At 71.4% G+C, this 56,665-nt stretch carries 51 protein-coding genes and 1 tRNA gene (2 of these 52 cut by a window edge); 29 read left to right on the top strand and 23 right to left on the bottom strand.

Annotated features, from left to right (window positions below; all coding sequences use genetic code 11):
- Positions 1–272 carry the end of a glutamate--cysteine ligase gene (locus F9C12_RS40645; protein ID WP_409464002.1) on the top strand. Its footprint begins 823 nt before the window's first position, so the window shows 272 of its 1,095 coding nt (coding positions 824–1,095); its start codon lies beyond the left edge, outside the window; the stop codon is at positions 270–272.
- 271 nt (positions 273–543) lie between these two features.
- Here the strand turns inward: F9C12_RS40645 and F9C12_RS40640 are convergent, their stop codons facing one another.
- The 6 genes from F9C12_RS40640 to F9C12_RS40615 all read right to left on the bottom strand — a co-directional run bounded on the left by F9C12_RS40640 (position 544) and on the right by F9C12_RS40615 (position 6,215).
- Positions 544–1,359: a DUF1206 domain-containing protein gene (locus F9C12_RS40640; protein ID WP_409464001.1), complete on the bottom strand. Its 816-nt coding sequence runs from the start codon at positions 1,357–1,359 to the stop codon at positions 544–546.
- A 104-nt stretch (positions 1,360–1,463) separates the two neighbouring features.
- A complete protein-coding gene (locus F9C12_RS40635) occupies positions 1,464–1,910 on the bottom strand; it encodes an STAS domain-containing protein (RefSeq protein WP_409464000.1) in 447 nt (148 codons plus the stop codon).
- Between the two features lie 232 nt (positions 1,911–2,142).
- Entirely contained in the window at positions 2,143–3,186 is a 1,044-nt protein-coding gene (locus F9C12_RS40630) for a serine hydrolase domain-containing protein (RefSeq protein ID WP_409463999.1), read from the bottom strand.
- A 140-nt stretch (positions 3,187–3,326) separates the two neighbouring features.
- Positions 3,327–4,193 (bottom strand): manganese catalase family protein, encoded by an 867-nt coding sequence (locus F9C12_RS40625; RefSeq protein ID WP_409179625.1) that lies wholly within the window; start codon positions 4,191–4,193, stop codon positions 3,327–3,329.
- A gap of 100 nt (positions 4,194–4,293) precedes the next feature.
- On the bottom strand, positions 4,294–5,781 hold the full coding sequence (locus tag F9C12_RS40620; protein ID WP_409463998.1) for an FAD-dependent oxidoreductase: 1,488 nt from the start codon (positions 5,779–5,781) through the stop codon (positions 4,294–4,296).
- The gene (locus F9C12_RS40615) at positions 5,781–6,215 is read right to left on the bottom strand and encodes a DUF4383 domain-containing protein (protein ID WP_409463997.1); all 435 of its coding nucleotides are present in this window, start codon (positions 6,213–6,215) and stop codon (positions 5,781–5,783) included. The genes F9C12_RS40620 and F9C12_RS40615 overlap by 1 nt, the downstream gene beginning before the upstream one ends.
- A 175-nt stretch (positions 6,216–6,390) precedes the next feature.
- Between F9C12_RS40615 and F9C12_RS40610 the strand changes: the two genes are divergently transcribed.
- The 4 genes from F9C12_RS40610 (at position 6,391) to F9C12_RS40595 (ending at position 11,171) form a co-directional block, all read left to right on the top strand.
- Entirely contained in the window at positions 6,391–7,410 is a 1,020-nt protein-coding gene (locus F9C12_RS40610; RefSeq protein ID WP_409179622.1) for a DNA topoisomerase IB, read from the top strand.
- Positions 7,411–7,932: 522 nt separating this feature from the next.
- Positions 7,933–8,376: a DUF5994 family protein gene (locus tag F9C12_RS40605; protein ID WP_409463996.1), complete on the top strand. Its 444-nt coding sequence runs from the start codon at positions 7,933–7,935 to the stop codon at positions 8,374–8,376.
- An 804-nt stretch (positions 8,377–9,180) separates the two neighbouring features.
- Positions 9,181–10,278 (top strand): AI-2E family transporter, encoded by a 1,098-nt coding sequence (locus F9C12_RS40600; protein ID WP_409179614.1) that lies wholly within the window; start codon positions 9,181–9,183, stop codon positions 10,276–10,278.
- Positions 10,279–10,664: 386 nt separating this feature from the next.
- Positions 10,665–11,171, top strand: coding sequence for a GNAT family N-acetyltransferase (locus tag F9C12_RS40595; protein WP_409463995.1), 507 nt, complete (start codon positions 10,665–10,667; stop codon positions 11,169–11,171).
- A gap of 133 nt (positions 11,172–11,304) precedes the next feature.
- On the opposite strand, the gene F9C12_RS40590 is transcribed toward F9C12_RS40595, so the two are convergent.
- Positions 11,305–11,895 (bottom strand): TetR/AcrR family transcriptional regulator, encoded by a 591-nt coding sequence (locus tag F9C12_RS40590; protein ID WP_409463994.1) that lies wholly within the window; start codon positions 11,893–11,895, stop codon positions 11,305–11,307.
- Positions 11,896–11,985: 90 nt separating this feature from the next.
- Between F9C12_RS40590 and F9C12_RS40585 the strand changes: the two genes are divergently transcribed.
- Complete coding sequence (locus tag F9C12_RS40585; RefSeq protein WP_409463993.1) at positions 11,986–12,918, top strand: zinc-binding dehydrogenase; 933 nt, start codon at positions 11,986–11,988, stop codon at positions 12,916–12,918.
- 95 nt (positions 12,919–13,013) lie between these two features.
- Complete coding sequence (locus F9C12_RS40580) at positions 13,014–13,805, top strand: IclR family transcriptional regulator (RefSeq protein ID WP_409179610.1); 792 nt, start codon at positions 13,014–13,016, stop codon at positions 13,803–13,805.
- On the opposite strand, the gene F9C12_RS40575 is transcribed toward F9C12_RS40580, so the two are convergent.
- On the bottom strand, positions 13,792–16,656 hold the full coding sequence (locus F9C12_RS40575; protein ID WP_409463992.1) for an FAD-binding and (Fe-S)-binding domain-containing protein: 2,865 nt from the start codon (positions 16,654–16,656) through the stop codon (positions 13,792–13,794). The two genes, F9C12_RS40580 and F9C12_RS40575, sit on opposite strands and share 14 nt — an antisense overlap.
- A 120-nt stretch (positions 16,657–16,776) precedes the next feature.
- On the opposite strand from F9C12_RS40575, the gene F9C12_RS40570 reads away from it, so the two are divergent.
- On the top strand, positions 16,777–18,051 hold the full coding sequence (locus F9C12_RS40570; protein WP_409463991.1) for a hydroxyacid-oxoacid transhydrogenase: 1,275 nt from the start codon (positions 16,777–16,779) through the stop codon (positions 18,049–18,051).
- 16 nt (positions 18,052–18,067) lie between these two features.
- A complete protein-coding gene (locus F9C12_RS40565) occupies positions 18,068–19,402 on the top strand; it encodes an MFS transporter (protein ID WP_409463990.1) in 1,335 nt (444 codons plus the stop codon).
- Here F9C12_RS40565 and F9C12_RS40560 read toward each other — a convergent pair.
- Positions 19,395–20,282: an alpha/beta fold hydrolase gene (locus tag F9C12_RS40560; RefSeq protein WP_409463989.1), complete on the bottom strand. Its 888-nt coding sequence runs from the start codon at positions 20,280–20,282 to the stop codon at positions 19,395–19,397. The genes F9C12_RS40565 and F9C12_RS40560 overlap by 8 nt on opposite strands.
- A 59-nt stretch (positions 20,283–20,341) precedes the next feature.
- Here F9C12_RS40560 and F9C12_RS40555 point away from each other — a divergent pair, with 59 nt between their 5' ends.
- Positions 20,342–21,121: a helix-turn-helix domain-containing protein gene (locus tag F9C12_RS40555; RefSeq protein ID WP_409463988.1), complete on the top strand. Its 780-nt coding sequence runs from the start codon at positions 20,342–20,344 to the stop codon at positions 21,119–21,121.
- On the opposite strand, the gene F9C12_RS40550 is transcribed toward F9C12_RS40555, so the two are convergent.
- From F9C12_RS40550 to F9C12_RS40520, 7 genes are all read right to left on the bottom strand, one after another.
- Positions 21,111–21,914 carry a SigB/SigF/SigG family RNA polymerase sigma factor gene (locus F9C12_RS40550; RefSeq protein WP_409463987.1) on the bottom strand — a complete coding sequence of 268 codons (804 nt, stop codon included), beginning with the start codon at positions 21,912–21,914 and terminating at the stop codon, positions 21,111–21,113. The two genes, F9C12_RS40555 and F9C12_RS40550, sit on opposite strands and share 11 nt — an antisense overlap.
- A 215-nt stretch (positions 21,915–22,129) precedes the next feature.
- Entirely contained in the window at positions 22,130–22,564 is a 435-nt protein-coding gene (locus F9C12_RS40545) for a DUF6292 family protein (RefSeq protein ID WP_409179602.1), read from the bottom strand.
- On the bottom strand, positions 22,561–23,079 hold the full coding sequence (locus tag F9C12_RS40540; RefSeq protein WP_409463986.1) for a hypothetical protein: 519 nt from the start codon (positions 23,077–23,079) through the stop codon (positions 22,561–22,563). Before F9C12_RS40540 ends, F9C12_RS40545 begins: the two co-directional genes overlap by 4 nt.
- 188 nt (positions 23,080–23,267) lie before the next feature.
- On the bottom strand, positions 23,268–24,704 hold the full coding sequence (locus tag F9C12_RS40535; protein WP_409463985.1) for a CHAD domain-containing protein: 1,437 nt from the start codon (positions 24,702–24,704) through the stop codon (positions 23,268–23,270).
- An 11-nt stretch (positions 24,705–24,715) separates the two neighbouring features.
- Positions 24,716–25,840 (bottom strand): NADP-dependent malic enzyme, encoded by a 1,125-nt coding sequence (locus tag F9C12_RS40530; RefSeq protein WP_409463984.1) that lies wholly within the window; start codon positions 25,838–25,840, stop codon positions 24,716–24,718.
- Positions 25,841–26,090: 250 nt separating this feature from the next.
- A complete protein-coding gene (locus F9C12_RS40525; RefSeq protein ID WP_409463983.1) occupies positions 26,091–26,903 on the bottom strand; it encodes a family 1 encapsulin nanocompartment shell protein in 813 nt (270 codons plus the stop codon).
- A gap of 15 nt (positions 26,904–26,918) precedes the next feature.
- Entirely contained in the window at positions 26,919–27,476 is a 558-nt protein-coding gene (locus F9C12_RS40520) for a hemerythrin domain-containing protein (protein WP_409179597.1), read from the bottom strand.
- A 77-nt stretch (positions 27,477–27,553) separates the two neighbouring features.
- Here F9C12_RS40520 and F9C12_RS40515 point away from each other — a divergent pair, with 77 nt between their 5' ends.
- Positions 27,554–28,171, top strand: a complete 618-nt coding sequence (locus tag F9C12_RS40515) for a UdgX family uracil-DNA binding protein (RefSeq protein WP_409463982.1) — start codon at positions 27,554–27,556, stop codon at positions 28,169–28,171.
- Positions 28,172–28,206: 35 nt separating this feature from the next.
- Entirely contained in the window at positions 28,207–29,397 is a 1,191-nt protein-coding gene (locus tag F9C12_RS40510) for a zinc-dependent alcohol dehydrogenase (protein WP_409179595.1), read from the top strand.
- 18 nt (positions 29,398–29,415) lie between these two features.
- Here F9C12_RS40510 and nrfD read toward each other — a convergent pair whose 3' ends face one another.
- From nrfD to F9C12_RS40480, 6 genes are all read right to left on the bottom strand, one after another.
- Positions 29,416–30,351 (bottom strand): NrfD/PsrC family molybdoenzyme membrane anchor subunit, encoded by a 936-nt coding sequence (gene nrfD, locus F9C12_RS40505; RefSeq protein ID WP_409463981.1) that lies wholly within the window; start codon positions 30,349–30,351, stop codon positions 29,416–29,418.
- Positions 30,348–31,166 (bottom strand): 4Fe-4S dicluster domain-containing protein, encoded by an 819-nt coding sequence (locus tag F9C12_RS40500; RefSeq protein WP_409463980.1) that lies wholly within the window; start codon positions 31,164–31,166, stop codon positions 30,348–30,350. The genes nrfD and F9C12_RS40500 overlap by 4 nt, the downstream gene beginning before the upstream one ends.
- Positions 31,159–34,371 (bottom strand): formate dehydrogenase, encoded by a 3,213-nt coding sequence (gene fdh / locus F9C12_RS40495; RefSeq protein WP_409463979.1) that lies wholly within the window; start codon positions 34,369–34,371, stop codon positions 31,159–31,161. The genes F9C12_RS40500 and fdh overlap by 8 nt, the downstream gene beginning before the upstream one ends.
- A gap of 4 nt (positions 34,372–34,375) precedes the next feature.
- Positions 34,376–36,130 carry a selenocysteine-specific translation elongation factor gene (gene selB / locus F9C12_RS40490; protein ID WP_409463978.1) on the bottom strand — a complete coding sequence of 585 codons (1,755 nt, stop codon included), beginning with the start codon at positions 36,128–36,130 and terminating at the stop codon, positions 34,376–34,378.
- Entirely contained in the window at positions 36,121–37,404 is a 1,284-nt protein-coding gene (gene selA / locus F9C12_RS40485; protein ID WP_409463977.1) for an L-seryl-tRNA(Sec) selenium transferase, read from the bottom strand. The genes selB and selA overlap by 10 nt, the downstream gene beginning before the upstream one ends.
- Positions 37,404–37,498: transfer RNA gene (locus tag F9C12_RS40480), tRNA-Sec, on the bottom strand. Before F9C12_RS40480 ends, selA begins: the two co-directional genes overlap by 1 nt.
- 45 nt (positions 37,499–37,543) lie before the next feature.
- Between F9C12_RS40480 and selD the strand changes: the two genes are divergently transcribed.
- The 11 genes from selD (at position 37,544) to F9C12_RS40425 (ending at position 46,602) form a co-directional block, all read left to right on the top strand.
- Entirely contained in the window at positions 37,544–38,539 is a 996-nt protein-coding gene (gene selD / locus F9C12_RS40475; RefSeq protein ID WP_409463976.1) for a selenide, water dikinase SelD, read from the top strand.
- A gap of 159 nt (positions 38,540–38,698) precedes the next feature.
- Positions 38,699–39,154 carry a Na+/H+ antiporter subunit E gene (locus F9C12_RS40470; RefSeq protein ID WP_409463975.1) on the top strand — a complete coding sequence of 152 codons (456 nt, stop codon included), beginning with the start codon at positions 38,699–38,701 and terminating at the stop codon, positions 39,152–39,154.
- Positions 39,151–39,402 carry a monovalent cation/H+ antiporter complex subunit F gene (locus F9C12_RS40465; protein ID WP_409463974.1) on the top strand — a complete coding sequence of 84 codons (252 nt, stop codon included), beginning with the start codon at positions 39,151–39,153 and terminating at the stop codon, positions 39,400–39,402. Before F9C12_RS40470 ends, F9C12_RS40465 begins: the two co-directional genes overlap by 4 nt.
- Complete coding sequence (locus F9C12_RS40460; protein WP_409463973.1) at positions 39,399–39,698, top strand: cation:proton antiporter; 300 nt, start codon at positions 39,399–39,401, stop codon at positions 39,696–39,698. Before F9C12_RS40465 ends, F9C12_RS40460 begins: the two co-directional genes overlap by 4 nt.
- Positions 39,695–39,931 (top strand): Na(+)/H(+) antiporter subunit B, encoded by a 237-nt coding sequence (locus F9C12_RS40455; protein WP_409463972.1) that lies wholly within the window; start codon positions 39,695–39,697, stop codon positions 39,929–39,931. Before F9C12_RS40460 ends, F9C12_RS40455 begins: the two co-directional genes overlap by 4 nt.
- Positions 39,928–40,644: an MnhB domain-containing protein gene (locus F9C12_RS40450; RefSeq protein WP_409463971.1), complete on the top strand. Its 717-nt coding sequence runs from the start codon at positions 39,928–39,930 to the stop codon at positions 40,642–40,644. Before F9C12_RS40455 ends, F9C12_RS40450 begins: the two co-directional genes overlap by 4 nt.
- Complete coding sequence (locus F9C12_RS40445) at positions 40,641–40,994, top strand: NADH-quinone oxidoreductase subunit K (RefSeq protein ID WP_409179584.1); 354 nt, start codon at positions 40,641–40,643, stop codon at positions 40,992–40,994. Before F9C12_RS40450 ends, F9C12_RS40445 begins: the two co-directional genes overlap by 4 nt.
- A 2-nt stretch (positions 40,995–40,996) precedes the next feature.
- Entirely contained in the window at positions 40,997–42,790 is a 1,794-nt protein-coding gene (locus F9C12_RS40440) for a complex I subunit 5 family protein (RefSeq protein ID WP_409463970.1), read from the top strand.
- 70 nt (positions 42,791–42,860) lie between these two features.
- Positions 42,861–43,298 (top strand): PPOX class F420-dependent oxidoreductase, encoded by a 438-nt coding sequence (locus F9C12_RS40435; protein ID WP_409179582.1) that lies wholly within the window; start codon positions 42,861–42,863, stop codon positions 43,296–43,298.
- Complete coding sequence (locus F9C12_RS40430) at positions 43,298–45,550, top strand: phosphoketolase family protein (protein WP_409463969.1); 2,253 nt, start codon at positions 43,298–43,300, stop codon at positions 45,548–45,550. Before F9C12_RS40435 ends, F9C12_RS40430 begins: the two co-directional genes overlap by 1 nt.
- Positions 45,547–46,602, top strand: a complete 1,056-nt coding sequence (locus F9C12_RS40425) for an acetate/propionate family kinase (protein WP_409463968.1) — start codon at positions 45,547–45,549, stop codon at positions 46,600–46,602. Before F9C12_RS40430 ends, F9C12_RS40425 begins: the two co-directional genes overlap by 4 nt.
- 271 nt (positions 46,603–46,873) lie before the next feature.
- On the opposite strand, the gene F9C12_RS40420 is transcribed toward F9C12_RS40425, so the two are convergent.
- Positions 46,874–47,065, bottom strand: a complete 192-nt coding sequence (locus F9C12_RS40420; protein WP_409179579.1) for a DUF2795 domain-containing protein — start codon at positions 47,063–47,065, stop codon at positions 46,874–46,876.
- A 72-nt stretch (positions 47,066–47,137) separates the two neighbouring features.
- Between F9C12_RS40420 and F9C12_RS40415 the strand changes: the two genes are divergently transcribed.
- The 6 genes from F9C12_RS40415 to F9C12_RS40390 form a co-directional block, all read left to right on the top strand.
- A complete protein-coding gene (locus tag F9C12_RS40415; protein ID WP_409463967.1) occupies positions 47,138–47,497 on the top strand; it encodes a VOC family protein in 360 nt (119 codons plus the stop codon).
- Positions 47,498–47,893: 396 nt separating this feature from the next.
- Entirely contained in the window at positions 47,894–48,277 is a 384-nt protein-coding gene (locus F9C12_RS40410) for a histone-like nucleoid-structuring protein Lsr2 (protein ID WP_409463966.1), read from the top strand.
- Between the two features lie 678 nt (positions 48,278–48,955).
- A complete protein-coding gene (locus F9C12_RS40405) occupies positions 48,956–49,543 on the top strand; it encodes a nitroreductase family protein (RefSeq protein WP_409463965.1) in 588 nt (195 codons plus the stop codon).
- A gap of 1,603 nt (positions 49,544–51,146) precedes the next feature.
- Positions 51,147–53,648, top strand: a complete 2,502-nt coding sequence (locus F9C12_RS40400; RefSeq protein WP_409463964.1) for a Pls/PosA family non-ribosomal peptide synthetase — start codon at positions 51,147–51,149, stop codon at positions 53,646–53,648.
- Positions 53,649–53,680: 32 nt separating this feature from the next.
- Positions 53,681–56,164 (top strand): non-ribosomal peptide synthetase, encoded by a 2,484-nt coding sequence (locus tag F9C12_RS40395; protein ID WP_409463963.1) that lies wholly within the window; start codon positions 53,681–53,683, stop codon positions 56,162–56,164.
- A 33-nt stretch (positions 56,165–56,197) separates the two neighbouring features.
- Positions 56,198–56,665, top strand: the 5' portion of a protein-coding gene (locus F9C12_RS40390) for a TauD/TfdA family dioxygenase (RefSeq protein ID WP_409463962.1). Its footprint extends 546 nt past the window's final position; the window shows 468 of its 1,014 coding nt (coding positions 1–468); its start codon is at positions 56,198–56,200; the stop codon falls past the right edge of the window.

Raw genomic sequence — 56,665 nt, 5'->3', positions numbered from 1 at the left:
TGCGCGCCCAGCTCTGGCGGGCGTCGCGGGACGGCGTCAGCGGCTGTTGCCCGCACCCGCGCAGCGGCGATCTGGAGCCGACGAAGGCGGTGCTCGCCGACCTGGTCGAGTTCGCCGCGCCCGCGCTGGAATCCGCCGGGGACCTGGAGTTCGCCGCGGAAGCGACGGCGCGGCTGTGCGCCGAGGGCAGCGGCGCGGACCGGCAACGGCGGCGCTTCGCCGAACGGGGGCGCGCGGAGGACGTGGTCGACTTGCTCGCGGGCTCGGCCTGACCGGCGACCGGTCCGGAACAGCAGACACCGGGGACCGCACGCACACGGTGAAGACGACGCGAACATGCTCGCCCCGCCAGTGCCAGGCTGGTCAAGCAGCAGGCACCGACGACGGGCGCTCACCGGCGCGAGCACATCGACCGGCCCGGGATGGTGAAAGGCGAATCTGGAGATGGCGACGGCGGGCGTTCACCGGCGCGAGGGCGGCGAGCAAGCTGGCAGGGCGGTGAAGGCGGGGCTGGCAGTCCCCGCCCCGCCCAACCGCGGCCGGTCAGCGCCGATGTGCCCAAGCCGCGGCCAGGCAGTACGCGCCGAACGCGGCGAGGCCCAGCGCCACCACGGTCAGCAGCACCGTGCCGAACGGCTGGGCGGCGAGGGTCTTCAGGCTGGCGTCCAGCCCGCCCGCCTGTTTCGCGTCGGCGCGGAAACCGGCGTAGCCCAGCAGGAACGCGGTCACCGCGAACACGACGGCCTTGGCCAGGTACCCGGTGGTGCCGAGGCGGCCGACCCAGCGGCGCGTCTTGCCGGGCAGTCCGGCGGGGTCGAGGTCCTCGAGGAAAGTCTGCTTGACGCCCTTGACCCCGGCCGCGACGGCGACGCCCAGCACCACCGCGGCGGCGAGCACCACGAGGGCCGGGCCGGCGGGCAGCTGGAGCAGCTTCGCGGTGAACTCCTGCTGGGTCTGGTCGCTCGAACCGCCGCCGCCGGCGCCCGCGGCCAGGCGGAAGGCGGTGCCGCCGACCGCGAGCACGACGATTCCCCGCGCGGCGGCCCCGAGCCGTTTGCGCGTGCGCTTCCCGCCGCTGGTCCAGGTGTAGCCGGTCGAGGCCATCAGGAACTGCCACAGCCCGAACGCGACCAGCCCGGCGGCGAGCACCCACAGCAGGACCCGGCCGAACGCCGTCGACCCGACCTCCTGCAGGGCGCCCTTCTGGTCGGTCTGCTCGCCGCCGCCGAACGCGACCCGCACGGCGAGGTAGGCGAGGATGAGGTGCACGAGCGCGTAGCAGGCCATCCCGGCGCGGCCGAGCAGCTGCGCGGTGTCGGTCTTTTCGCCTCGGGCGACCTTGTCGGCGATCCGGTTCATGGGGCGGGGATACCCGCTGTGGTCCCGGTTCACTGAGCCAGGTGGCGCAATCCACGACCGGGTCACCGCGGACGCGTCCACAGCGGACTCCGGGCGCCGGGAGGTCAGGGAACCGTGCCGGTTTCGGGCCGCGCCGGGAGCGGACGGCTCGCTCTCCGCCGGGTGCGCGCGGGCAGGGCGGCTTCGTCGAGGTGGTGCACGACCGGGAGCACGCGGTTGAGGCCCAGCAGAGCCAGCGGGCGCAGCACGGCGCGGTGCGGGGCGACCGCGGCGAAGCCCACTCCGCGGCCGCGGGCGTCGTCCGCCTGGTCGGCGAGGAATTTCAGGACCCGAGCCGAGCAGAAGGGCACCTCGGTCAGGTCGATGAGCAGGGTCGCGGGCCGCAGCCCGAGTTCGCCGGACACGATCCGGCGAAGCCAGGGAACGTCGGCGGCGTCGAGGTCCCCGGCGAGGGTGACGACGGTCGACTTCGGGGTCCGGGTCAGGGTGGTCGCGGGACGGCGGGCGGGACACAGGACGGTCAGGCTCAACGGCGAGGCGTTGCTGTGCATGGTTTTCGTTCCCTCCTCGCGAATGCGGGGTGGGGACCGGGAACACGCGGTCACGGCCGGGACGCGGGAACTCCCCCGTTGGCTGGTGCGATGCGAGCGATTGCCCGGCTGACCGGCGATGCCGCCAACATACCTTCGGGGCGCCCGTTCTGCGCAACCCTGCCTCACCCGCGCGGCGGTACGCGACGGTCCGCACTCCGCAGGGAACCGGGGCGGAGAAAGGTCCGTGCCGTCAGGCGTTCCGGATCCGCCGGTCGATTTCCCGGATCACCGCCAGGCTGCCGTATTCGGCGTTGGACAGCAGCGCCACGTCGAGGTTCTCCGCCGGGTAATGGCGCGCGATGCCGCCGGCGCCCGCGTTGCCGCCGTCCTTGTAGTAGTTCCGCACCGAGCCGTCCGGGCCGAGGGTGAATTCCAGGCCGAAGCCGAACCAGACGTCGCCGTGGTGCCGCACCTGCGGGGTGAGGAACTGCTCGGTGCGCTCGGCCGACAGCAGTTCGCCGGCGCGGACGGCGCGCAGGAACCGCACCAGGTCGGCGACGGTGGCGTGCGCTCCGCCGTCGGGCGAGCCGATCGGCGGATAGCTGAAGATGTTCTGCTTCCACCCGGTGATCCGCCCGTCGGCGCCGGTGACCGGATCCCAGCCCTCGGCCACGTCCGGCGCCGCTTCCCGGCGGTCGAAGAAGTCCGACGCGGTCATGCCCGCCCGCGCGAAAACGGCGTGCCGGACGTGGTCGCGGTAAGCGGTCCCGGTGATTTCCTCGATCGCGAGGCCGACCAGGACGTACCCGGCGTTGCAGTACCGGCAGCCCTCCCCCGGCGGGAAATTCGGCGGTTTGGCGGCGAAGTTGGGCAGGTGGTCGCGGGTGCGCGTCACCGAATAGACCGGCTTGTCGACCCACAGCGCCTCGTAGCTCTCCCCGGCCTCCTCGTCCGCGTCGTCGGCGATCCCGGAGGTGTGCGTGAGCAGGTGCCGCACGGTCACGCGCGGCGAGATCGTCGTGCCGGTCAGCTCGACGATCCCGCTGATCGGCGTGTCGAGCTCGAGCCGCCCTTCGTCCACCAGCTGCAAGGCGGCCACCGCGGTGAAGAGCTTGGTGATGGACGCCGTGTCGAACCGCAGGGCAAGCCGGTTCGGCACCGCCCATCGGCGGCTGGCCTGGCCGTACGCGCCGGAAAACACCACGCGCTCGCCCTGGCGGATCAGCACCGCGCCGGAGAATCGGCCGGCGGCGGCTCGGGAACTCAACCAGGCGTCGAGGCCGGAGAAAGGCATCTGCCGAAGGTAGCTCATCCGACCGTGACCACCCTCGCCCATTCCGGCGGGGCATCGCCTAGCCGTCCTTTCGGAAAGCCGCCGGACGGCAGGCGTGCGGGGACCCCGGGCGCGGAAGGCCCGGGGTCCCCCGGCACTGGTCACTTCGCCTTGTTCTTGACTTCCTTCGCTTTCCCCTTGAGCGAGCCCTTGACGTCCTGCGTCGGCGAGTACGTCCCGTACAGCGCCGGGTCCGGCTTGGGAGCCGTGCCGGGGCCGCCGAGCGGTTTCGGGTCGGTGAGGTACTCGATGCCCTCCCCGCCGAAGCTCCAGCCCGCCTTCGCCCCGTCCGGGCCGTCCGACAGGTGCCACACCGTGTTGTTGTGGTCCTGGTTCTCCTCGTCGAACAACGCGTTCGGCGCGATCTCGCTCTCCAGGCCGTCCGCCTTCAGTTCTTCGATCGCGGCCAGCCACTGCTTCTGGTGCACGGTGTCGCGCGCGAGGTTGAACTGCAGCATCGCCTTCACGCCGGGGTCGTCGGTCATCCGGTACAGCCGCGCGGTCTGCAGCCTGCCCTGCGCCTCGGCCGCCGCGTTCGCCCGGAAGTCGGCGAGCAGGTTGCCGGAGGCGACGATGTACTTGCCGTTCCACGGCGTGCCGTTGGAGTCTGCGGGCAGCGCGCCGCCGCCGGCCACGATCGCCTGCTGCGGGTCCATCCCGCCGATCACCGCCGCCATCACCGGGTCCTTCACCGCTTCCGCGGTCGCGGTGGCCGGCGCGCCCTCCAGCAGCCGCGCGACCATCGTGGCGAGCATCTCGACGTGCCCGATCTCCTCGGTCGCGGTGTCCATGATCAGGTCCTTGTACTTGCCCTCGATGCGGCAGTTCCAGCCCTGGAACAGGTACTGCATGGTCACCGTCATCTCGCCGAACGCGCCGCCGATCAGCTCCTGGAGCTTGTGCGCGTACACCGGATCCGGCTTTTCGGGCTTGGCCTCGAACTGCAGCAGCTTGGTGTGTCGGAACATCAGCGTCCTTTCCCGGGGTGTCGAGCCGGGCGGCCTGCCCGGCCGGTCCGGCAGGAGTGCCCCCGATCCCCCGGCCTACACCCGGCGATCGGTTGATTTTTCACGGAGTCCGGCGCGGCAGCGGCGTGGTGGCCGGGCCTTCGAGCACGCTGCCGTCGACGTCGAACCGCGAACCGTGGCACGGGCAGTCCCAGCTGCGTTCCGCGGCGTTGAACCGCACGAAGCAGCCGAGATGCGTACAGCGCAGGGAAACCGCGTGCAAGGCGCCTTCGCGGTCTCGGTAAACGCCTTTGCGGCCGTGTCCGTCCGCCAGCACCTTCGCCTGGTCCACGGCGATGTCTTCGGTGCTTTTCGCGTCGGCCGGGGCGAGCCGGTCGCCGACGAAGTCCTTCGCCACCTTCGCGTTCTGCTGCACCAGTTTCGGGGCTGACCGCAGCGAAATCCGTTGCGGGGAAAAGAGGTCTCGATGCGGATTGGCCGATCCGGTGATCCCGTCGGCCACGACGGCCGCGGCCGCGGTGCCCATCGCCAGCCCCCATTTGCCGAACCCGGTCTCGACCCACAGCTTCCGGGCGCCCGGGAGGTACGGCCCGGCGAGCGGGATGCTGTCGTAGGCCTTCGGATCCTGCGCGGACCACCGGTGCGTGACCGCGTCGAGGTCGAAGTGCCGCGCGGCGAACTCGCCCAGTTCGGTATAGCGGGCGAAGTCGACCGGATCGCCCGCCGGATGGCCCTGCCCGCCGACGATCAGCCGGTCCTCGTAGGAGGCGAAAGACCACAATGGACTCCCGGCGCTGATCGCCAGGTCCTGCGGCGGTGTGCCGGATTTCAGGGTCGCGGCCACGCAATACGACCGCTGTACCTCCAACCGGGGGAAGAAAAACCCTCGATCGAGGATCGGATAGTGCGTCGCGACGACCACGTTCTCGGCGTCGAGTTCGCCGTCGCCGGTCGTGACGTGATACGGCGGCGCGGCGCTGACGTGCTGCACCCGGCTGTTCTCGAAGACCCGCCCGCCCTCGGCCTCGACGGCGTCGGCGAGCCCGCGCACGTAGTCGGCCGGGTGGAGCGCGAGCTGTTCGGGCAGCCGCACCGCGCCGTGCACCGGCACCGGCAGGTCGAGCGTCGTCGTCCACTCGACCGGCAGACCGGCCTGGCGCGCCGCTTCGTACTCGGCCCGCACGGTGTCCACCTCGCCGGCGTCCATCGCGAACGTCGCGGCGGGCAGCCTGCGGAGCCCGCAGTCGATCGGCTCGGCCAGCTCCGCGACCAGTTCCACCCCGGCCTGCGCCGCCTCGGCGTAGGCCGTCGCGGTGGCGGCGCCGTGCTCGCGGACGAGCGTCGAGTACACAGTGGACTGCAAGGCGGTGACCTTGGCGGTGTTGTTGCCGCTGGCCCCCTCCGCGACGCGCCCCGATTCGAGGACGACCACGTCGACCCCTCGGCGGGCGAGCAGCAGCGCCGTGGTCAGTCCCGCGATGCCCCCGCCGAGAATGGCGGCTTCGGCGCGTTCCCGGCCGCTCAAGGACGACCGGCTGGTCGCCGAGGCGGTCGCGAGCCAGAGGGATTGGTCTGCGGTAGTGGTCATCAGAGGCTCCGCCGGGTGCCCATCGGGAGGACGCCGAGCACGATCATCGCCAGGGCGAGGCCGAGATGCAGCCAGTTGTCGGCGTTGTTGACCGGGATGAAATTGGCCGCGCTGCCGTGGTCGACGACCAGCCCGTACACCCACAGCGCCAGGTAGACCACCCCGCCGACGACGAGGAAGTTCTTCGCCCCGGCCGGCGTGCGGGCCAGCGCGAGCCCGGCGACGCCGAAGGCCAGGTGCACGAGGTTGTGCAGGATCGACACGCTGAACAGCCCGAGCAGCAGCGCGCCGGAATGGTGCCCGGCCACGGCGAGCTGGTCGTACTGCGTGGTGACGCCCGGGACGAACCCGAGGATGCCGACGAGCAGGAACACCGCGCCCACTCCGGCGGCGACGAGCTGGCGCGGCGTGCGCCGCGCAACGGCAGTTGACATGTCCGGAGCCCTCCCTGAATCGCCCGCGCCGGGTCCGGCGCGGAGTCGTCCGGATAACCCGTGCCGGACCGGGCAAACCTCGGACCCTCGTCCGGGGACGGGAGATCCGGTGGTCCAGCGGGCAACCGGCGTCCGGAATCCGGTTTGAACCGGGCCGCCGCGGGCAACCGCGAGCATGCGACTGCGGCGGAGCGAGCTGTCCTCGCCAGGCATCCAGCGGCAGCGGCGCGGCCGCGGCTTCCGGTACCTCGCGCCGGACGGCTCCCCGGTGACCGACCCCGAGGTCCTCGAGCGCATCCGCGGTCTCGTGATCCCGCCCGCCTGGCGCCGGGTGTGGATCTGCCCGCATCCGGACGGGCACGTCCAGGCCGTCGGGACCGACGACGCGGGCCGCCGCCAGTACCTGTACCACTCCGAATGGCGGCGGGCGCGCGACGAGGAGAAGCACGACCGGGTGCTCGCGCTGGCGAGCGAACTGCCGGCCGTCCGCGCCGCCATCCGGGAGGACCTGCGCCGGCGGCGCCTCGACCGCCTGCGCGTCTCGGCCGCCGCGCTGCGGATGATCGACCGCGGCGTGTTCCGCAGCGGCGGCGAGGAGTACGCCGAAACCAACGGCTCCCACGGGGCGACCACGCTGCTGCGCGAACACGTGAAGATCAGCGGTGCCGAGCTGACCTTCTGCTACCCCGCGAAAAGCGGCCTGGTCCGGTCGCTGAGCCTGCACGACGCCGAACTCGCCGCCGTCCTCAAGTCGCTCCGCCGCAGCCGCACCGGCACCTCGCGGCTGTTCGTCTACCGCGCCGACGACGGCTGGCACGAACTGCACGCCAGCGATGTCAACGAACGGTTCAAGGAACTGGCGGGCGAGGAATTCACGGTGAAGGACCTGCGGACGTGGCACGCGACGGTCCTCGCCGCGGTGTCCCTCGCCGCCCAGGAGACGCCGACCTCCCAGCGCGGCCGGGCGCGCGCGGAAAGCGCCGCGATCAAAGAAGTCGCGGAGGAACTCGGCAACACTCCCGCGGTCGCCCGGCGTTCGTATGTCGACCCGCGCGTACTGCGGGAATTCGAGCGCGACAACACGATCCGCCGAGCTCTCCGCAAGGCCGACGCGGACGGGCTCGCGGAGGAGGAACTGCGGGAGCGGATGGAGAAAGCCGTGATCCGGCTGCTGCGGCGGGCTTCCCGCGGGTGACCGCCGCTTCCGTCCGCCGGGCCGTACGCAACGCTCAGCAGGATCGGGACACACTCGAAGACAGTGCCCGCGTGGGCACCGGGGTTCGAAATGCTCGCGATATGGCTGGCACTGCCCCGAATGCCCACGATTTTCGCGCCGCCGTCGGGCAGCTCCCCGACCGGCGGCCCGTTCCTTTTCGCCACAGCATATTTCGCCGCGGAATCCCGGCGGCGGTTTTTCCGCCAGTTCCGGACCTCTGCCGCGGGACGAATTCGCGGTTTCGTTTCCGCCTGCGCACCGATCCTCGGGAAAGCGGGCGCCCTTCCGTTCCGGGGGTGTAGTGTCGGCAGTGTCCGAGAGCATCTCGCACGTGGGCGGTCAAGCTCGCGTCGTCCTCGGCCCCAGTCCGGCCGGTGGCAGCGACCGGGGACGGGAACGACCGCCATGTCACCCCACCTCGAGACCGCCGCTCTTTCCGCTCTGAAATCCGCCGAGCAGCCTTCGCGCGCGCCGCGCCTGCGGTCGAAGCCGGCCAGGCCCGTGACGGGACACGTCGACGGCGCGTGGTGGCCCCGCACCCGGGACCTGGGCACGGAACTGCCCGCGCTGCTCGTCCTGCCGGCCTTGCGGCTGGACCGGATCGAACGCGTCGCCTACTGCCTCGCCGACTGGCCGCAGGCCCCGCGCCACCTCACCGTGGACGGCGCGGTCGTCCGGCTCGAAGGATTCCGCTCGCAGCATCCCGGCACCGTGACCGTCGTCGGCGCGCGGGACCGGCTCACGCTGCTGGTCGTGCCACCGGAGACCGAGCCGGCCGACGCCGAGCACATCCTGACGACCGCGGCTCACCGGGACAATCGCGACACTGTCGAGAACCTGCTCGCCACCGGCAACGGACACGGGACCGGCACGGCAACGGACTCCGGCGACGAGGCCGCCCAGCGCTGGGACGCCGAGGGCGGCCGCCTCCCCGCATCGGTCTGACCCCTGCCTCGCGAAACCCGGCGAAACGATCACCCCGCCGGAAGACTTCCCCGCCTGGCAACGGGGAAGGGGTGGCCTCTTCCCGCCCTCCCCCGCGAAGGAGGCCACCCGCCGGAGCGGTCCCGCCCCGGCCGTCAATCCGCCCGCCGGTCCCCGGCCGGCTCGCCGGATCGTCCGCGGCTGTGTGGTCACCGCCGCTGCCGCGGACAGGCCGGGCATCCCCGAGTACGAGGGTGCCCGGCCACCAGTCCGGCCGCGCACGGCTTATCGGCCGCTCACCGCGGGAGCCGCTCTCGACGGCCTGCACCAGATCCGGCCACAATCCGCTAGGAGCAGGATCTTCATGAACCCCGCGAAAACCGCCCCGGGCTTGCCGCGAAGGCCGAAGCCCCTCCGGACTTCCCTCCCCGCCCCAGCACCAGGCTCGTCCGCCCCCGCACTCGCCACGCGACAGCCGAAGCCCCACCAGACTTCCCTCCCCGCCCCAACACCAAGCTCCTCCACCCCCGCACTCGCCCCGCGATGCCCTGTGTCCGGCTGGCGCCGAGCGCCGTCCGGGGACAGGCCGCGTTCTTTCCGGGCCGACCCCGCCGCACCGTCCTGGACCGGGCTCGCGCGGGTTCCCTCGCAGCGCCACGCCACTTGGCGGGCGGACTGGATCCGCCGCCCGGTCGGCGTCCGTTCCGCGGGCTGCTGGGCCTTGGCGAACCTGCCGGAGCGCGAACCCCGGCCGCCCGCCTCCGTCCTCTTGTGCTTCGGAAATCCCGGCCCGGTCCGCGCCCGCGCAGCGGTGCGCTGATCCCGGTGCGGGACGACACGCCCTCTTCTTCCGTGCCGCCCGGGCTCCGCGTCGCGGCCGCGCTGTCGTGGCGCCTGCTGGTCGTGGCGGCGGCGCTCACGGCAGTCGGGTTCGTGGCCGCCAGGCTGGCTTCGGTGCTCGTCCCGGTCGCGGTGGCGCTGCTGCTGGCCGGGCTGTTCGCGCCCGCCGTTTCCTGGCTGGCGCGCAAAAAGGTGCCGCGCGGGCTGGCGACCGCGATCGTGCTGGTCGCCGGGATCGCGCTGGCCGGCGGCGTGGTCACGTTCGTGGTCGGCACCGTCAGCGCGGGGATGCCCGCGCTGCTCGACCAGGTCTCCGCGAGCCTGACCGAGCTGCACACGTGGCTGCGGACCGGTCCGCTCCGGCTGAGCCAGGGCCAGCTCGACGAAATGCTCGGCAACCTGACCTCGATGCTCGGCCGGAACAAATCGGCGATCGCCTCGGGCGCCCTCACCACCGCGGTCACCGTCGGGGAACTGCTCGCCGAGTTCCTGCTCACGGTGTTCTGCCTGATCTTCTTCCTCGCCCAGGGGAACACGATCTGGGCGTTCGTGCTGCGGGCGGCGCCCGCGCGCCTGCGCGACCGCGTCGACACCGCCGGGCGCAGCGGATTCACCACCCTGGCGCACTACATCCGGGGCACCGCCGCCGTCGCGTTCGCCGACGCCGCCGGCATCGGGCTGGGGCTGGTGATCGTCGGGGTTCCGCTGGCAGCTCCGCTGAGCACGCTCGTTTTCCTCGGCGCGTTCGTCCCCGTGATCGGCTCGGTGCTCGCCGGCGCGGTCGCCGTCCTCGTCGCGCTGGCGGCCGACGGCTGGCTGGCGGCCGTCGTCGTGCTCGCCGTCGTGGTCGGCGTCATGCAGGTCGAAAGCCATGTCCTGCAACCGCTTCTGCTCGGGCGGGCGGTCCGGCTGCATCCGCTGGCCGTCGTTCTCGCCCTCGCCGTCGGACTGGTCTCCGCCGGGATCGTGGGCGCCCTGCTCGCCGTGCCGCTGCTCGCCGTCTTCAGCTCGGGCGTGCGAAGCCTCGCCGCCGTCCCGCCGGACGACGCCGCTTCCGAGGAAAACGAACCGCCGCGGGTGTAGAATCAGGGTGCCGAGAGCATCTCGCGCGCCGGCAGCAGAGCGGGCGCCGTCCTCGGCTCCCTTCGTATCGGTCCCCCGCGATCGGGACGGGACAACGGCATGACGCCGGAACCGCGCGCCAGAACCAGCACGTCCTTCGCCCGCCCGCGCCCCGGCGCGTCTCCCGCGGCGGGCAACCGGCCCGGAACGACACGTCCGCTGTCCGAAAAGGACAGTCCGGCGCGGCGAACCGGAACGCGCGCCGGCGCGGATCGCGCTGCCGCCGGGGACGGACGGGGCGCGTCCGGCAGCGGGAACCGATCGCCGTCCCGCCGCGAGACGACAGGCACCGGCGACTCCGCCGCCGGATCTCGCGGAACCGGTCGCGCGCCCCGGCCCGGCCCGCCGTGACCGCGACCACCCCGCCGGTGAAAGCCCTCCTCGCCGACGGAGAGATCGTGTGGGTCCGCGGGCTGGAGCCGGGCGACATCACGGAGGTCCAGTCGCTGCGGACCCGGCTGTCCGGCCGCGACCGCGGACTCCGGTTCTTCGGGCTGGGCGACACGGGGCTGGCCGGGCTCGCGAAGCGGTTGTCCGCCCGCTCCGGCGTCGGCCCGACCTCGGTCGGATGTTTCCGGAACGCCCGGCTGGTCGGCGTCGCACAGTACGAGATCGTCGACGACCCGGCCGAGGCGGAGGTCTCCCTGATCGTCGACCGCCGCGCCCCGGCCCTCGGCGTCGCCACGCTGCTGCTGGCACAGCTCGTCTTTTCCGCCGAACACGAAGGCGTACGGATGTTCGTCGCCGGCACCGGCACGGAGGATTCGACGATGCTCGGCGTGTTCTCCGCTCTGGGCATCCCGTTCCGGGCCTGGCGGAACCCGCCTCCGCCAGGGACCGCGCCGACCGCTTGAGGTGCGCGCCGAGCCGGGTCCGCGGACGGCGGGTGCTGATCACCGCCGCTCGTACGTCGATCCACCCGTGCTGCGGGAATTCAAGCGCGACAACACGATCCGCCGAGCTCTCCGCACCGCCGCGCCGGGGCGGTCACCCCCGCAGCCGCAGACTGCCGCCCATCGCGGCGAAAGCGCGCCGCACGTGGCCGGGGAGTTCGCCCGGCGCGCAGTCGGGCAGCCATTCGTCCAGCGCGCACCGCCAGGCCGCGACGCAGAATTCGACCAGCAGCCGCAGTTCCAGGCTGGAATCGCCGAGCCGGCGCACGATTTCCGCTTCGGTTTCCGCGCAGTGCGCCAAGGTGTGCCCGTTCAGCGCCGGGGACTGGTCGATCAGCCGGAGCGTCGCGGGGAAACGCTGGTGCCAGTTCTCGTCCATCCGGTCGAGGGTGGCCAGCATCGCGTCGCGGAAGACGTCGGCCAGCGGCCCGGATTTGGCGGTCTCGTCCAGGACGTCGAGGTAGGCGCTCCAGAGTTCCTTGACCGCGGCGAGCGCGACGTCTTCCTTCGAGCGGAAGGTGCGGAAGAACGTGCGGCGCGACACCTCGACCTCGTCCAGCAGCGCGTCGAGCGGCGTGGCGTCGAAACCGCGTTCGCTGAAGAGCGCGACGGCGGTTTCCACCAGCGCCTGGCGGGTGCGCTGCTTCTTGCGCTCGCGCAGCGTGGGCGGTCCGGAGGCGGTCATCGGCCGCAGTCTACCGAGGACGCGGCGGTGGCGCATATGCTATACAGGGGCAAATGCCACACTGTGGCACATCGACTCCAGGGGGTTCCCGTGCGCGCACTCGTCGTCGACCATTCCGCGACGGCACATCTGTCCTTGACCGAGGTCGCCGATCCGGTCCCCGCGCCCGGCGAGGCGCTGATCCGCGTCGCCGCGGCCTCGCTCAACTTCGGCGAGGTCGAAGGCGCGACCGATCCGTCCGTTCCGGACGGCGCGGTGATCGGCTGGGACGCGGCGGGCGTCGTCGTCCAGGCCGCGGCCGACGGCTCCGGTCCCGCCGCCGGAACGCCGGTGGTCTCGGTGGGCACGGCGGGCTGGGCCGAATTGCGCGCGGTGCCGACGAACTTGCTCGGCACCGTCCCCGACGGTGCGGACCTGGGCGCGATCAGCACGATCCCGGTCGCCGCGCTGAGCGCCTTGCACGTGCTGCGCCGGATGGGCCAGGTCCTCGGGCGGCGGGTGCTGGTCACCGGCGCGTCCGGCGGGGTCGGGCGGTACGCGGTGCAGCTCGCCGCGCGGGCGGGAGCGGAGGTGGTCGCGATCAGCCGGGATCCCGGTCAGGAGGAGGGCCTGCGGGCTCTGGGCGCGCACGAGGTGCGCACCTCGATCGCGGACGTCGACCGGCCGGTGTCCGGGGTGCTGGACAACGTCGGCGGGCCGCACCTCGTGGCCGCCTTCGCCAAGCTGGAGGCGGGCGGCACGCTGATCGCCGTGGGCCGGTCGGCGGAGGCGGACGCCGTGCTGCCGCCGGAGGCTTTCCTGGGCACCGAGGGGCGCCACGACCGGTCGATCCGGACGTTCTTCCTGCTGGCCGACCCCGCCGCCGACTTCTCCGCCGACCTGACCTGGCTGGCCGCCGAGACCGCCGCCGGGCGCCTCGACCCGGGCATCAGCTGGCGCGGATCGTGGGAAAGGCACGCCGAGGCGGTGCGGGCGCTGCTCGACCGGCGGCTGCACGGCAAGGCGGTGCTGGAGATCGGCTGAGCCGGCGCGCCCGCCGCGGCGCCCCGGACCGGGTGCGCCCCGGCGGACGGCGTTAACCTGGCCTGAACCGACAGCGCGAGAACCACGGAACCCAGGTGAACCAGACCGGAGCACAGCCACCCGCCGGAACCCAGGCCATCCGCCGAGCGCTCGGCATCCTGCGGCTCCTGATGGACGAGGACGGGGAACTCACGCTGTCCGCGATCGCCCGCAAACTGGACCTCACGCCGGGCACCACGCACCGGGTCGTGGGCGCGCTGAGCGCCGACGGACTCGTCGCGCACAACCCCCGCACCGACAGCTACCACCTCGGTCCGGGCGCGATCCTGCTCGGCCAGGCCGCCCAGCGCGTGCACGGGCTCCAGCTCGCGCTGCCGGTCATCCAGCGGATCAACGCGGACACCGGGGAATCGGTCAACATCACGATCCGCGAGGGCAACGAATCGGTGGTGCTGCTGCGCGCGCAGTCGACGCTGCCGTTGCGCTTCGAGCAGCACCCGGGCGCGCGTTTCCCGTTGTACGCCACGGCTTCCGGCAAGGCGATGCTCGCCAATTCCCTCGACGCGGAGTCCTACCTGGCGAGCCTCCCGGAGCAGTTGCCCGCACTGACGCCGCACACCCTCGCCACCCGGGACGCCCTCGCCCTCGAACTCGCCGAAACCCGCGACCGCGGGTACAGCATCGACAACGAGGAAAACGTCGCCGGAGTGCGCTGCGTCGGGGCCGGGGTGCTGGACGAACGGGGGCTGGCCCGGGCGGCGGTGGTGATCCAGGTGCCGACGGTGCGGCTGCCGGAGGATCGGGTTCCGGAGCTGGGCGCGCTCGCGATCGAGGCAGCCAAGGAGATCGCGCCGTTCCTGCCGCCGGACCGGCTCACTCGCTACTGAGCCCCAGCGCCCGCGCCGTCAGCGACGCGAGATGCACCGGACGGCGCTCCGACAGCTGCCGAATCTGGGTGCGGCAGCTGAAACCGTCCGCGTGCACCACCGTGCTCTCCGGGGCCGCGCGCAACGCGGGCATCAGCTGGTGCTCCGCGACAGCGACGGAAACGTCGTAATGGCCCCGCTGGAAACCGAAGTTCCCCGCCAGGCCGCAGCAGCCCTCGCGCAGCACTTGCGTGTGCTCGGACAACCGGTTGAGCAGCCGCGAATCGGCGTCGTAGCCGAGGTCCGCGTGCTGGTGACAGTGCACCTGCGTGAGCACCGGGGCCGAGGACTTCTCCACCGCGGGCAGTTCCCTCTCCCCCACATGTTCGGCGAACGTCCGCACGCTGCGCTTCAGCACGGCGGTCCGCGGATCGTCCGGAAGCAGCTCGGAACCGTCCGAGCGCAGGGTGGCGGTGCAGCTCGGCTCCAGCCCGATCACCGGGATTCCCTGCCGCAGCCACGGATCCAGCGCATCGAGCGACCGGCGCAGGACCCGGCGGGCCGCGCCGAGCTGGCCGGTGCTGTGCCAGGTCAGTCCACAACAGACAGTCCGCTCCGGAATGACCACCTCGTGGCCGAGCGCTTCCAGCACCGCCACCGCGTCGCGGCCGACTTGCGGGTCGAAGAAATTCGTGAAGGTGTCCGGCCACAGCACGACCTTCGACCCCGACGGCACCCGCTCCCGGCGGCGGAACCACGCAGCGAAAGTCGGCGAAGCCAGCCGCGGCAGTTCGCGTTCGGCGGCGATCCCGCCGAGGCGGTTCAGGGCGGGCCGGAGCGGGCCGGACGCCACGGCGTTGATCGCGCGGGCGAACGGCGCGCCCAGCCGGAGCCAGCGCGGCAGCGCGCCCATCGTGTAATGCGACATCGGCCGGATCCGGCGTTCGTAGTGGCGGCTGAGGAATTCGGTCCGATACGAGGCCATGTCGACGCCGACCGGGCAATCGGATTTGCACGCCTTGCAGCCGAGGCAGAGGTCGAGCGCGTCGCGGACTTCCGGGGAACGCCAGCCGTCCTCGATGACGTCTCCGGCGAGCATTTCGAACAGCAGCCGCGCCCGGCCGCGGGTCGAGTGTTCCTCCTTGCCGGTGGCGCGGTAGCTCGGGCACATCATCCCGCCGGACGCCGAGACGCATTTGCCCACGCCGACGCATCGGCGGGAGGCCGCGGCCAGGTCGCCGTCGTCGGCGTGCAGCGCGAGCCGGGCGCGGGTCGGCAGGATCGGCGGGGCGACGACCGTGCGCAAATCGGCGTCGAGCGGGGCGGGATCGACGACCCGGCCGGGGTTCATGCCGTTCGACGGGTCGAAGGCTGCTTTGAAGCCGGCGAAGGCCCGCATCAGCCGCGGCGGGAACATCAGCGGCAGGAGTTCGGCCCGGGCCTGGCCGTCGCCGTGTTCGCCGGAGAGCGAACCGCCGTGGGAGACCACGAGTTCCGCCGCCTCGACCATGAACGACCGGTACGCTTGCTTCGCTTCCGGCGCGGCCATCGGGAAATCGATCCGCACGTGCAGGCAGCCGTCGCCGAAGTGGCCGTAGACCACGCCTTTGCGGCCGTGCTTGTCCAGCAGCAGGTCGAATTCGCGCAGGTACGCGCCTAGCCGGTCCGGCGGCACCGCGGAGTCTTCCCAGCCCGACCACGCTTCGGAGCCGTCGGCCAGCCGGGTCGCCAGGCCCGCGCCTTCCTCCCGGATCCGCCAGAGTTTCCGTTGCGCCACCGGATCTTCCACCACCAGCGCGGAAGCGCCGACCTGCGGCGCGCGAGCGGCGACCTGGCGCGCGACCGCCACCGCCTCGGCCGCGTCGGCGCCGCCGGTTTCCAGGTACAGCCAGGCCGTTCCCTCCGGCAAAGTGCTGCGGTCGCCGGGTTTCCGGGCATCGAGAGCGGCGACGAGACCGGCTTCGATGCCTTCCATGGTCAGCACCGGAAGGTCGAGCAGCGACGGGACCGCGTCGGCGGCGGCGATGCTGTTTTCGAAGCCCAGCACGGCGAGAGCGCGCGTCGCCGGGATCGGGGCCAGGTCGACGACCGCGCTGAGCATGGTCGCGCAGGTGCCCTCGGAGCCGACCAAAGCCTTGGCGACGTCGAAACCGTTCTCCGGCAACAGGTATTCCAGGTTGTACCCGGAGACTCGCCGCGGCAGTTTCGGATAGCCGAGCCGGATGTCGGCCAAGTATTCGTCGCGCAGGTCTCGCAAGCGGCGGTACAGCGCGCCGACCGAATCCTCGCGAGCGCAGAGTTCTTCCAGTTCGGCCGGGGAAGTCGGGCCGACCTCGAGCCGGGTCCCGTCGAGGAGGGCGATGTCCAGCGCGCGGACGTTGTCGACCGTCTTGCCCCAGGCCACCGAATGCGACCCGCAGGCGTTGTTGCCGATCATGCCGCCGATCGTGCACCGGCTGTGCGTCGACGGGTCCGGGCCGAACGTGAGCCCGTGCCCGGCGGCCCGTTCGCGCAGCCGGTCGAGCACGAGACCGGGTTCGACGCGCGCGGTGCGGGCGGCGGGGTCGAGGTCCAGCACGCGGTTGAGATGCCGGGTGAAGTCCAGGATCACCGCGCGGTTCGCGGCCTGCCCGCCGATGCTGGTCGCCGCCCCGCGCGGGAGGACCGGCACGCCGTGCTCGGCGCACACCTTCAGCGCGGCCACCACGTCGTCCGCGCTGCGCGGCCGGACCACGAGCAGCGGGACATGCCGGTAGTTCGACGCGTCGGTGGAGTGGGTGGCGAGCGTGGCCGGGTCGCCGGCGACTTCGCCGGCCACCGCCCGCGCGAGTGCTTCCTGCAGTGCCGAATGCGAACGGGCTCGGGCCGGCATGGGCGTCTCCTGGGAAATCGGGGGTTCACAGCGCCGCGGTCGCCGGGCTACCGTGAAGGCTCACCACATAGTGGATATAGCTTCCACATGTTGTCAACATCGACGTGAGGAGTGGTCTCCTTGACCGACTTGCCCCGCAACGAAAGCGTCTTCACCTGGGCCGCGCCCCCGCTGAAGTTCGGCGCCGGCGCGCTCGACGAGCTGGGCGCGGAGGTGGCCGCCCGGCAGGCCAGGTCGTGCCTGATCCTCACCGACCCGGGCGTCCGCGGCACCGGGATCCCGGACCGGGCGCTCGACTCGATCCGCGCGGCCGGGGTGAAAAGCGAGATCTTCGACGGCGTCGGCGTCGAACCGACCGACGCCAGCATCGACGAGGCGGTCGCCTACGCCCGCCAGGAGGACTGGGACTGCTTCGTCGCCATCGGCGGCGGCTCGGCGATCGACACCGCCAAGGCCGTCAACCTGCTGACCACGCACCCCGGGCAGCTGCTCGACTTCGTGACCCCGCCGATCGGCGCGGGCAAAGCCCCGTGGCTGCCGTTGAAGCCGCTGATCGCGGTCCCGACCACCGCGGGCACCGGGTCCGAGTCGACCACGATCTGCGTCGTCGACCTGCTCGGCCTGCACCTCAAGGCCGGGGTGAGCCATCCGTCGCTGCGCCCGTCGCTGGCGGTCGTCGACCCGCGCACCACGATCAGCCTGCCCCCGGCGGTGACCGCGGCCAGCGGCATGGACGTGCTGTCGCACGCGCTGGAGAGCTACACCAGCGTCGCGTTCGACGCGAAGCCCGCGCCGGAAGACCCGATGAAACGACCGGCGTTCTGCGGCTCCAACCCGATCAGCGACGTCTGGTGCGAAATGGCGCTTACCTTGGTGGGCAAGCATTTGCGCGCCGCTGTCCTCAATGGACGCGACCTGACCGCGCGCACCCAGATGGCGCTCGCGTCCACCTACGCCGGAACCGGGTTCGGCAACGCCGGCACCCACCTGCCGCACGCCAACGCCTACCCGATCGCCGGGGCGGTGAAGCAGTACCGCGCCGAGGGCTACCCGGAAATGCCGATGGTCCCGCACGGCCAGGCCGTGTCCGCGACCGCCGCCGAGGTGTTCCGCTGGACCTACCCCGCGGCGCCGGAACGGCACCTGCACGCCGCGCATCTGCTGTCCGGCGGCCAGACCTTCACCGCCACCGACGGCGCCGACGCCCTCCCCCACGTGCTCGCCGAGCTGATGGCCGACATCCAGATGCCGAAGGGGCTGCACGCGTTCGGTTACGGCGAGGAGGACATCGACACCCTCGTCGACGGCACCCTCAAGCAGACCCGCCAGCTGGCTGTCGTGCCCCGTCCGGTCACCCGGACCGCGCTCGAAGACATCTTCCGCCGCTCGCTGTGACCACCGGGAGTTATCAATGGCGACAACTCCGGAGAAAAGCACCGACGTCCGCCTCGTAGTCGCGTCCAGCGTGTTCGGCACGACCGTCGAGTGGTACGACTTCTTCCTGTACGGCACCGCCGCGGGACTCGTCTTCAACAAGCTGTACTTCCCCGGCTCCGATCCCCTGGTCGGCACCGTGCTGGCCTTCGCGACCTTCGCGCTCGGCTTCCTCGCCCGCCCGATCGGCGGATTCGTCTTCGGCCACCTCGGCGACCGGGTCGGGCGCAAGAAGATCCTCGTCGCGACCATGCTCATCATGGGCACCGCGACCTGTCTCATCGGGCTGCTGCCCGACTACCGGATGATCGGGCCGGCCGCGCCGATCATCCTGGTGGTCCTCCGCCTGGCCCAGGGCGTCGCGGTCGGCGGCGAATGGGGCGGAGCGGTGCTGATGGCCACCGAATACGCCCCGGCCGGGAAACGCGGTCTCTACGGCAGTTTCCCGCAGATCGGCCTGGCCATCGGGCTCACGCTGGGCACCGGCGTGCTGGCGCTGCTGAACGCGGTCACCAGCGACGAGGCGTTCCTGTTGTGGGGCTGGCGCATCGGCTTCCTGCTGTCGGCGGTGCTGGTGGTGGCGGGGCTGCTGATCCGGGTCAAGGTGATGGAAACCCCGGCCTTCCGCACCATGGCCGCCGAGGAGGGCACGGCCACCGTCCCCGCGGTCGAACTGGTCCGCGACCGGCTGTCCCGGCGGCACCTGCTGCTCGGCATGGGCAGCCGGTTCACCGAGGGCGTGGCCTTCAACGCGTGGGCGGTCTTCGTGATCTCCTACGGCAGCGGAACCCTGAAACTGGACCGGCAGCCGCTGCTGGTCGGCGTGATGATCGCGGCCGCGGTGATGGTCGTGTTCATCCCGGTGTTCGGCAAGGTGTCCGACCGGTTCGGGCGCCGCGGAACCTTCACGACCGGAGCCGTGACGACGCTGGTGCTGGCGATCCCCGCACTGGCCGCGCTGCACAGCGGCAATCCGGTGCTGATCACGCTCGCCCTGGTCGCGGTCCTGGGCATCAGCTACCCGGTGATGTACGGCCCGCAGGCGGCGTTCTACGCCGAACTGTTCCCGATTTCGCGGCGGTGCACGGGGATTTCCGTCGTGTACCAGCTTTCCGGCGTCGTGGCTTCGGGATTGACCCCGCTGATCCTCGCCTACCTCGCCGGGAAGACCGGGACGACCGGCATCCTGGTCTACCTCGCCGCGACGACCGCGGTCAGCGTCGTCTGCACGCTGGCGATCCGGCAGAGCGACCTGTTCGAGGACGACGAGCTGGCTCCCGCGCCGGTCAAGGAGGTTCCCCGGCTCACCTGAGCGACGGCGTTCCGGGCGGCCGGCCGCCGCCCGGAACGCCGATCGCCTCGAGAACCCGTTCCCGGTCGGCCTGCCTGAGGTACACGCAATGCCCCGCCTCGGGCAGGATCTCCACCTCCGCGTGCGGGACGAGCCGGCGGAGATTCGCCGCCGCGGCAACGGGATCGTGGACGACGCTGCGCCCGCCGAACAACGCCCGCAGCGGCGTCCGGATTCCGCGCAGTGCTTCGTCGGGCGGGCAGGTCTGGAACGGGATCCTCGCCCGGTAAGCCCGGATCCCGGCGACGACCACCTGCGCGGCGGGCTGGTCGAAGATGTCCTCGCCCGCGGACCAGGCCACGAAACGCCGCCAGTCGCGGTCGCGGTTCAGCACGATCGCCGCGAGAGCGCGGCGTTGCGCGGCGGCGGAGAACTTCGCGCCGACCGTCGTCGGGTCGAGCAGGCACAGCGCGGCGAGCCGGTCCGGGGCGTGGATCGCCTGGTTGACCGCGTGCCAGCCGCCGGTCGAGCCGCCGACGAGGCAGACGTCGCCGAGCCCGAGCGCGGCCAGGACGTCGTCGAGCCCGAGCGCACGGTCCCGGACGTCGGCGAACGGCCTGGTCTGCACGCTGCGTCCGGCCTCGCCGAGGGTGTCGACGGCGTAGACCGGACCGCTGAGCCCCGGGAGGAGCGGCGCGTAGCAGACCGAGGCGGCCATCAGGCCCGGCAGGAGCACGATCGGGCGGCCGCCTTCGCCGAAACGGTAGACGCGCGTGGTCCCGTGGCGGCAGGGAACGTCGAAAACCTCGTCCGGCCGCGGGCATTCCCGCAGCGCCTGCTCGTAGACAGCGAAATAGCGTTGCCGTGCCTCGGGGTTCTTGAACTGGCCGATCTTCTTCATGGACCGGAACGCTATTCCGCGCGCCTCCGGCCGGTCTTGGACGAAAGTAAGATGGCGGCATGACAGAGTGGTCGCTCGTCGTCCCGCGCCGGGAAATCACGGCCTCCCGGGGACGGCACTTCTTCGGGGGTTCGCGAGTCCCCGGCGTCCTGGACTACGCGGGCCACGAGTTCCCGGACTCCGCCGAAATGCCTTGGCGGGTAACGCCGTTGGGCGCGCTCACCCTGATCCTCGACTTCGAGGCTCCCCTCCGGTCGGTGCCCCGGTCGCCGGTCTTGGGGCTGCGGGACCGGCCCCTGCTCGTGTCGCAGGCCGGACCCGCGCGGGGAATCACGATCGCGCTGACCCCGCCCGCCGCGCACGCGTTGTTCGGCCTGCCGCTGCGCCTGCTGGCGAACGCGAGCGTCTCCGCGACCGACCTCCTCGGCCGCGACGCCGACCTGCTCGCCGATCAGCTGGCCTCCGCCCCCGACTGGCCCGCGCGGTTCGCCCTGCTCGACGCCTACCTGCTCCCCCGCATCCGCTCCGGCCCGGCCTTGGCGCGCCCCGTACACGCCGCGTGGCACCGGCTGACGTCCTCGGCGATCCGGGTCGACGCGGCAGCCGCCGAAGTCGGCTGGACCCGGCAGCATCTGACGGCCCGCTTCCGGGAGGAGATCGGCCTTTCGCCCCGGACGGTCGGACGGATCGCCCGCCTGCACCGCGCGGTGTCCCGGCTCCCGGCCGCGCGCTCGTGGGCGGAGTTAGCGGTCCTCTGCGGATACGCCGACCAATCCCACCTCAACCGCGATTTCCGCAGCCTCACCGGATGCACGCCCACCGAATACGTCACCGGCTAGCGCTGGACGCCTCGGTGAGCTGTTCCCGCAGCGTGCTCAGCGTCCGGGCCAGCAATCGCGACACCTGCATCTGCGACAGGCCGACCCGTTCCGCGATCTGGCTCTGCGTCATGTTCGAGAAAAACCGCATGACGAGAATCGCGCGTTCCCGTTCCGGCAAGGCGCGCAGGAGCGGTTTCAGCGTTTCCCGGTCTTCGAGCTTTTCGATTTCCGGGTCCTCGTCGCCGAGCGTGTCGGCCAGTGCGGTCGAGCCCGTGTCGTCGTGGGCCGGGTAGTCGATCGAGGAGGCTTGGTAGGCGTTGCCTGCGTGCAGGGCTTCGGCGACCTCGTCGAGGTCGAGGTCCAAGTGGTCGGCGAGTTCGCGCGCGGTGGGCGCGCGGCCCAGGCGCTGGCCCAGTTCGGTGGCGGCCTGGCCGATCCGCAGGTGGAGTTCCTTGAGCCGGCGCGGGACCCGGACCGACCAGGTGTGGTCGCGGAAGTACCGGCGGACCTCGCCCATCACCGTCGGGACGGCGAAGGCCACGAAATCCGTCTGCCGCGCCGGGTCGTAGCGGTCGACGGCGTTGATCAAGCCGATCCGCGCCACTTGCAGCAGGTCCTCGGACGGCTGGCCGCGCCGGGCGAAGCGGCGCGCGATGTGCTCGGCCAGCGGGAGGTGTTCCTCGATGAGACGGCGCCGCAGCCGGGAGTGCTCGTCGGTGTCCTCGGCGAGGTGGCTGATTTCCTCGAACAGCACCGCGCAGTGCCGGTAGTCGTCGCTGCGCCGGGTGCGGGTCATGGTCGCCGCGGTCATGCAGGTCCTCCTGACAGCCGAAGGGAACGTGACTCGGGGTGGTGCCCTGGTGCGCCTCGCCGACGCTAACCATCCTTAGTGGACAGTGCACGGCGCCGCAAGGCGAGCGGGCGGCGGATCGGCGCGCTCGCCCGGTCGTTGGGAAGCCGGAGCGTCATGGCCGGGTGGTACCCGCCCGGGCGCGAGATCAATCAGCCGCCCACCCGAATGGGGGCTCAAGCCGCGGCGCGCAAGCGCAGCAGAGTGGCGATTTCCGCAGGACTGCCCACTGAACGCAGGGTCGGCGGCGTCAGCTGCCCGATGCGGTGATCGTCCTCACGCAATGCGGTGAGGAACCGGACCAGCCGCGCGGGCGGCGGCGCGACGCTGTCGCCGCCGAGATACCGGATGACGATCAGGTCCTCGCCGGAATGGGTTTCCACCGCGGCCGACCAGCCGTGGACCTCGTCCCACAGCAGCGCGACGTCCCGGCCGGGGTAACCCGGGAGCCGGTCGTCGAGGGCGAGGTAGGCCGAGAGCGGCGAATCCTGGTCGACAGTGCGGGATTCCGGGCCGACCCCGAGTGCGCGCGCGACCTCGTCGAGGTAGCCGTACAGCGCGACGAGGACAGCCTGCGGATTGCTGGGCGAGAGGTGGGGGGTGGTGGTCACGAGTGCCTTTCTCCAGAAGAATCGGTGCTGGACCGCCAACGGCCGCGCAGCGAACGGTGATCGGTGCGGCTGAGCACACCGGAGGTGTCGCGCGTCCAGTGGCCGCCGCGGGAATCGGTGAAGGACAGAGCGGGAACCGCGGCTGCCGAGTACAAGTCGTCCAGGGGCAGCGCGTCCTCGCCGAAGGGCAGCGCGCGCACTGCGGTCGACGCGGGCGGGATGATCGCGAACCGGACGCAATGCGGTTCGTCCTCGTCCGGCCGCTCGACTTCCAGCGAGCAGTCGAACACCGGCGCGTCGCCGCTGTTGTGCGCGCACACCACGTAATCCTCGTCGCGGTCGTGCCGGGAGCCCTCGTCGAGCCACGCGGCGACCGACTGCGCTTGCTGCTCCTGGCGGACTTCCGCCTGGTCCTTCCGGTTGAGCAGCATGATCCACACGTACGAGGCGAACCCCAGCAGCGATCCCGCGCTCCCGATCGCCGACACCCAGGTCGCGGTCAGTTGTGATCCCATTTCGCGTCGGGTTCCCCGATCCGGCCGCTCGGCAAACCTCGTCCGGGAGAGGTTTGGACCTTCCCCGGGCGGGGTAGCAGGAACGCGGCGCGGAACCCGTTCCGCCTTGAGACTTTCGTTGCCGTGGGGACGCCGGTGGTGCCGAGACACCGCCGGCGTTTCTGCTGTCCACAATGGACAACCGGCGGTCAGGCCGCGAGCCAGGACGGGCAGGCGCCCATGCGCAGCGTGCGCCATTCGCCGGCGAACCTGTCCCGCAGCATCTTCGCCGCGGCTTCGTCACGGCCGTAGAGGAGCCCGAAGGTGAAAGTGTTCTGGTTCTCGCCGAAGCCGTCGATCGCGAAGTGCCGCAACGCCGCGCGGTCGACCACCGTGTCCTGATGTTTGCCCAGGGTCTGCTGCACTGCCTTGACATTTTTGCGCCAGGTGCGCAGCTTCTTGCCGAACACCGGATGGACCGCATCGGCGGCGTAACGGGCTCGCTTGGCCTTCTTCCGCACGTTGTGCAACGCCTGCTCCAACTCGGCGCCGCTGAGCCCTTCCGTCGCCGCAGCGGCCCGGTAAAGCTTGCGCGCCGTCTTGCGCAACGGCTTCCGCAAGGCCTTTTTGCGCACCGGAGGCATCGTGTCGAGCAGCGTGGCGATCGACTTCAGCAAAGTCGCATACCGGGTGCTGGACAACGCTTCGGTCGCGCGAGCCAGCCCGGTTTGGGAAGTGCGGGCGAAATCCCGCGTGAGGTATTGGCGCAGCGGCCCGAAAACCAGCTCCGACGGAACCTCGTCGAGACAAGCTTCGAGGCGAGCTTGGCTGACTTCGGCGTCCCGTGCCGGAGCGAGTTCGCCGCCCAGCCACTTCAGTTCCGCCGCGATCGCGGTGGCTTTCTTCTTTCCCGCCAAGGAGTTGAACGTCTGGAGCGCGCTGCGCAGCTTCCGCGCGGCCACCCGCAACTGGTGCACCGAATCTTCTTCCCCCAGCCGGAAACCGAGGTCAGCCCGGCGCAACCGCTCGAATTGCTCGCTCAAATACGCGGGCAGAACCTCGTCCGGGCCGCGCGCGCCCTCGGTCTCGTCTCCGAGCAGCCGTTGCAGTTTCGACGGCCACCAGGCGTTCTCGGCGCCGCGCTTCCGCAAGGTGCGATCAAGGCGGTCCAGAAGCCCGGGCGAGGAATCCGGCGCGAGTTCGACGTCCAGCTCGCGCCAGCGATCCAGCCGAAGTGCTTGTCCCCCCAGGAATTCCCCAGTGACATGGTCGTCCGCCAGCGTCGCCACCGTCCGGCCGGACTCGTCGGACCAGCGATGCGTGAAACGGTCCGTCCGCACCTGCGCGATCGGGCGCAGCTTCCGGTCCAGCGTGTAGGCGCGCACCAGCGGCGCGAACGAAGCGGGGCCCTCGCCGAGCGGAAACCGCAGCTCCTGGCCGGACGGGAAACTCAGGCACCACCCGGAATCGCTGCTTCTTCGCAGCGTGATCCCGGCTCTGGTCAACCGGAAACCCTTGGTGTCGTAATAGACAGTCTCCAGCGTCCGCTCGGCGGGAGCCTCCTGCGCGATCCCCTTGCCCGCCAGCCGCGGCACCCGCGCCTTCAGGCTCAGCTCGTACTTCCGTCCGGACTCAGCGCTCTTCATTCGCCCCTCCTTCAGTCGTTTTCCGCCGCACCGGCGACGCCCTCGGCGATCGCGGGCACCAGGCTCTCGTCGAACACGCTGGGCACGATGTGCTCCCGGTCGAGGTCGCCGCCGACGGTCCCGGCCACCGCGTGCGAGGCCGCGAGCAGCATCCGCGCGGTCACCCTCGTGGCGCCGGAATCGAGCAGGCCGCGGAACATCCCCGGGAACACCAGGACGTTGTTGATCTGGTTGGGCAGGTCGCTGCGGCCGGTCGCGACGATCTCCGCGTGCTCGTGCGCGTCCTCCGGATCGACCTCGGGATCGGGGTTGGCCAGCGCGAACACGATCGCCCGGTCCGCCATCCGGGCGAGGTCGTCCCCCTTGAGCAGGCCGCCGACGCTCACGCCGATGAAGACGTCCGCGTCCTGCAAAGCGTCTCGCAGGCTCCCCCGGACCGCGTCGCCGCGGTTGGTGTTCTCCGCGAGCCACTGCTTCTCGCCGGTCAAATCGCGTTCGCCGTGCAGGGCGCCCTTGCTGTCGCAGACCACGATCCGCTCCGCGGTGAAATCCGCCTTGAGCAGCAACCGGGCGATCGCCGAACCCGCCGCGCCCGCGCCGGAGATCACCACCGACGTGTCCCCCGGCGTCCGGTCGGTCAGCTTCAGCGCGTTGTGCAAGGCGGCCAGCACGGCTATCGCAGTCCCGTGCTGGTCGTCGTGGAAGACCGGGATGTCCAGCTCGTCGTGCAGCTGCCGCTCGACGGTGAAGCACCGGGGCGCGGCGATGTCTTCCAGGTTGATCGCGCCGAACGACGTCGCGAGGTCCTTGGCGGTGCGCACCAGGTCTTCCGGTTCGCGGCTGACCGGGCAGATCGGCCAGGCGTCGACGTCGGCGAACCGCTTCAGCAGCGCCGCTTTGCCCTCCATCACCGGCAGCGCGGCGGCCGGGCCCTGGTCGCCGAGCCCGAGCAGCGCGGACCCGTCGGACACGATCGCGACGGAGTTGCCGCGCACGGTCTCCCGCGCCAGCACCGACGGGTCCTCGGCGACGCGCTTGGCCAGCTCGGCGACGCCCGGCGTGTAGTGCTCGGCGAGGTCGCCGGCGCCGTCGAGCCGCACCCGGGTGGTGACTTGGATCTTTCCGCGACTGCTCATGGCAGCCGGATACCCGGCCGCGCGGCGGCGGAACCGTGCTCAGCCGGAGCTCCGCCCCCTGCCCTGGCTGGGCAGCTGCCGCATCGGGTGCGGGCGCAGATCCGGTCCCGGCGAGCATGATCGGGCGTTCCGGCCAGGTTGGCGTCCATCGCGGCGGTCAGCGGGGCGAGTCAGCTCAAGTTCCCGGCATTGAGGCTCCGAGTCCCCGCACGGCTCGCTGCCGCGATGCCCGGCGCCGGTCGCCCTGTGCTCAGTCCAGCACGAGGGCCGCGTCCGGTTCGGCCACCCGGAAGCTGAAGCTCTCCTCCAGGTACAGCGTGAGCGTCTCGGCGTCGTGGTGGCGGTAGCCGACCGAGAGGTCCTGGCCGAGTTCCAGCACGAAGTCCCCGCCGGACAGGCTCAGCACCACCGCGCCGGTCAGCCCCGGCGTCCGCTTGACCCGGCCGCCGCCCAGCGCGCGGCGGAGGTGGTCGAGCACGAGGAGGCCGCCGTGTTCGGTGCTCTCCACGATGGACGTGTAGCCCGCGGGGTTGATCGCGAGCGCGTACGGACCCTCGATTCCGTTGCACCGCAACGTGTTCACCGCGTTGGCCACGACGTGCGGGTAGCGTTCCGGGTCGGTGCCCAGCGTCCCGTGGTCGTACGGGCTCGCTTCGACGATCCCGGTGATCCCGGCGTCCGGCCAGCCGTGGAACACCGCGCGGTTCTCCAGCAGGCCGACCTGAGCGGCGGCCTGGTCGAGGTCGTCGAACTCCAGGTCGTCGGCGCCGCGTTCGGCGTCCTCGAGTTCCCTGCGCTCGACGGTGAACGGCACCCGCACCTCCACCAGCGGCAGCACCCGGCGCTGCCGCGCGAGGGTTTCGCGTTCGCGGGCCGCTTCCGGCGGGTCGATCCGCCGGGTCCGGCCGAGCGGCGTGGCGGAGTACTCCCAGCCGTGCGGGCCTTCGACATCGACCATCTTGCGCGCCGCCAGATGCGTCGTCAGCCGCTCCCGCGCCTCGTCGTCGATCTGCTTCCAGCCCTCGGCCGGAATCGGCGCGAGTTCGCGCATCAGGTGGTTCATCGTGCTCCCTCTCCGTCAGTCCTTCAGGCTGCCGATGCCCAGCGAACCGTCGTCCGGCGGCGTCTTCCCGGCTTTCCGCTCCTGCTCCGCGACGTAGCGCTCCGGGTCGACGTCCCCGGTGTCGATGCCCTTGGCGCCCTCGTGCTCGGCCTTGAACGCGAGGAACTTCCGGCCGAGTTCCTCGCGCAGGCCCGGATCCGCGTGCTTGCGGAAGTCGGCGAGCGCGTCGTCCTCCTCCTCGGCCATGTGCTCGCTGTTGGCGGTGCGGGCCTGCCGGACCGCCGCGTGCCAGGCGGCGCTGCCCGGCGGGTGGCGGCGGGTTTCGGCGACGGCGTCGCGGATGTCGTTGTGGTCGCCGACCGCGTCGAGCGTCTCGTCCTCGGCGTCCGCGCCGCGCTGGATCAGCTCGGGGTAGAAGACCGCCTCCTCGGCCGCCGCGTGCAGGTCCAGCAGGTCGGCGAGCGGTTCCCAGGCCCGCGCCAGCTCGTCCGGGCGGTCGAGGTCGTCCAGTTCCGCGAACGCCCGCCGGAACCGCTCGTGATCGTCGAGGATCAGGCTGGTGATGTCGGTCATGGCCCCCGACGTTAGCTCTCCCGGCGGCGGCGCGCTCGCCGTGTTTGCCCGGGGCCCGGTGCGGGTAAAGAGATCCGATGGCCGCGCGACAGGAACCGGGAGCCGAGCCGCCGGACACCGCCAGCCTCGGCAAGCTCCGCGAAGCCGCCCTCGAATGCCGCGGCTGCGGGCTGTACCGCGACGCCACGGAGACGGTCTTCGGCGCCGGAAACCAGCGCGCCGACATCTTCGCCCTCGGCGAGCAGCCCGGCGACCAGGAGGACCGGCGCGGCGAGCCGTTCGTCGGCCCGGCCGGACGGCTGCTCGACCGAGCGCTGGAAGACGCGGGGCTGGACCGCGGTTCGCTCTACGTGACCAACGCGGTCAAGCACTTCAAGTTCAAGCTGCGCGGCAAACGCCGGATCCACGAAAAACCGGCGCGGTCCGAGGTCGTCGCGTGCCGGCCGTGGCTGGTGGCCGAGCTGCGGGCGGTGCGGCCGCGGCTTGTCCTGCTGCTGGGCGCGACGGCGGCGCAATCGATGTACGGCAGCAGTTTCCGGCTCACCCGGCATCGCGGCGAACCGCTGGACCCGCCGGAAGAGTTCGCCGGCCTGTTCGCGTCGGCGGTCGCCACCGTGCATCCGTCCGCGGTGCTGCGCGCGCCCGACCGGGACGCCGCCTACGACGAGTTCGTCGCGGACCTGCGCGGGCTCTGACGTTTGCCCGCCGCGGCGAGGGGAATCCGGCCGCCATGAAAGCAGTGACCTGGCACGGCAAGCGGGACGTGCGAGTCGACGACGTCCCGGACCCGAAAATCGAGGAACCGACCGACGCCGTCGTGCGGGTGACCTCCACCGGCATCTGCGGCTCGGACCTGCACCTGTACGAGGTCCTCGGCCCGTTCATGACCGAGGGCGACATCCTCGGCCACGAGCCGATGGGGATCGTCGAGGAGGTCGGCGGCGCGGTGAGTTCGCTGAAACCCGGCGACCGCGTCGTGGTGCCCTTCAACATCTCCTGCGGCCGCTGCTGGATGTGCGAGCGCGGGCTGCAGTCGCAGTGCGAGATCACCCAGGTCAAGGACCAGGAAAAGGGCGCGGCGCTGTTCGGCTACACGAAGCTCTACGGCCAGGTGCCCGGCGGGCAGGCCGAGTACCTGCGCGTCCCGCAGGCGCAGTACGGGCCGATCAAGGTGCCCGAGGGCCCGCCGGACGAACGGTTCGTCTACCTGTCCGACGTGGTCCCGACCGCCTGGCAGGCCGTGGAGTACGCGGACGTCCCCGACGGCGGCTCCGTCGCGGTCTTCGGGCTCGGCCCGATCGGCCAGATGTGCGCCCGGGTCGCGCGGCATCGCGGCGCCGGCGAGGTGATCGGGATCGACCTCGTGCCGGAACGGCTGGCGCGGGCCCGCGCGCACGGCGCGACCACGCTGGACCTGCGCGACCACCGGCGGATCGGGGACGCGATCCGCGACCTCACCGGCGGCCGCGGCGCGGACTCGGTGATCGACGCGGTCGGCATGGAAGCGCACGGCGCGCCGATCGGGAAACTCGCGCACAACCTGGTCGCGCTGCTGCCGCAGACGCTGGGCGCGAAGGTGACCGAGAAGGCCGGGATCGACCGGCTGAGCGTGCTGTACGCGGCGATCGACAGCGTCCGGCGCGGCGGCACGATCTCGCTGTCCGGGGTGTACGGCGGGATGGCCGACCCGATCCCGATGATGGAACTGTTCGACAAGCAGATCCGGCTGCACACCGGGCAGGCGAACGTGCGGCGCTGGATCGACGACGTGCTGCCGGTGCTCACCGCGGACGGGGACCCGCTGGGCGTCGAAGGGTTCGCCACCCACAAGCTCCCGCTGGCCGACGCGCCGCGGGCGTACGACATGTTCCAGAAGAAGCTCGACGGGGTGCAGAAGATCCTGCTGGAACCGGCGGCGTGAGCACGGGGGCGTCCGGGCTCACCGGCCCGGACGCTCTTCCGCTCGCCGGGCCAGCCGCTCCCGCTGCGGGACGACGACGTACTTCGGGTCCTTTGTGGACTCCACCCCGGCCGCGTACACGCCGAACCGCGTGCACAAGCCGGACGCGAGATAAGCCGCCCCGGCAGCGACGCCCGCCGCGCGATTGCGCCGTGCGGCCAACGACAACGCTGCCCCCGCCGCGGTCAGCGCCTTCGCCGCCTTCAGCAAGCGCCCGGCCCGCCCGGTCCGGTACGGCTCCGAAGCCAGCCCCAGGCCGGTCTCGAGATGGTGCTCGGCAGCCAGTTCCGCCACCGCCCCGGCGAGTCCGGCGCGCACCACCGGACCGTTTTCCTTCCGTGGCACGGCAATCAGCGCGATCCCCGCCCCGCTGGTCAGCGCGCTGCCCGCGAACAGCACCGGCAGCGTCCCGTGCGCCTCGTGCCAGGACGGGGTCGCCGTGTCGGCCAGCAGCACCGCGGTGTAGGTGCACATCGCCGGGCCCAGCACGCCCGCCCCCGCTCCGGCCAGCCGGCCGAGTCGCGGGAAACGCCCGGTCAGCGTGGAAAACGCCGCCCCCGCCGCGAGACCGGAGAACGGCGACAGGATCCACGAACCCACCGACAGCGGAGAAGTCGGCTTGAGCACGCGCAGCATGTTCAGGAATCGCGTCGGCTTGCCGAGGTCGTGGATCAGCGCGACCACGCTGGCGATCGACCCGCCCGAAGCCGCCAGCCTGCCGACCTTGGCCAGCTCCGTCCGTCCGGTCGCGTCGGCGAGCGCGGCCAGCGACGCCGACGCTCCGGCCGCGCCGCCGAGGAACAAATACAGCGGGACGTCCGGCTGCTTCCAAGCCGGCTCCTTGAGGATCGGCCTGCCGTAGTAGGACCGGAATTCGGCGGGCTCGACCATCGCCCGTTCGCGGCGCGGGCTCATCGGCGCCGTCCCAGGAACGACACGACGAGCGCCGCGGCCACCCCGGCGGCGGTGGTCGCGGCCCGCTTCCACATCCGCGGCAGGTCGCGCGTCGTCACCACCGGGTCCGGCGGGAAGCCGTAGACCTCGGGTTCGTCCAGCAGCAGGAAGAACGCGCCGTCTCCGCCCACCCCGTCCTCGGGGTCGTGCCCGTAGAGCCGCGCCTCCGGCACGCCGTCCTCGTGCAGCGCCGTCACGCGGGCGGCGGCGCGTTCGCGGAGTTCGTCCAGTTCGCCGAACTGGATGGAATCGGTCGGGCAGGCCTTGGCGCACGCGGGTTCCATCCCCGCGCCGAGCCGGTCGTAACAGAGGGTGCACTTGAACGCGCGCCCGTCGCTTTCGCGTTTTTCGATCACCCCGTACGGACACGCGGGAACGCAGTAGCCGCAGCCGTTGCAGATGTCCTGCTGCACCACGACGGTGTCGAATTCGGTGCGGAACAGCGCACCGGTCGGGCAGACGTCGAGGCAGGCCGCGTGCGTGCAGTGCTTGCAGACGTCGCTGGACATCAGCCACCGCACGCCCGCTTCTTCCGGCGCTCCGACCGTCGGCATCCCCAGGTCGACCGCGGGCTGTTCGATGAACGCGACGTGCCGCCAGGTGTTCGAGCCGAGGTCGCCGGTGTTGTCGTAGGACAGCCCGAGCAGGTCCGGCGCGCTTTCGGCCTCCGGGACGCCGTTCCACTCCTTGCACGCGACCTCGCACGCCTTGCACCCGATGCACACCGACGTGTCGGTGAAGAAGCCCATCCGGGGCTGGGCGCCGTACTCAGCCATTCGCTCGCCTCCGGTACTCCGCCACGAACTCCAGCAGCGCCGGTCCGCGCGGCCGCCGTCCGGGACGGATGTCGCAGGTGGCCGCCTTGGCCTCCTGGATGTGCACGTTCGGGTCCAGCACGATCGACAGCAGGTCGTTGGCCGCGTCGCCGCGGGACAGGCCGTTCGGGCCCCAGTGATACGGCAGCCCGACCTGGTGGACGGTGCGGCCGCGCACCTTGAGCGGTTTCACGCGTTCGGTGACCAGCACGCGGGCCTCGATCGCGGTCCGCGACGAAACGATGGTCGCCCAGCCGAGGTGCTCGAGGCCGCGTTCGGCCGCCAGCGCGGGCGAGACCTCGCAGAAGAACTCCGGCTGCAGTTCGGACAGGTACGGCAGCGTCCGGCTCATCCCGCCCGCCGTGTGGTGCTCGGTGAGCCGGTAGGTGGTGAACACGTACGGAAAGACCTCGCTGCGCGGCGGGTTGTACTGGTTCACCGGGCTGTCCAAGGTCTGCCGCACCGGCGAGGACTGCTGGCCGTACAACGCGTTGCCGACCGGGCTTTCGAACGGCTCGTAGTGCGTGGGCAGCGGGCCGTCGGCCAGCCCGGCCGGGACGTAGAGCCAGGCTTTGCCGTCGGTCTGCATGATGAACGGATCGCGGCCGCTCAGCGCGTCCTGCGCCTTCGCCCCGTCCGGCGGGACGTAGCCGGGCGGCTTCGCCGGCTCGAAGTCCGGGACGTCCGGACCGGTCCACTTGGCTTCCGCGGCGTCCCAGTAGATCAGCTTCTTGCGTTCGCTCCACGGTTTCCCGTCCGGATCCGCCGAGGCGCGGTTGTACAGGATCCGCCTGTTCGCCGGCCACGCCCAGGCCCAGCCCGGAGCGATCCAGTCCTGTTCGGACCCGGGCTGCCGGTTCGCCGCGTGGTTGTGCCCGTCGGCGCGGACGCCGCAGTAGATCCAGCAGCCGCACGCCGTCGAACCGTCGCCCTTCAGCTGGGTATAGGCCGAGAGCGGGCCGTCCGGGCCGTGGCCGTTGATCTCCGCGAGCACGGACTCCGCGCTCGGGTCGTCCGTCGGGCCCTCGGTCGGATAGCTCCAGGCCAGGTCGCGCAGCGGGGCGTCGCGCTCGTCGCGGCCGGCGCGCTCCCGGATCAGCCTGCCCAGGTGGTAGTAGAACCACAGGTCGCTGCGGGCGTCGCCGGGCGGTTCGACCGCTTTGTGGTGCCATTGCAGCAGCCGCTGGGTGTTGGTGAAGCTGCCGTCCTTCTCGGTGTGCGCGGCGGCGGGCAGGAAGAAGACCTCGGTGCCGATCTCCTCGGGTTTCAGCTCGCCGGTCTCGATCTCCGGGCCGTTTTTCCAGAACGTCGCGCTCTCGATCAGCTGCAGGTCGCGGACCACCAGCCAGTCGAGATTCGCCAGCCCGAGCCGCTGGAACTTCCCGTTGGCCGACCCGACCGCCGGGTTCTCGCCGACCAGGAAGTACCCCTTGCACTCCCCCGCGATCTGCTTCTGGACCGTCGCGTAGGTGCCGTGGTCGCCGGTCAGCCGCGGCAGGTAGTCGAAGCAGAAGTCGTTGTGCGGCTGGGCGTTGTCGCCCCAATAGGCCTTGAGCAGGCTGACCGTGTACGAGCGCATGTTGCCCCAGAACCCGGTCTTGCCCGCGTCCGCCTCCACGAAACTGTCCAGGTCGAGGTGCTGGTGCGCGTGCGGCATCGGGAGGTAGCCGGGCAGCAGGTTGAACAGCGTCGGGATGTCGGTCGAGCCCTGGATGCTGGCGTGCCCGCGCAGGGCGAGGATGCCGCCGCCCGGACGGCCGATGTTGCCCAGCAGCGTCTGCAGGATCGAGGCGGTGCGGATGTACTGCGCGCCGACCGTGTGGTGCGTCCAGCCGACCGAATACACCCAGGCCGTGGTGCGGTCGCGGCCGGAGTTCGCGGTGATCGCCTCGGCGATTTCGGCGAACTGCTCGACCGGCAGGCCGCAGACGTCCGCGACGGCCTCCGGGGTGTAGCGGGAGAAATGCCGTTTGAGGACTTGGTAAACGCAGCGCGGATGCCGCAGCGTCTCGTCCCTCTTCGGCTTCGCGCCGATCGCCGCGCCGCCGCTGCCGTAGGACTCGGCGCGCGCGGAGCTTTGGTGCTTCTCGCCGCCGTGGTGCCCGCCCGGCTGCCCCGGGTCGCGGGCGCCCGCGGCCGGGCTCGCTTCGGCGTCCTCGTACGCCCAGGTCGAATTGTCGTACTGGCGCTTCTCCGGGTCGAAACCGGAGAACAGGCCGTCGAGGTCCTCGGTGTCGGCGAACTCCTCGGTGAGGATCGCGGCGGCGTTCGTGTAGGCCACGACGTACTCGCGGAAGTCCAGCTCGTGCTGCAGGACGTAGTTGATCAGGCCGCCGAGGAACGCGATGTCCGAGCCCGCGCGCACCGAGGCGTGGACGTGCGCGACCGCGCTCGTGCGGGTGAACCGCGGGTCGACGTGGATGATCTTCGCGCCGCGGGCCTTCGCCTCCATCACCCACTGGAACCCGACCGGATGGCATTCGGCCATGTTCGAGCCCTGGACGACGATGCAGTCGGCGTTGGCGAGGTCCTGCTGGAACGTCGTGGCGCCGCCACGGCCGAAGGAGGTCCCCAGACCGGGAACCGTGGCGGAGTGTCAAATACGGGCCTGATTTTCGATCTGTATCGCGCCGAGCGCGGTGTACAGCTTCTTCATCAGGTAGTTCTCTTCGTTGTCCAGCGTCGCGCCGCCGAGGCTCGCGAAGCCGAGCGTGCGGTTGAGCTTGCGGCCCTGGTCGTCGGAGTCCTGCCAGGTTTCGGCACGCGTCTTGAGCACCCGGTCGGCGATCATGTCCATCGCCTGGTCGAGGGACAGCCGTTCCCAGTCGGCGCCGTACGGGCGGCGGTAGAGGACTTCGGTGACGCGGCTCGGGCTGGTCACGAGCTGCTTGCTGGCCGACCCCTTCGGGCACAGCCTGCCGCGGGAGATCGGCGAATCCGGGTCGCCTTCGATCTGGGTGACCGCGCCGTCCTTGACGTACACCTTCTGCCCGCAGCCGACCGCGCAATACGGGCAGATCGAACGGACTACCTTGTCCGCGTCCTCGGTGCGGGCGTGCCAGTTTTCCGAGCCGCGGGATTTGGCCGCCGCGCCGCGCGCGGTGCGGTCGGGACCGGCCAGCTGCCGGTACACCGGCCAGCCTTCGATCCACTGCCGCATGCCCATGCTGTCACGGTAATCCGTTCCCCGGGCGCTCGCAGCACATCCGGCGGGTCCCGTCGCCGAGCGGTTCGGTCAGCCCGGCCGCGTCGAGGTGCTCCAGCAGCGGGATCATCACCCGGCGGGTGCTGTCCAGCGCCTGCCGCGCGCGCGACACGGTGAACGGCTCGCCGAGCGCGGCCAGCACTTCCGCCGCGCGCCGCGGCGCGTCCGGGCCCAGCACCACTCCGTCGGCGAGCGCCCGCAGCCGGCCGACGCGGACGGCGGCGGCCAATTCCCGTTTGCCCAGGCCGAGTTTCCGCAACTCGTCGGCTTCCGGCGCGCGGAAGGGGTGCTCGGCGAATCGCTCTTCGAGGAGTTCGACGGCTTTTTCCACTTCGGCGGTCAGGCCCGCGCCGGGCTTGCGGACGAGCCCGTCCTTCAGCACCAGCCCGTCGGCGAGGACGGCCCGGAGGAGTTCCGCGTCCGGCAGGCCGAGCCGGCGCCGGAGCGCCTCGGCCGGGATTCCCGCCGCCAGCGGATGTTCCCGGCTCCAGTCCGCGACCGCCTCGGTGGCCTCCGCGCGCAACCGGACGAGGTGTGCCGGGTCGGCGTGCCAGCCGCCGAGCCGTTCGCCCGCCTCCGGCAGCCCTAACGCGCGGAAGTCCTCGTGGCGCACGAAACCTTCGCGGCGGAGGTAATCCCAGCCGGGTTCCACGGCGGTCAATTCCTCGCCCCGGGCGCGCGCGGCGCCGCGGCGGGCGAGCGACGGCGGCCGGACGTCCAGCACGTCGAACCCGGCCGGGATCCGGTGCTCCCCCGGGTCGCGCAGCAATCCCCGGTCGCCTGCCCGAAGCGGCAGCGGGTTCGCGAGCAGCAGCCTGGCGGTGTCCGGCCCGAGCGGACGGACCCGGGCCGGCACCGCCGCGGAGCCGAGGTGCAGCACGAGATTCCGGTGCAGTTCGCCCGACAGCGCACCGCGCAACCGGACGTCGATTTCGGTCGCCGGACGCCACGCGCCCGGGGTCAGCAGCACGTCGCCCCGCCCGACGGAATCCTTGGGCACGCCGCGCAAATTCACCGCGACCCGAGCTACCGCGGACACGCTTTCGCGCGGTTCGCCGAGCGCCTGCAGGCCGCGGATCTGCACCCGGTTCGCGCCCAGCGTCAGCTCGTCGCCGACCCGCAGGGTGCCGCCGCCGAGCGTTCCGGTCACCACGGTGCCGGCACCCTTGATGGTGAACGCGCGGTCGATCCAGAGCCGGACGTCCGCGGTCGGATCCGGCGGCGGCAACCGGCTGGCCAGCCTGGCGAGCTGCGCGCGCAGTTCTTCGAGCCCCTCGCCGGTCGTGCCGCTGACGCTGACCGCGGGTATCTCGCCGAGCGCCGTCGCCGCGATCTCCTCCAGCGCCGCCGCCGTCGCGCTCGCCGGATCGGCGCGGTCGGATTTGGCGACGGCCAGGAGACCGTGCCGCACACCGAACGCGTCCAGCGCCGCCAGGTGCTCCGCGGACTGCGGCATCCAGCCCTCGTCCGCCGCCACCACGAACAACGCGGCCGGGACGGGACCGACGCCCGCCAACATGTTCGGGACGAACCGCTGGTGCCCCGGAACGTCGACGAAGGCGATCTCCTCGCCGTCCAGCCGGGTCCAGGCGAAGCCGAGGTCGAGGGTCAGGCCGCGGCGGCGCTCCTCGGCCCACCGGTCCGGCTCCATGCCGGTGAGCCGGCGGATCAGCGTGGATTTCCCGTGGTCGACGTGCCCGGCGGTGGCGATCACCCGCATCGGCGGACCGCCTCCCGCACCGCCGCGTCGTCCGCCGGGGCGACCGTCCGGAGGTCGAGCAGGCACCGGTCCCGCACGATCCGGCCGACGACGGCGGGCTCGCCGAGCCGCAGCGCCTCCGCGTACCGGGCAGGCAACGAGACCGCGGCGCTGGGCAGCTCGACGCCCGGCGCACCGCCGCCGCCCACGACCGCGGTCGAATCCACCGCCTCGGCGTCCACGCCCGCCGAACGCAGCGACCGAGCCAGCGCTTCGGCACGCTGGTGCAGACCCCGCGCGGAAAGCGCCGCCCGCACGGGTGGTTCCGGCCCGCGAAGGGTGGCTTCGAGCGCGGCGAGAGTCAGCTTGTCGACTCGCAGCGCACGGGCCGCCGGATGCCGGCGCAACCGCCGCACCAGCCCGGCATCGCCGAAGAGCAAGCCCGCCTGCGGACCGCCGAGGAGCTTGTCGCCGCTCGCGGTGACGACGTTCGCGCCGTCGGCCAGCGCGGTCGTGACGTCCGGTTCGTCCGGCAGCACCGGATCCGGCGCGAGCAGCCCGGACCCCACGTCGGCGACCACCGGGACGCCGAGCCCGGCCAGCTCCGCGACGCTCGCTTCCGAGGTGAACCCGGTGACCTGGTAGTTCGAGGGATGGATTTTGAGCACGAATCCGGTGTCCGGACCGATCGCCGCCGCGTAATCCGCCGCCGAAGTCCGGTTCGTGGCGCCGACTTCGCGCAGCCGGGCTCCGGTCGAGGCGAGCAGGTCCGGAATGCGGAACCCGTCGCCGATCTCGACCAGTTCGCCGCGGCTGACCACGATTTCCTTGCCGGGAGCCAAGGTCAGCGCGCACAGCAGCAACGCCGCCGCGTTGTTGTTGACCACGTGCACCGCCTCCGCGCGCGGCACCGCTTCCGCCAGCGCGGCCAAGGTGCCGCGGCCGCGTTTCGCGCGCTCCCCGGTTTCGAGCGAGAACTCGACGTCGGTGGAACCGCCCGCGGCGACGATCGCGTCCAGCGCGGCGGCGGACAACGGCGCGCGGCCGAGGTTGGTGTGCACGAGGACGCCGGTCGCGTTGAGCACCGGGCGCAGGGACGACACCGTCGCGGGCAGCCGGGCCACCACCTCCGCGACGACCTCGCCGGGCTCGATCCCGCCCGCCCGGGCCCGCTGCTGCGCCGCCGCGACCAGCGATTTCACCAGGTCGCGGCCCAGCGTCTCGGCGGCTTTCGCGATCCTCGGCTCGGCGAGCACGGCGTCGGTGCGCGGGATCGCCCGGCGCGGGTCACCCATGGCGGAGGCGGACGGGAATCGAACCCGCCAGCGGCAGGACCTGCCGCTCAACGGTGTTGAAGACCGCGCCGGTCACCAGGCCGGATACGCCTCCCTGGGGCATTCCGCCATCCTGCCAAGACCGTCGCGCGCCCGCATGATGAAAAGCATGAGGCTGACCCAGTACGCCCACGGCGGCGGCTGCGCGTGCAAGATCCCGCCCGGCGAACTGGAATCGATCGTCCGCGGCCTCTCCGGCGCCGCGCCGCGGAACCCGCCCGGCGAACTCCTGGTCGGCCTCGCCGACGGCGACGACGCGGCGGTCGTCCGGATCGCCGGGAACGTCGCGCTGATCGCGACGACGGACTTTTTCACCCCGGTGGTGGACGACCCGTACGACTGGGGCCGGATCGCCGCCGCGAACGCGCTCTCCGACGTGTACGCGATGGGCGGCGTCCCGGTGGTCGCGGTGAATCTCCTCGGCTGGCCGCGCGAGGTGCTGCCGTTCGAACTGGCCGCGGAGGTGCTGCGCGGCGGCTCGGCCGTCTGCGCGGAAGCCGGCTGCCATCTCTCCGGCGGGCACAGCGTCGACGACCCGGAACCCAAGTACGGCCTCGCGGTCACCGGCACCGCGGACCCGGAACGCTTGCTGCGCAACGATTCGGGCAAGCCGGGCACGCCGCTGACGCTGACCAAGCCGCTGGGGATCGGCGTGCTGAACTCGCGGCACAAGGCCACCGGCGAACGCTCCGAGGAGGCGATCGCCGCGATGACCGCGCTCAACCGCGCCGCGTCGGCCGCCGCGCTGGAGGCGGGCGCGGTCTGCGCGACCGACGTCACCGGCTTCGGGTTGCTCGGCCACCTGCACAAACTGGCCCGGGCGAGCGGCGTCACCGCGCGGCTGGACCCGGCGGCGGTCCCGTATCTCGAGGGCGCCCGGGAGGCGCTGCGCGACGGTTACGTCAGCGGCGGTACTCGCCGGAACCTCGACTGGGTCCGCCCGCACGCCGATCTTTCGCGGATCTCCGAGAACGAGGCCCTGCTGCTGGCGGACGCGCAGACGTCCGGCGGACTGCTGGTGGCGGGCGAGCTTCCCGGCTACCCCGTGATCGGCGAGCTGACCTCGCGCACGGACCACACGATCGTCGTGGGTTGAGGTCCGGGCGGGGAACCTTCACGGACCCAGGGCCCGGAGGGTTCCCCGCACGACGCGCCCAAGTGCGCGCTCCCGCGCGTTGGCGTCGCGTGCCGGACCGGGCCGGCGACGGCGGATTGGCCGGTCTCCGAAGTGGGTAGCCCCTGCCCGAGGTGAGACATGCGCGCTGCGACCGAGATCCTGCTGTGGTGGCTTGCCCTGACCGGGCTGTGGATCCTCACGCTGGCCGCCCCGGCAATCCCGGAACTCCTCGCGGGCGCCGGAGCCGCGGCGGTCTGCGCGGTCGCTGCCCGTTCCGCGCGCCGGGCGATGAACGGTGCGTGGCAGTTCAAAGCCGCCTGGCTGACCTGGTTGGCCCCGCTGCCCAAGGCCGCGCTTAGCGAGTCGATCGCCGCGTTGCGTGCGGTCTTCCCGCGTCCCTCCGCCGGAAACTGCGAAAAAGTCACCGTTCCCGCCGAACCGCGCGCGCAGCACGAAGCGCGGCTTGCCGTCGCGACAGTGGTCGTCGGCTGCACGCCGGGCGCGATGGTTGTCGCGAGCCCGCCAGATAGCACCGACGTCGTCGTCCATCGGCTGCTGCACGACTCCGCGACCCTCGACCGGGTGACGCGATGACGTGGCTGCTCCTCGCCGCGCTGCTTCTGATGGCAGGCGGTCTCGGCAGCGCGTTGTGGCTGGCCGCCCGGGGCAGCGCGATCGAACGCCTCGCCGGGATGCAGTTCGCCGGCACCGTCACCGTCCTGACCCTCCTGCTGCTCGTCCAGGCGTACGGCCCGTCCAGCGCCGTCATCCTCCCGCTGACGCTGACCGTCCTCGCCTTCGCCGGAACGCTCGTCTTCGCGCGCCTCCTGGGGACTCGATGACGCTCGCTGCGCAGATTCTCGTGTTCGCCGGGGTGTTCGTCGTCCTCGCCTCCGCCGTCGGTCTGCTCCGCGCCAAAGACCTGCTCACCCGCCTCCACCTCCTCACCCCGGCGACCACGCTCGGCACGCCGCTCGTCGGCGCCGGGCTCGTCCTGGTCAACGGCGTCCACCTCGGCTCGGGCGCGATCCTCGCGACGGTGGTCCTGCTGGCGGTCACCGGCCCGATCCTGCAATCGGCCACCGCGCGGCTCGAGGCCCGCCACCGCGGCGAGATCGACGAGGACCTCCCGTCGTGACCGCCGCCGTGCTGCTCGTGGCCCTCGCGCTCGTCGCGGTGGCCGGGTACGCCGTGGTCGCAACGCGCGATCCGAAGCGGCAAGCAATCACGCTGACGGTGTTTTCCCTGTGCCTGACGGTGCTTTTCGTGGTTTTCCAAGCCCCGGACGTCGCCTTGTCCGAACTCGCCGTCGGCGCGGCCATCGTCCCGCTGCTCGTCCTGCTGACGCTGCGGAAGACAGGCAAGCGATGAGGACCCGAGACGTCGTCGGAGCCGCGGGGCTGGCCGGGGTGGCCACGCTGTTCCTCGCCGCGTTCACCCGGATGCCCGCGGCCGGGACCGCCAGCCACGTCTACCGGGATCTGGTGCTGCCGCTGGGTTTCCGGGAAGTCACGCCGAACCTGGTGTCCTCGGTGAACTTCGACCTCCGCGCGCTGGACACCCTCGGCGAGGAGACGATCGTCGCCGCCGCGGTGGTCGGCGCGCTCGCCCTGTTGCAGCCGCCCGGAAAGGAGCCGGAAACGGACGGGACCGGCTACGTGCTGCCCGCCGTGAAGCTCGCCGGTTTCCTGCTGCTGCCGGTCTCGGTGCTGCTGGGCATCGACATCGTCGTGCACGGGCATCTGACGCCAGGAGGCGGTTTCCAGGGCGGCGTCGTCCTCGCGACCGGCTGGCACCTGCTCTACCTCTCCGGCAGCTACCGCGCGCTCGCCCGGCTGCGCCCGATCGACTGGTGCGAATACGCCGAAGCGACCGCCACCGGCCTGTACGTCGTGACTGGCCTCATCGGACTGGGGATCGGCGGCTCGTTCCTCGCGAACGTGCTGCCGCTGGGCGAATTCGGCTCGCTGCTTTCCTCCGGGACCGTCCCGGTGCTGAGCGTGCTGATCGGCATCGAGGTCGCGGCCGGGTTCGTCGTCCTGCTGTCGCGGTTCTTCGTGCACGGGCTCAAGGAGGACAAGTGACGGGCGTGGTGTCGGCGGCCTGCTACGGCGTGGCGGCGTGGCTGTTGCTGCTGGGCTGCGCCGGGATCATGCGCAGCCGGCACCTCGTGCACACCGTGGTGTCGCTGTCGGTCGCGCAATCCGGCACGTACGTGCTGCTGCTCGCGATCGGTTACCAGGACCAGGCCACCGCGCCGATCGTGGCGCAGGGACAGACGCAGCCGGTGGTCGATCCGATGGTGCAGGCCATGACGCTGACTGACATCGTCGTCTCGGCGACCATCACCGCGCTCCTGCTCGCTCTGACGCTGCAGATTTCGCGTCGGCACGGCACGGTCGACCCTGACGAACTGCGTGCGCTGCGCGGCTGACCATGACGACCCTGCCCGCACTCGCCATCGCCGTCCCGCTGCTGGCCGCCTGCCTGCTGCTCGGCCTCGGCGGCAAACTCCCCCGCGTCGTGGTCGACGTGACTGCCACGGTGACCGCGGCGGCAGTGTGCGCACTGTGCGTGGTCCTGCTGACCGCCGCGCACCACGAGCGGGTGGTCAGCTGGCTCGGCCGGCAGCGGCCGGAAGGCACCCGGTCGGTCGGCATCGTGCTCGTCGCGGACGGCCTGAACACGACTTTCGCCGCGCTGGCCGCGTTCCTGACCGTCTGCGCGCTGCTCTACAGCTGGCACTACTTCGAAGCCGTCGAAGCCCGCTACCACGCGATGATGCTGCTCTTCCTGACCGGCATGACCGGTTTCCTCTTCACCGGAGACCTGTTCACGCTGTTCGTGTTCTTCGAGCTGATGAGCGGGGTCGCCTACGCGCTGACCGGGTACCGGATCGAAGAGGCGGACTCCGTGCAGGGCGCGCTGAACTTCGGCGTGGTGAACTCCCTCGGCGCGTACTTCACGCTGATGGGCATCGGCCTGCTCTACGCCCGCGGCGGCCAGCTCGGCCTCGCCCAGCTGGGCGTCGCGCTCGACGGGCGTCCGGCGGACGCGCTGGTCATCGCCGCGTTCGTCCTGGTGTGCACCGGACTGCTGGTCAAGGCCGCCACCGTGCCGTTCCATTTCTGGCTCGCCGACGCGCACGCGGTCGCGCCGACGCCGGTGTGCGTGCTGTTCTCCGGGGTCATGGTCGAACTCGGCCTCTACGGCGTGCTCCGGGTCCGCAGCGCCGTGTTCGGCACGGTGCTCGACGACGCCGCGGTCAGCCGGGTCTTCCTCGCCGCCGGGATCGCCAGCGCTGTGCTCGGTGCCGTGCTTTGCTTCACTCAGCGGCATCTCAAACGCTTGCTGGCCTATTCGACCATTGCCCACATTGGACTCTTCCTGTGCGGGCTTGCCGCCACCGGCGGCGAAGCGACGGCCGCGTTCGTGCTCTCGGTGCTCGGGCACGCCGGAGCGAAAGGCGCGCTGTTCCTTTTGACCGGAGTGTTGAAGGACCGCTACGGCAGCGTGGACGAGGACGATCTCTTCGGCCGCGCAACGCATTCCCGGACCGAAGCGGTGCTGTTCCTCGTCGCGGCGGCTGCCCTCGCCGGGCTGCCGCCGTTCGGCCTCGCGCTGGGCAAAGACGCCGCCGAACACGCGGGCCCGGAGTGGCTGATGCTCGTGTTCGCGGTGATTTCCGCACTGACCGCCGCCGCGGTGCTGCGCGCCGGGCTGCGCGTCTACTTCGGACTCGGCAGGCCGCCCGCCGAGGATTCCGCCGAGGATTCCGCCGACACGACGTCCGGGTCCGGCGAAGAACCCGAGACCGGCCGGCCGATCGCGCGCACCCCGATCCCGATGCTCGCCGCGATCGTCGTCCTGCTCGGGTTCGCGCTGGCCGCCGGGCTCGTACCGTGGATCCGCGACGTCGCCGCGGCCGCGGGGGCGCAGGCGGTCGACCGCGCGGGCTACCTGCACGACGTCCTGCCCACGCTGCCGCCTTCTCTTCCTGCCGCAGTGCCCGAACTGTCCTGGACCCCGCCCGGCCTGCTGTCCGCGGCAGTGACCGCGCTGCTCACGCTGGGCGCGGCAGCACTCGCGCTGTGGTCGCGGCGCCGAACCCCGAAACCGCTGCACGAAGCCCTCACGGTCCTGCACCGCGCGCACTCCGGCCAGGTCGGCGACTACGTGGCGTGGCTGCTGGCGGGCGTCGCCGTCCTCGCCGGGCTGGTCTGGCTCTGACCTCGCGTTTACCCGCCGAGCGGCCGGGCTACCCGCAGAGCGGCCCGTGACGCCGACCGGAGGAGCTGCCGTGCCCGCCAAGACCGCCGACGGCCCGAAACTGCTGCCCGAAACCGAAGAGCTGGCCACCGGGAAGAACTTCGCCGCGGTCACCACGGTGCTGCCGAGCGGCCGGCTGCAGACGCAGACGATCTGGGTGCACGTCGAGAACGGCCGGATCGTGCTCAACACCGAGACCCACCGCGCGAAGTACCGCAACGTCGAGCGGGACGACCGGATCACCGTCCTCGTCCGGGACGAGCAGGATCCGTACCGCTACGCGGAAGTCCGCGGCCGCGTGACCGGCGTCGAGACCGGCGAACGGGCCCGCCTGCAGGTCGACGAGCTCGCCCGCAAGTACACCGGCGACAAGTACCCGCCGGACGCGATCAAGTCCGAACGCGTGATCCTGCAGGTGACCCCGGAGCGGCAGACGTACATCGACCAGAAGAAGGGCGTCGCCGACTGATGCGCGACGCGCTCCGCCGCTACCGCCGGGCGTGCGACTACCTGGCCGCGGCGATGATCTACCTCAAGGACAACGTCCTGCTCACCGAGCCGCTGCGGCCCGAGCACCTGAAACCGCGGCCGCTCGGCCACTGGGGCACCTGCCCGGGCCTGACCCTCGTCTACGCCGCACTGAATCGCCTGGTCGCCGAAACGCGGCAACGCACGCTGCTCGTCACCGGACCCGGCCACGGCGCCCCGGCCATCCACGCCAACCTGTGGCTCGAAGGCACCCACGCCGAATACGACCCGCGGTTGTCGCTCGACGGATCGGGCCTCGCCGAACTCGTCCGCCGGTTCTCCTGGCCCGGCGGGTTTCCCAGCCACCTCTCCCCCGAGGTGCCCGGCGTCATCCACGAGGGCGGCGAACTCGGCTACGCCCTCGCCACCGCGTTCGGCGCCGCCTTCGACGATCCGGACCTGCTCGTCGCCTGCGTCATCGGCGACGGAGAAGCCGAAACCGGCCCGACCGCGGCCGCCTGGCACAGCCCGAAGTTCACCACTGCGGGCGACGGCCGCGTGCTGCCGATCCTGCACCTCAACGGGTACAAAATCGCTTCGCCGACGGTCTATGAGGCGATGTCGGACGACGAACTCACCGCTTATTTCACCGGCTGCGGCTGGACCCCGCTGCTCGTCGACGTCCGCGGGACCGACGATCCGGACACCCCGCTCGCCGAGGCCCTCGCCCGGGCGCACCGCCAGGACACCGGCCCGCCGCCGATGCTCGTCCTGCGCAACACCAAGGGCCTCGGCCTGCCCGCGACGTCCCCGGACGGCACCCCGCTGGAAGGCACCTTCCACGCCCACCAGGTCCCGCTCGCCCCGGATCAGCTCGAGCCGCTGGAGCAGTGGCTGCGGTCCTACCGGCCCGAGGAACTCTTCGATGCCGACGGGGTTCCCGCGCCGGATCTGCTCGCCGTGCCCCCGGAACCGGAGCTGCGGCTCGGCCGGGTCCCGCAGGCCAACGGCGGCCGGCTCCGCCGCGACCTGCCGCTGCCGGACGTCGGCAAGTTCGCCGCGACCGGTGCGGAGGAAAGCCCGACGGAGGTCCTCGGCGGCTGGCTCGCGGAACTGGTGCGCCGCGCCCCGGACACCTTCCGCGTCGTCTGCCCGGACGAACTGCAGTCCAACAAACTCGGCGCGCTGCTGGAGGTCACCGACCGGCAGTTCGACCGCGCCGTGCCCGGCCACACCGAACATCTCGGCCGCCGCGGGCGGGTGCTGGAGGTGCTGTCGGAACACCTCTGCCAAGGCTGGCTGCAGGGCTATCTGCTCACCGGACGGCACGGCCTGTTCCCGTGCTACGAGGCCTTCGTGTCCATTGTGGACAGCATGGTGAACCAGTACGCCAAATTCCTCAAGATGTCCGGCGAAGTCCGCTGGCGGGCTCCGGTGGCGAGCCTGAACTACCTGCTCACCAGCGACGGCTGGCGGCAGGAGCACAACGGCTACAGCCACCAGGGCCCGGGCTTCATCAACCAGATGCTCACGAAAAAGGCCCGCACCACGAGGATTTTCTTCCCTCCGGACGCGAATGCGCTGCTGGAGACCATGCACCGCTGCCTGTCCTCGACCCGCTTGATCAACGTCGTGGTCGCCGGAAAGCAAAGCAGCCCGGTGTGGCTGTCCCCCGACGAGGCCCGCGCGCACTGCCGCGCCGGGACCGCCGTCTGGCCCTGGGCGAGCCACGAGGGTCCGCCGGACGTCGTGCTCGCCTGCGCCGGAACCACCCCGACCGGCGAAACCCTTGCCGCGGTGCAGTTGCTGGCCGCGGCGGCGCCGGACCTGCGGGTGCGGGTGGTGAACGTCGTCGACCTGCTCTCGCTGTGCCCGCCGGACCGGCATCCGAACGGCCTGTCCGCCGAGGCGTTCGCCGAGTGCTTCGGCGAGGACGTCCCGGTGGTCTTCGCCTTCCACGGCTACCCGTCCGCCGTGCACGAGGTGCTGCACGGACGCCCGGCCACGCAGCGCTTCCACGTGCACGGCTACCGGGAAGAAGGCACCACGACCACCCCGTTCGACCTGCTGGCCGGCAACCGGATGACCCGCCACGACCTGGCCGCCGACGCCGTCCGCCGGGCCCGCGGCTGGTCTTCTCTCGGCGGCGACCTGGCCCGCGATTTCCAGCGCGAGCGAGACGAACTCCTCGCCGCCGCCTACCGGGACGGCGAGGACCCCGCCGAAATCACCGGCTGGCGGTGGCAGCGATGAACGTCCTGACCGTCAACCCGGGTTCGGGCAGCCTGCGCTTGCACCTCGTGCGCGCCGAAGACGAGGAAGTCCTGGATTCCACCTCGACCGACGACGTCGCGTACTTTGTAGACCGTCAGCCCCCGATCTCCGTGGTAGCGCACCGATTGGTGCACGGCGGCCCGGATCTCGTCCAACCCGCTGAAGCCACCGCCACCGTCCGCGCGCAGATCGCGGCCGCCCGCTCCCTCGCCCCGGAACACGTGCCGAAAACCGAGGCCCTGCTGGACCAGCTGACCGAACTCCTCCCGGACGCGAGGCACGTCGTCTGTCCCGATCCGGCGTTCCACCAGACCCTGCCCGCGGTCGCCCAGACCTACCCGCTGCCCACCCGCTGGCGCACTCGATGGGACCTGCGCCGCTACGGCTTCCACGGCTGGTCCTTCAGCTGGGCGACCCGCCGCGCCGCCGAAGTGCTGAACCGGCCGTCCGGCGAGCTGAACCTGCTCGTCGCACACCTGTCCGGCGGCTGTTCGGTGTGTGCGGTATCTCACGGACGCAGCGTTGATACGTCAATGGGCTTCACGCCGCTGGAGGGCTCGATGATGACCAAACGCTCCGGCTCCGTGGACCCCGGCCTGCTGCTGTGGCTGCTGCGCGAAGGAAAGCTGACGGTCAGCGAACTGGAAGACGGTCTCTACCACCACTCTGGCCTGCTAGGCCTGTCCGATATCTCAGACGACACCCGGGACCTGGTGCACGACGGGTCCGTCGAAGCCCGCTTCGCGCTGGCCGTCTTCGAACACCGCATCCGCCGGGAACTGGCCGCGGCAGCCGCGAGCCTGAACCGAATCGACGCCCTGGTCTTCACCGGCGACATCGGCTGGGACCAGCCCGAAACCGCCGAAGCAGTCGCGAGCGGCCTCGGGGTCCTGGGCATCGCGGGCGGGTTGTCGCGCACGAGAGACCGCGACGCGGTGATCAGCCCGCCCGGGGCGAAGGTGCCGGTGCTGGCCCTGCGCTCCCGGGAAGAACTCGAACTCGCCCGTGCTGCGGCCGAGGCGGTCCGCTGACGTCATGCGTGCGGATCGAGATCCTCACCTGGGCCACGGCCGACGCGAGCCGCCGACCCCGAACTGAGACCCTCCCCGCACCGCAGCCAACGCGGACCGCCGACCTCACGCATCCGAGTCGAAACCCTCCCCGCGCCGCAGCCGAGGCGATCCGCTGACCTCGCACATGCGGGTCGAGGTCCTCGCCCGTGCTGCGGCCAAGGCGGACCCCTGCCCCCCGCACGCGGATCGAGATCCTCGCCAGAGCCCCGGCCGAGGCGGCCCGCCGACCTCAGGAATGCGGGTCGAGGTCCTCGCCGAGCAGCCGGTGCACCGCGTCGGCGTTCTCGTACCGCTGCTCGGGCAGTTTGCCGAGATGGCCGATCACGTCGTCGCCCGCGCCGTTCGCGGCGGCGCGGCGGAGGAGTTCGTCGCGCTCGCACGGGTACTCGACCTCCGTCAGATACTCCCGGACGTCAGACATGGCGCTCCCTTCCTCGGGTCCTCCCTCCGCATACCCGCCCGCTCCCGGGTCGATGCGGGCTACGCTCGACCGGTGAACGACTCCCCGGAACCGGCCAAGATCGGGAACGTGCTGCATCCCGTCGCCGACGTCAGCGCAGCCGTGCGGTTCTACGCCGAGACCTTCGGCCTGCCGGCGAAGTTCGTCGACGGAGACCGTTACGCCGCCCTCGACGCAGGCGGGACGACACTCGCCCTCGCCGGCCCGGAGGAGGACGTCACCGACGGCGTTCCCGCCGCGTCGTTCAAGGTGCCCGACGTCGCCGCCGCGCTGACCGCGCTGGTCGCCGGCGGCGGAACCGTGGTGCGGCAACCGGAACAAGGACCGCACGAGGTCCGAGCGGTGGCGCGCGACCCGTGGGGAAACACGGTCGTGGTTTACGGACCGCGATAAGAGCAGCGGGCGAAATCCTGCAGCTGCTCCGCCCGCGCGAGGTCCGCGTCGACCCGGGATTCCGCCAGTACCCGCGGAACAACATTTCCCGGTCGTCAGCCAGTTTCACCGGAAAACTCCGCGAACCGCCGCTCGGCCCGGTCAGTCGCAAGTGGACGAGCGGGCTCGGCGAATTCGAACTCCGAACCGGGGAACAGCGCACACCGCGCAGGGCCGGAACCCCGCGGAACCCGCGCCGCCTCCGGCGGAAACGCGACCGGACGGGCACCGCACCGGAGCGGGAACTTCCGGATCCGCCCTTCCCACTCCCCGCGCATTGTCTCCGGCGACCAGCCACAGTGGACTCCTGTTATGGTCTGCGGTGACCACGTCCCGTTTCCAGGAGGAGCCGCCGCGATGGCACAGAAAGTCCTCGTCGAGATGATCGACGACCTCGACGGGTCCGAAGCCGGGCAGACCGTCCCCTTCGGACTCGACGGCGTCCAGTACGAAATCGACCTGTCCGACGAAAACGCCGCGTCCCTGCGCGAGGAGCTGGCGACGTTCATCGCCGCCGCCCGCCGCACCGGCGGACGCAAGACCACCGTGCGGGCCACGGCCGCGCCGACCGCCGAGGAACGCGAACGCTCCAAGGCGATCCGCACCTGGGCCCTCGACAACAACTGGGCCATCGCCGAACGCGGCCGCATCCCGCGCGAGGTGATCGCCGCCTACGAGGAAAGCCAGAAGCAGGAGGCCAAGCCCCGCAAGCGCGCCGCGAAAAAGCGCGCCGGGAAATAGGCCCGGATCCCGGAAGATCATTTCCGGAAAACCGGGCACTTCCCCGCCGGGGTTTCGGCGCCGGGAATCCCGGAACAGTTCGCGGCCTCCGTTCGCGAGAAAAGACCGCCCGGCCGCAGGCGAATGCCTCCGGCCGGGCGGTCTTTTTCCACCGGCCAGGAGCGGATGCCGGTGCACACGAGCGCGGGCGGCACGGCGGGCGTGCGCGGCGCGGGCGTGCGCGGGGCCGGGCACGGCACGGACACGGCGCGGACACAGCGCGGCGCGGCACAGGCGAGCGCGGCGCGGCACGGGCGAGCGCGGCGCGGCGCGGCACAGGCGAGCACGGCGCGGCGCGGACGAGCGCGGTACGGCATGGCACGGCGAGCGCGACACCGCGCGGCGCGGGCGCGGACATGGACAGCGCGGCGCAAGCGAGCGCGGCACGGCACGGCACGGGCACCGGGCAGGCACCGCCGGCACGGCACAGGTCAGCCCGGCACGGCACGGGCACCGGGCAGGCACCGCGCCGCCAGGCCAGCCACATCTCCCCACGCGGGCCCCACCGTGCCCCCACCACCGGCCCTCCCACCCACAGCAGCCGCCTCCGGCCCCGCCAGCCGGGCGAACTCGCCTCGGGGCCGGGCCGGGCAGGAGAAACCCGCTACAGTTGCCGGAGGACTTCTCCAGGGGGTAGGGATGGAGTTTCAGGAAGTCGTGCGGCGCAGGCGGATGGTGCGCAAGTTCACCAGCGAGCCCGTCTCCGAGGACAGCGTCCGCCGGATCATGCGCAACGCGGTGCGCGGGCCGTCCGCCGGATTTTCGCAGGGCCAGGCGTTCCTGGTGCTTCAGGGCGACGACGTGCGCCGCTTCGCCGACACCCTCCGATCGTGGACGCTGGACGAAAGCGCCAAGGCCGCGCCGGTGATCGTGATCCCGTTCTCGGTGAAGGACGCGTACCTCGACCGGTACGCCGAGCCGGACAAGGGCTGGACCGACCGCAGCGAGGACCGCTGGCCGGTGCCGTTCTGGTACATCGACACCGGCATGGCCGTCCTGCTGATCCTGCAGACCGCGGTCGACGAGGGGCTCGGCGCGGTGTACTTCGGCATCGGCGCGGAGGATTTCGACAACCTGCGCGCCGAATTCGGCGTGCCCGCCACCCACGAGCCGATCGGCGCGATCGCCATCGGCCACGACGCCGACGCCAAGATCTCCCCGGGAGCCTCCCCGGCCTCTCGCCGGCGGAAGCCGGAGAGCGAAACCGTCCACTTCGGACAGTGGTAAGCCGCCACCCGCCCGAGGCGCCGAGCCAGCCCCGCACGCCGGTCCGGCGGGCCCGCTGGACACAGTGCCGAGAACGCGCGACGGCACGTCCGGCTGGTTGAGATATCAGCGTGCCCGGCCGTCGCCGGTGAACGCGCCCTCCGCCCTCACCGGCCGTCACCGACGAGCACAGCACCCAGGACACCGCCCGCGCAGCCAGCCCACAGAACCCGAACAGCAACAGCAACAACTCCGCAGCGCACCCCGCCGTCGCCAGTGAACACGCCCTCCGCCCTCACCGGCCGTCGCCGACGAGCACAGCATCCAGGACGCCGTCCGCGCGACTAGCCCACAAACCCGAGCAGCAACGCCGACAATTCCGGAGCATGCCCGGCCGTCGCCGGTGAACGCGCCTTCCGCCCTCACCGGCCGTCACCGACGAACACAGCACCCAGGACACCGCCCGCGCAGCCAGCCCGCAGAACCCGAACAGCAACGGCGACAATTCCGGAGCATGCCCGGCCGTCGCCGGTGAACGCGCCTTCCGCCCTCACCGGCCGTCACCGACGAACACAGCACCCAGGACACCGCCCGCGCAGCCAGCCCACAGAACCCGAACACCAACAGCAACAACTCCGCAGCGCGCCCCGCCGTCGCCAGTGAACACGCCCTCCGCCCTCACCGGCCGTCACCGACGAACACAGCACCCAGGACACCGCCCGCGCAGCCAGCCCACAGAACCCGAACACCAACGGCGACAATTCCGGAGCGCGCCCGGCGGTCGCCGCAACGATTCCGCCGGAATCAGAGCCTGGCGCAGCGAGTTCCGCGCGACGAGGCGACGAGGCGACGCCCCCATGACCTCCCGCCCCCATTCCCTCTTCCTGCCCCGGAAAACCGGATAACCCGAAAATATTTCGAAAATCCCGGAACCCGACCCTCCGGCCGCGGAAAAACCCCGCCCGGCGGGCACAAATCCGGCGGAGCAACTTCGCCCCGGCCGAACAGCGCAACGGCACCGGCCGTCCGCCGCACAGATCGTCTCTGCGACACGAATTCGCGGACAAGACAACAATCCTCCGAAAGTGCCCGCACCGCCGGGAAATAGAACTTGCATATTCCATCCGAAGGAACAGGGTCACCGCAATTAAGGACCAACGAACCTTGACGGCCGCGCCGCGCCGCTTCGAGCGAGGCGAAAACCCATCGGAACACCCGCTCCGCACAGCGACTCCGCACCACTCGTCGTCCCACGGATTTCACCCCCGCGGAGCAGTTCGGCGTGCGCCAACCGGGGAATCCTCCCCCGGAAGCGGGGAAATCCTGGTAACATCGCCCGTGCGGACGATCGCTTTGCGGTAAACGCACGACGACGACCGGACTTCGCCGGAGCCCTTCGCGGACCGTCCCGGATCCGTCGAAAGCCGCCACGGATCGTGGAAAAACAAAGGGCATTCACGGCATTGGTCCTCTTTGTCAGATTAATGACCGTTCACGTGGTCTAGACCGCACACTGAACCGGTGCCGGATTTGTCAACCGCGACTCGCATCGAACAGGTCACGAAATTGTCAACACCGACGTCCGTAGGTTACGTCGGCGTTACATCCTCCGATGATAAGGAATATGGATCTCACCGAGTACCCGACCGCCCGCCCCGGTCCGGCACCCGACACCGGAGAAGCGTTCGCCCAGGTGATGGCCGATGTCACCGGGCAGGAAAACGTGTCGGCCGACAGCAACTTCTTCGCCGATCTCGGGGCCAACTCGCTCGTGCTGGCACAATTCTGCGCACGAGTGCGCAAGCGTGCCGATCTTCCCTCCGTCTCCATCAAGGACATTTACCGGAATCCGACCATCGCCAGTCTCGTGTCGGCGTTGGCCGAGACGGAGGAAGCCCCGGCCGAGGAGCCCGCTCCCGAGCCCGCCGAGCCGGCGCAGCGGGCGAGCCGGCTCGAATACCTCGGCTGCGGAATCCTGCAGACGGTGATTTTCCTGCTTTATTCCTATCTCGTCGCCCAGGTGCTCGGCATAGGCGCCGGCTGGATCGTGACCGGAACCGGCCTGCTCGACTACTATCTGCGCGCGGTCGGTTTCGGCGCGCTGGCGCTGGCCGTGCTGTGCACCCTCCCGATCGCGGTCAAATGGCTTCTCGTCGGCCGCTGGAAACCGGCCGAGATCCGCGTGTGGAGCCTCGGCTACGTGCGGTTCTGGGTGGTCCGCACCCTCGTCCAGCGGAACCTGCTGGTCCCGCTTTTCGTCGGGTCCCCGCTCTACTCGTGGTACCTGCGCGCGCTCGGCGCGAAGATCGGCAAGGGCGTCACGATCTTCTCGCGCCACGTCCCGGTGTGCACCGACCTGCTCACCGTCGGGGAAGGCGCGGTGGTCTGCAAGGACACCTACTTCGCCACCTACCGCGCGCAGGACGGGACGATCCGGACCGGGCCGGTCGCGATCGGCGCGCACGCCTACGTGGGCGAGATGGCCGTGCTCGACATCGAGACCCGGATCGGCGACCACGCCCAGCTCGGGCACGCCTCGTCGCTGCACGCCGGGCAGACCGTCCCGGCGGGGCAGAGCTGGCACGGCGTGCCCGCCGTCCCCGCCGACGTGCGGTACCGCCGGGTCGAACCGCGGGCCTGCGGCAGTTTCCGGCGGGCGTTCTTCGCCGTGCGCCAGGTGCTGACCCTGCTCTTCCTGGCCGCCCCGCTGGTGCTCGGCCTGCTCAGCTTCGTGCTGCTCACGCTGCCGAACCTCAGCCCGGCGCTCGGGCTCGGCTCGGCCGTCATCGACTTCGCCAGCCCGAAGTTCTACGGGAAGGCACTGGTCCTCTCCTTCATCCTGTACTTCGGCCTGCGGCTGACCGGGCTCCTGATCGTCACCCTGCTCCCCCGGCTGCTGAACGTCGCGCTCAAACCGGGCGAGGTCTACCGGCTCTACACCCTCCGCTACACCGCGCACCGCGCGATCCGCGCGCTCACCAACCTGAGGTTCTTCAAAACCCTCCTCGGCGACAGCTCGGCCATCGTGCACTACCTGCGCGTGCTGGGCTGCAAGGTCTCCAAGGAGGAACAGACCGGGTCCAATTTCGGGCTCGAGGAGAAATACGAGAACCCGTACCTGTTCGAGGCCGGGGCGGGCACGATGGTCGCCGACGGCCTCTCGGTGGTCAACGCCGAGTACACCAGCACCTCCTTCCGGCTTTCCCGGGTGCGCGTCGGGGCGCACAACTTCCTCGGCAACCACGTCGTCTACCCGGCCGGGGCCCGGACCGGGGACAACTGCCTGCTCGCCACCAAAGTCCTGGTGCCGCTCGACGGCCCGGTGCGCGAGAACGTCGGGCTGCTCGGCTCCCCCAGCTTCGAAATCCCGCGTTCGGTGGAGCGCGACAGCCAGTTCGACCACCCGAAAACGCCGGAGGAATTCCGGCGCAGGCTGGCCGCCAAGACCTGGCACAACGCCGGGGGCATGCTGCTGTACACCCTGTCGCACTGGCTGTTCTTCTACGGCCTGCTGCTGCTCACCTGGGCCTCGGACGTCTGCTACGACGCCATCGGGGCCCCGCTGTTCGCGCTCGACACGCTCGTCTTCCTCTTGTACGGCATCGGGTATTTCGCCGCCCTCGAACGGATCACGGTGGCGATCCGCCCGCTGCGCCCGCTGTCGTGCTCGATCTACGACCGGCGGTTCTGGCGGCAGGAACGGTTCTGGAAAGCGGCCGCGACGAACGCCCACCTGCAAGCGCTCAACGGCACCCCGATGAAGAGCCTGCTGTGGCGGCTGCTGGGCGTCAAGGTCGGCAAGCGCCTCTTCGACGACGGCGCGGGCATCATCGAGAAAACGCTGGTGCGCATAGGAGACGACGTCACGCTCAACGCCGGGTCCGTCATCCAGTGCCATTCGCAGGAGGACGGCGGTTTCAAGATGGACCGCATCTCCATCGGCAGCGGGTGCACGGTCGGCGTCGGAGCGCTGGTGCATTACGGCGTGACGATGGGCGACGGCTCGACGCTCGCCCCCGACTCCTTCCTCATGAAGGGCACCGAAGTCCCGGAAGGCGCGCACTGGGGCGGAAACCCCGCGCACGAGATCCGGGCGGGCCGCCGCCGGCCGGCGGGGAAATCGTGACGGACCACCGACAACCACGGGAAGGAAAGCCCATGAGAACCGGACTGGGAGCGGTTCGCGAGCATTGGCGAGAGGTACTCACCGCCGGCGGCCGGACCAGCGTCCCGCGCTGGACGCTGGAAGCCGGCCCCGGGATCGGCGACCACGAAACACCGGTCCCCCGGGGGACCGCGGCCGCCCTGCGGCTGCTGGCAGGCCAGCTGCGCGTGCCGCTGAGCGCGGTGCTGCTCGCCGCGCACGCCAAGGTGCTCGCCGCGGTGTCGGGCGAGGCGCAGGTGTGCACCGGCTACGTCGCCGAGCCGGGCGGGGCGCCGCTGCCCTGCCGGCTCAGCACCGAATCCGGCACCTGGCGCGAACTGATCGACCACGCCGCGGAGATCGGCGCCACGACCGCCGCCTTCCGGGACTTCCCGGTCGACGACCTGCGCGCCGAGCTCGGCATCATGACCCCGCCGTTCGAGACGGTGCTCGACCCGACCGGAGCCGCCGGGGACCTGGCCGCGGACACGGTGCTGCGGCTGGACGTCTCGCCGGATCTGGAGACGCTCCGGCTGCGCTTCCGCACCGAGGTGCTGGATTCCGAGGCCGCCGAACGCATTCTCGGCTACCACCTGAGCGCGCTCGCGCTGATCCGCGCCGACGTCTCCGCGCCGCACCGCGAGACGACGCTGCTGTCGGCCGCGGAACTCAAACTGCAGTTGGAAGGGCTCGCCGGACCGCACGTCGAGGTGCCGGACCTGCGCTGCCACGAGCTGTTCGAGCGCAGCGTCGCCCGGAATCCGGACGCGATCGCCGCGGTGCACGGCGACCGGCGGTGGACGTACCGGGAGCTCAACGGGCGCGCCAACCGGCTGGCGCGGGCGCTGGTGGCGCGCGGGCTGCGCCGCGAGGGCGTCGTCGCGGTGGTGACCGAGCGCAATCTGGACTGGATGGCCGCCGTGCTCGCCGTGTTCAAGGCGGGCGGCGTCTACCTGCCGATCGAGCCGCATTTCCCGACCGACCGCATCGCGACCACGCTGCGCCGCGCCGGCTGCGAACTCGTGCTGACCGAACCGGGCAGCACGACGACGCTGCGCAAGGCCGTCGAATCGCTGCCCGGCGTGCGCACGCTGTTCGTGGACGCCGCGTACGAGGAGGACCACTCCGAAGACGACCTCGGCGTCGCCGTCGATTCCGGCCAGCTCGCCTACATCTACTTCACGTCGGGCTCCACCGGCGAGCCGAAGGGCGCGATGTGCGAGCACGCCGGGATGGTCAACCACCTCTGCGCCAAGATCAACGACCTCGGCATCACCGAGGATTCGGTGGTGGCTCAGGTCGCGCCGCAGTGCTTCGACATTTCGTTGTGGCAGCTGGTTTCCGCGCTCGTGGTCGGCGGGACCACGCTCCTGATCGACCAGGACGTGATCCTGGACGCGGACCGGTTCGCCGCCCGGCTCGGCAGCGGCGGGGTCACCGTGCTGCAGGTCGTGCCCTCCTACCTGGAGGTCCTGCTCTCCGCGGTCGGCAAGAACCCGGTCGCGCTGCCGGACCTGCGCTGCGTTTCGGTGACCGGCGAGGCGCTCAAGACCGAGCTGGCGCAGCGCTGGTTCGCCGCGATGCCGGACGTCAAGCTGGTCAACGCCTACGGCCTCACCGAAACCTCGGACGACACCAACCACGAGGTGATGGACCGCGCGCCGACGCGGGAACGGGTGCCGCTCGGGCCGCCGGTGCAGAACGTGCGGGTGTACGTGGTCGACGAGCAGCTCCAGCCGGTCCCGCTGGGCGCGCCCGGCGAGATCGTGTTCTCCGGGGTGTGCGTCGGCCGCGGCTACGTCAACGACCCGGAGCGCACCGCGCGCGCCTTCACCACGGACCCGCACCGACCGGATTCGCGGCTCTACCGCAGCGGCGACCACGGCCGCTGGCTGCCCGAGGGCAAGCTGGAATTCCTCGGCAGACGCGATTCGCAGGTCAAGATCCGCGGTTTCCGGATCGAAATCGGCGAAATCGAGAACACGCTGCTGCGGGTGCCCGGCGTGCGCGACGGCGCGGTGGTCGTGGCCGACCGCGGCGGGCAGAGCAAGCGGCTGGTCGCGTTCTACTCGAGCCGCGAACAGCTCGACCACGAGCTGATGCGGGAGCACCTCGCCGCCGCGCTGCCGGAGTACCTGCTCCCGTCCGCGTTCCACTGGCGGCAGCGATTGCCGTTGACCGCCAACGGAAAGATCGACAAGAAGAACCTCGCCGCGCTGGCCGTCGAACTCGACTCGGCGGAAGAGCAGTACGACGCGCCGGCCACCGGCACCGAGGAGCGGCTCGCCGGGGCCTGGGCGCAGGTGCTCGGCCTGCAGGCGGACCGGGTCGGCCGCCGCGACCATTTCTTCGACCGGGGCGGCACGTCGCTGTCCGCGGTGAAACTGGCGATCGCGCTCGACCGCGCGGTCTCGATCAAGGACGTCGCCAAGCACCCGGTGCTCGCCGACCTGGCCGCGCTGATCGACAGCCGGTCCGGCTCCTCGTCCCCGACCTGACCCCCGAACCGCGGAAATCGAAAGGATTCCCCGATGTCGTTGTCCAAATTCCTGCCCAAGACGTCCCCGCCCGAGCCGGAGGTCCGCCCCGGGCTGCCCGCCGTGCTGCGAGCCGAGGCGGGCGGCGACCCGGCCGGCTGGGCGAGCAAGCACCGGGAGACGGTGCGAAGACTCGTCGCCGAACACGGCGCGGTGCTCGTCCGAGGTCTCGGGCTCTCCGACCGGACCGCCGTCGCGGCCGTGTTCGGGAGGCTGACCGACCTGCTGACGACCGAGCGGGAGGCGTTCGCGCCGCGCACCGCCTATCCCGGCGGGGTGCACTCCTCGACGGAATGGCCGCCGAACCAGCCGATGTGCATGCACCACGAACTCAGCTACACCCTCGAATTCCCCGGCCTGCTGCTCTTCGCCTGCGTGACCCCGCCGACCTCCGGCGGGGCCACCGGGGTCAGCGATGCGACCGCCGTGCTGGCTTCGCTGCCCGCCGACTTGCGCGCGCGG

The sequence above is a fragment of the Amycolatopsis sp. GA6-003 genome (genome assembly GCF_046267895.1).
Classification (GTDB): domain Bacteria; phylum Actinomycetota; class Actinomycetes; order Mycobacteriales; family Pseudonocardiaceae; genus Amycolatopsis.
Note: the sequence above shows the minus strand (reverse complement) of the source record. Positions and strands in the feature narration are given on the sequence as shown.

Bases quoted from the DNA above. Each gene is read 5' to 3' on its own strand.
- F9C12_RS40640 (WP_409464001.1), bottom strand. From the start codon at position 1,359: ATGAACCGGATCGCCGACAAGGTCGCCCGAGGCGAAAAGACCGACACC.
- F9C12_RS40635 (WP_409464000.1), bottom strand. From the start codon at position 1,910: ATGCACAGCAACGCCTCGCCGTTGAGCCTGACCGTCCTGTGTCCCGCC.
- F9C12_RS40630 (WP_409463999.1), bottom strand. From the start codon at position 3,186: ATGCCTTTCTCCGGCCTCGACGCCTGGTTGAGTTCCCGAGCCGCCGCC.
- F9C12_RS40625 (WP_409179625.1), bottom strand. From the start codon at position 4,193: ATGTTCCGACACACCAAGCTGCTGCAGTTCGAGGCCAAGCCCGAAAAG.
- F9C12_RS40620 (WP_409463998.1), bottom strand. From the start codon at position 5,781: ATGACCACTACCGCAGACCAATCCCTCTGGCTCGCGACCGCCTCGGCG.
- F9C12_RS40615 (WP_409463997.1), bottom strand. From the start codon at position 6,215: ATGTCAACTGCCGTTGCGCGGCGCACGCCGCGCCAGCTCGTCGCCGCC.
- F9C12_RS40610 (WP_409179622.1), top strand. From the start codon at position 6,391: ATGCGACTGCGGCGGAGCGAGCTGTCCTCGCCAGGCATCCAGCGGCAG.
- F9C12_RS40590 (WP_409463994.1), bottom strand. From the start codon at position 11,895: ATGACCGCCTCCGGACCGCCCACGCTGCGCGAGCGCAAGAAGCAGCGC.
- F9C12_RS40575 (WP_409463992.1), bottom strand. From the start codon at position 16,656: ATGCCGGCCCGAGCCCGTTCGCATTCGGCACTGCAGGAAGCACTCGCG.
- F9C12_RS40565 (WP_409463990.1), top strand. From the start codon at position 18,068: ATGGCGACAACTCCGGAGAAAAGCACCGACGTCCGCCTCGTAGTCGCG.
- F9C12_RS40560 (WP_409463989.1), bottom strand. From the start codon at position 20,282: ATGAAGAAGATCGGCCAGTTCAAGAACCCCGAGGCACGGCAACGCTAT.
- F9C12_RS40555 (WP_409463988.1), top strand. From the start codon at position 20,342: ATGACAGAGTGGTCGCTCGTCGTCCCGCGCCGGGAAATCACGGCCTCC.
- F9C12_RS40550 (WP_409463987.1), bottom strand. From the start codon at position 21,914: ATGACCGCGGCGACCATGACCCGCACCCGGCGCAGCGACGACTACCGG.
- F9C12_RS40540 (WP_409463986.1), bottom strand. From the start codon at position 23,079: ATGGGATCACAACTGACCGCGACCTGGGTGTCGGCGATCGGGAGCGCG.
- F9C12_RS40535 (WP_409463985.1), bottom strand. From the start codon at position 24,704: ATGAAGAGCGCTGAGTCCGGACGGAAGTACGAGCTGAGCCTGAAGGCG.
- F9C12_RS40530 (WP_409463984.1), bottom strand. From the start codon at position 25,840: ATGAGCAGTCGCGGAAAGATCCAAGTCACCACCCGGGTGCGGCTCGAC.
- F9C12_RS40525 (WP_409463983.1), bottom strand. From the start codon at position 26,903: ATGAACCACCTGATGCGCGAACTCGCGCCGATTCCGGCCGAGGGCTGG.
- F9C12_RS40520 (WP_409179597.1), bottom strand. From the start codon at position 27,476: ATGACCGACATCACCAGCCTGATCCTCGACGATCACGAGCGGTTCCGG.
- F9C12_RS40515 (WP_409463982.1), top strand. From the start codon at position 27,554: ATGGCCGCGCGACAGGAACCGGGAGCCGAGCCGCCGGACACCGCCAGC.
- F9C12_RS40510 (WP_409179595.1), top strand. From the start codon at position 28,207: ATGAAAGCAGTGACCTGGCACGGCAAGCGGGACGTGCGAGTCGACGAC.
- nrfD (WP_409463981.1), bottom strand. From the start codon at position 30,351: ATGAGCCCGCGCCGCGAACGGGCGATGGTCGAGCCCGCCGAATTCCGG.
- F9C12_RS40500 (WP_409463980.1), bottom strand. From the start codon at position 31,166: ATGGCTGAGTACGGCGCCCAGCCCCGGATGGGCTTCTTCACCGACACG.
- selB (WP_409463978.1), bottom strand. From the start codon at position 36,130: ATGCGGGTGATCGCCACCGCCGGGCACGTCGACCACGGGAAATCCACG.
- selA (WP_409463977.1), bottom strand. From the start codon at position 37,404: ATGGGTGACCCGCGCCGGGCGATCCCGCGCACCGACGCCGTGCTCGCC.
- selD (WP_409463976.1), top strand. From the start codon at position 37,544: ATGAAAAGCATGAGGCTGACCCAGTACGCCCACGGCGGCGGCTGCGCG.
- F9C12_RS40470 (WP_409463975.1), top strand. From the start codon at position 38,699: ATGCGCGCTGCGACCGAGATCCTGCTGTGGTGGCTTGCCCTGACCGGG.
- F9C12_RS40465 (WP_409463974.1), top strand. From the start codon at position 39,151: ATGACGTGGCTGCTCCTCGCCGCGCTGCTTCTGATGGCAGGCGGTCTC.
- F9C12_RS40460 (WP_409463973.1), top strand. From the start codon at position 39,399: ATGACGCTCGCTGCGCAGATTCTCGTGTTCGCCGGGGTGTTCGTCGTC.
- F9C12_RS40450 (WP_409463971.1), top strand. From the start codon at position 39,928: ATGAGGACCCGAGACGTCGTCGGAGCCGCGGGGCTGGCCGGGGTGGCC.
- F9C12_RS40440 (WP_409463970.1), top strand. From the start codon at position 40,997: ATGACGACCCTGCCCGCACTCGCCATCGCCGTCCCGCTGCTGGCCGCC.
- F9C12_RS40430 (WP_409463969.1), top strand. From the start codon at position 43,298: ATGCGCGACGCGCTCCGCCGCTACCGCCGGGCGTGCGACTACCTGGCC.
- F9C12_RS40425 (WP_409463968.1), top strand. From the start codon at position 45,547: ATGAACGTCCTGACCGTCAACCCGGGTTCGGGCAGCCTGCGCTTGCAC.
- F9C12_RS40420 (WP_409179579.1), bottom strand. From the start codon at position 47,065: ATGTCTGACGTCCGGGAGTATCTGACGGAGGTCGAGTACCCGTGCGAG.
- F9C12_RS40410 (WP_409463966.1), top strand. From the start codon at position 47,894: ATGGCACAGAAAGTCCTCGTCGAGATGATCGACGACCTCGACGGGTCC.
- F9C12_RS40405 (WP_409463965.1), top strand. From the start codon at position 48,956: ATGGAGTTTCAGGAAGTCGTGCGGCGCAGGCGGATGGTGCGCAAGTTC.
- F9C12_RS40400 (WP_409463964.1), top strand. From the start codon at position 51,147: ATGGATCTCACCGAGTACCCGACCGCCCGCCCCGGTCCGGCACCCGAC.
- F9C12_RS40395 (WP_409463963.1), top strand. From the start codon at position 53,681: ATGAGAACCGGACTGGGAGCGGTTCGCGAGCATTGGCGAGAGGTACTC.